This window comes from Chryseobacterium sp. FW101-FHT12H09 (genome assembly GCF_058790395.1).
Map to the genome: position 1 here is coordinate 288,358 of NZ_JBYTCP010000005.1, position 57,671 is coordinate 346,028.

General features: G+C 35.0%; 58 protein-coding genes (2 of these 58 only partly in view). 45 read left to right on the forward strand and 13 right to left on the reverse strand.

Annotation, left to right across the window (positions count from 1 at the left end; translation table 11 throughout):
- The 8 genes from AC3WRL_RS20325 to AC3WRL_RS20360 all read left to right on the forward strand — a co-directional run.
- Positions 1 to 556: the 3' portion of an ABC transporter permease gene (locus AC3WRL_RS20325; RefSeq protein WP_492331132.1), read on the forward strand. It extends 650 nt beyond the left edge of the window; 556 of the gene's 1,206 nt are visible here — the last part of the coding sequence; its start codon lies off the left edge, out of view; its stop codon occupies positions 554 to 556.
- A gap of 49 nt (positions 557 to 605) precedes the next feature.
- Positions 606 to 2,390 (forward strand): endonuclease, encoded by a 1,785-nt coding sequence (locus AC3WRL_RS20330; protein ID WP_492331133.1) that lies wholly within the window; start codon positions 606 to 608, stop codon positions 2,388 to 2,390.
- Positions 2,391 to 2,451: 61 nt separating this feature from the next.
- Entirely contained in the window at positions 2,452 to 3,189 is a 738-nt protein-coding gene (locus tag AC3WRL_RS20335; RefSeq protein ID WP_492331134.1) for a shikimate dehydrogenase family protein, read from the forward strand.
- A gap of 75 nt (positions 3,190 to 3,264) precedes the next feature.
- Positions 3,265 to 5,067, forward strand: a complete 1,803-nt coding sequence (locus tag AC3WRL_RS20340; protein ID WP_214828485.1) for a DUF349 domain-containing protein — start codon at positions 3,265 to 3,267, stop codon at positions 5,065 to 5,067.
- Positions 5,068 to 5,129: 62 nt separating this feature from the next.
- Positions 5,130 to 6,158 carry a bifunctional diaminohydroxyphosphoribosylaminopyrimidine deaminase/5-amino-6-(5-phosphoribosylamino)uracil reductase RibD gene (gene ribD / locus AC3WRL_RS20345; protein ID WP_492331135.1) on the forward strand — a complete coding sequence of 343 codons (1,029 nt, stop codon included), beginning with the start codon at positions 5,130 to 5,132 and terminating at the stop codon, positions 6,156 to 6,158.
- 70 nt (positions 6,159 to 6,228) lie between these two features.
- On the forward strand, positions 6,229 to 6,402 hold the full coding sequence (locus AC3WRL_RS20350; protein WP_261509802.1) for a bacteriocin-like protein: 174 nt from the start codon (positions 6,229 to 6,231) through the stop codon (positions 6,400 to 6,402).
- A 53-nt stretch (positions 6,403 to 6,455) separates the two neighbouring features.
- A complete protein-coding gene (locus AC3WRL_RS20355; RefSeq protein WP_214828479.1) occupies positions 6,456 to 6,632 on the forward strand; it encodes a bacteriocin-like protein in 177 nt (58 codons plus the stop codon).
- Between the two features lie 93 nt (positions 6,633 to 6,725).
- The gene (locus AC3WRL_RS20360; protein WP_492331136.1) at positions 6,726 to 7,328 is read left to right on the forward strand and encodes an IMPACT family protein; all 603 of its coding nucleotides are present in this window, start codon (positions 6,726 to 6,728) and stop codon (positions 7,326 to 7,328) included.
- Here AC3WRL_RS20360 and AC3WRL_RS20365 read toward each other — a convergent pair.
- Entirely contained in the window at positions 7,325 to 8,035 is a 711-nt protein-coding gene (locus AC3WRL_RS20365) for a zinc metallopeptidase (protein ID WP_214828473.1), read from the reverse strand. The genes AC3WRL_RS20360 and AC3WRL_RS20365 overlap by 4 nt on opposite strands.
- 105 nt (positions 8,036 to 8,140) lie before the next feature.
- Here AC3WRL_RS20365 and AC3WRL_RS20370 point away from each other — a divergent pair, with 105 nt between their 5' ends.
- From AC3WRL_RS20370 to AC3WRL_RS20460, 19 genes are all read left to right on the forward strand, one after another.
- The gene (locus AC3WRL_RS20370) at positions 8,141 to 9,274 is read left to right on the forward strand and encodes a GTP cyclohydrolase (protein ID WP_214828470.1); all 1,134 of its coding nucleotides are present in this window, start codon (positions 8,141 to 8,143) and stop codon (positions 9,272 to 9,274) included.
- Positions 9,275 to 9,423: 149 nt separating this feature from the next.
- Entirely contained in the window at positions 9,424 to 9,600 is a 177-nt protein-coding gene (locus AC3WRL_RS20375; RefSeq protein WP_214828467.1) for a hypothetical protein, read from the forward strand.
- Between the two features lie 168 nt (positions 9,601 to 9,768).
- Entirely contained in the window at positions 9,769 to 10,719 is a 951-nt protein-coding gene (locus AC3WRL_RS20380; protein WP_492331137.1) for a T9SS type A sorting domain-containing protein, read from the forward strand.
- Between the two features lie 115 nt (positions 10,720 to 10,834).
- Positions 10,835 to 11,206 (forward strand): NADH-quinone oxidoreductase subunit A, encoded by a 372-nt coding sequence (locus AC3WRL_RS20385; protein ID WP_089029016.1) that lies wholly within the window; start codon positions 10,835 to 10,837, stop codon positions 11,204 to 11,206.
- Between the two features lie 65 nt (positions 11,207 to 11,271).
- Positions 11,272 to 11,832 carry an NADH-quinone oxidoreductase subunit B gene (locus tag AC3WRL_RS20390; protein WP_214828460.1) on the forward strand — a complete coding sequence of 187 codons (561 nt, stop codon included), beginning with the start codon at positions 11,272 to 11,274 and terminating at the stop codon, positions 11,830 to 11,832.
- Between the two features lie 6 nt (positions 11,833 to 11,838).
- Positions 11,839 to 12,333 carry an NADH-quinone oxidoreductase subunit C gene (locus AC3WRL_RS20395; protein WP_214828447.1) on the forward strand — a complete coding sequence of 165 codons (495 nt, stop codon included), beginning with the start codon at positions 11,839 to 11,841 and terminating at the stop codon, positions 12,331 to 12,333.
- Between the two features lie 71 nt (positions 12,334 to 12,404).
- The gene (nuoD, locus tag AC3WRL_RS20400; RefSeq protein WP_214828444.1) at positions 12,405 to 13,628 is read left to right on the forward strand and encodes an NADH dehydrogenase (quinone) subunit D; all 1,224 of its coding nucleotides are present in this window, start codon (positions 12,405 to 12,407) and stop codon (positions 13,626 to 13,628) included.
- A 100-nt stretch (positions 13,629 to 13,728) separates the two neighbouring features.
- Positions 13,729 to 14,238: an NADH-quinone oxidoreductase subunit NuoE family protein gene (locus tag AC3WRL_RS20405; RefSeq protein ID WP_261509805.1), complete on the forward strand. Its 510-nt coding sequence runs from the start codon at positions 13,729 to 13,731 to the stop codon at positions 14,236 to 14,238.
- Between the two features lie 12 nt (positions 14,239 to 14,250).
- Entirely contained in the window at positions 14,251 to 15,609 is a 1,359-nt protein-coding gene (gene nuoF, locus AC3WRL_RS20410; protein WP_214828426.1) for an NADH-quinone oxidoreductase subunit NuoF, read from the forward strand.
- A gap of 5 nt (positions 15,610 to 15,614) precedes the next feature.
- The gene (locus AC3WRL_RS20415; protein WP_214828411.1) at positions 15,615 to 16,505 is read left to right on the forward strand and encodes a hypothetical protein; all 891 of its coding nucleotides are present in this window, start codon (positions 15,615 to 15,617) and stop codon (positions 16,503 to 16,505) included.
- Between the two features lie 43 nt (positions 16,506 to 16,548).
- On the forward strand, positions 16,549 to 17,547 hold the full coding sequence (locus tag AC3WRL_RS20420; protein WP_214828396.1) for an NADH-quinone oxidoreductase subunit G: 999 nt from the start codon (positions 16,549 to 16,551) through the stop codon (positions 17,545 to 17,547).
- A gap of 88 nt (positions 17,548 to 17,635) precedes the next feature.
- Positions 17,636 to 18,697 carry an NADH-quinone oxidoreductase subunit NuoH gene (gene nuoH / locus AC3WRL_RS20425; protein WP_492331138.1) on the forward strand — a complete coding sequence of 354 codons (1,062 nt, stop codon included), beginning with the start codon at positions 17,636 to 17,638 and terminating at the stop codon, positions 18,695 to 18,697.
- 60 nt (positions 18,698 to 18,757) lie between these two features.
- Positions 18,758 to 19,315: a NuoI/complex I 23 kDa subunit family protein gene (locus AC3WRL_RS20430; protein WP_089029007.1), complete on the forward strand. Its 558-nt coding sequence runs from the start codon at positions 18,758 to 18,760 to the stop codon at positions 19,313 to 19,315.
- Entirely contained in the window at positions 19,315 to 19,812 is a 498-nt protein-coding gene (locus AC3WRL_RS20435; RefSeq protein WP_214828390.1) for an NADH-quinone oxidoreductase subunit J family protein, read from the forward strand. Before AC3WRL_RS20430 ends, AC3WRL_RS20435 begins: the two co-directional genes overlap by 1 nt.
- 4 nt (positions 19,813 to 19,816) lie before the next feature.
- Positions 19,817 to 20,146: an NADH-quinone oxidoreductase subunit NuoK gene (nuoK, locus tag AC3WRL_RS20440; protein WP_214828387.1), complete on the forward strand. Its 330-nt coding sequence runs from the start codon at positions 19,817 to 19,819 to the stop codon at positions 20,144 to 20,146.
- Positions 20,147 to 20,149: 3 nt separating this feature from the next.
- Positions 20,150 to 22,063 (forward strand): NADH-quinone oxidoreductase subunit L, encoded by a 1,914-nt coding sequence (gene nuoL, locus AC3WRL_RS20445; RefSeq protein WP_214828384.1) that lies wholly within the window; start codon positions 20,150 to 20,152, stop codon positions 22,061 to 22,063.
- Positions 22,063 to 23,556, forward strand: coding sequence for a complex I subunit 4 family protein (locus AC3WRL_RS20450; protein ID WP_214828381.1), 1,494 nt, complete (start codon positions 22,063 to 22,065; stop codon positions 23,554 to 23,556). Before nuoL ends, AC3WRL_RS20450 begins: the two co-directional genes overlap by 1 nt.
- Before the next feature lie 16 nt (positions 23,557 to 23,572).
- Positions 23,573 to 24,952 carry an NADH-quinone oxidoreductase subunit N gene (locus AC3WRL_RS20455; RefSeq protein ID WP_214828378.1) on the forward strand — a complete coding sequence of 460 codons (1,380 nt, stop codon included), beginning with the start codon at positions 23,573 to 23,575 and terminating at the stop codon, positions 24,950 to 24,952.
- A gap of 74 nt (positions 24,953 to 25,026) precedes the next feature.
- Positions 25,027 to 27,327 (forward strand): GAF domain-containing protein, encoded by a 2,301-nt coding sequence (locus tag AC3WRL_RS20460; RefSeq protein WP_261509811.1) that lies wholly within the window; start codon positions 25,027 to 25,029, stop codon positions 27,325 to 27,327.
- 4 nt (positions 27,328 to 27,331) lie between these two features.
- Here AC3WRL_RS20460 and AC3WRL_RS20465 read toward each other — a convergent pair whose 3' ends face one another.
- Complete coding sequence (locus AC3WRL_RS20465) at positions 27,332 to 28,255, reverse strand: bestrophin family protein (protein WP_492331139.1); 924 nt, start codon at positions 28,253 to 28,255, stop codon at positions 27,332 to 27,334.
- 19 nt (positions 28,256 to 28,274) lie between these two features.
- Positions 28,275 to 29,459 (reverse strand): Pycsar system effector family protein, encoded by a 1,185-nt coding sequence (locus tag AC3WRL_RS20470; protein WP_214828369.1) that lies wholly within the window; start codon positions 29,457 to 29,459, stop codon positions 28,275 to 28,277.
- Positions 29,460 to 29,485: 26 nt separating this feature from the next.
- Here AC3WRL_RS20470 and AC3WRL_RS20475 point away from each other — a divergent pair, with 26 nt between their 5' ends.
- Positions 29,486 to 33,202: a metallophosphoesterase gene (locus tag AC3WRL_RS20475; protein WP_492331140.1), complete on the forward strand. Its 3,717-nt coding sequence runs from the start codon at positions 29,486 to 29,488 to the stop codon at positions 33,200 to 33,202.
- 87 nt (positions 33,203 to 33,289) lie between these two features.
- Here the strand turns inward: AC3WRL_RS20475 and AC3WRL_RS20480 are convergent, their stop codons facing one another.
- From AC3WRL_RS20480 to ruvX, 5 genes are all read right to left on the reverse strand, one after another.
- Entirely contained in the window at positions 33,290 to 34,162 is an 873-nt protein-coding gene (locus AC3WRL_RS20480; protein ID WP_261509814.1) for a hypothetical protein, read from the reverse strand.
- Between the two features lie 5 nt (positions 34,163 to 34,167).
- The gene (mazG, locus tag AC3WRL_RS20485) at positions 34,168 to 34,941 is read right to left on the reverse strand and encodes a nucleoside triphosphate pyrophosphohydrolase (RefSeq protein ID WP_261509815.1); all 774 of its coding nucleotides are present in this window, start codon (positions 34,939 to 34,941) and stop codon (positions 34,168 to 34,170) included.
- A 294-nt stretch (positions 34,942 to 35,235) separates the two neighbouring features.
- Complete coding sequence (locus AC3WRL_RS20490) at positions 35,236 to 35,802, reverse strand: DUF5606 family protein (RefSeq protein ID WP_214828360.1); 567 nt, start codon at positions 35,800 to 35,802, stop codon at positions 35,236 to 35,238.
- 80 nt (positions 35,803 to 35,882) lie between these two features.
- A complete protein-coding gene (def, locus tag AC3WRL_RS20495) occupies positions 35,883 to 36,455 on the reverse strand; it encodes a peptide deformylase (RefSeq protein WP_214828357.1) in 573 nt (190 codons plus the stop codon).
- The gene (ruvX, locus tag AC3WRL_RS20500) at positions 36,452 to 36,868 is read right to left on the reverse strand and encodes a Holliday junction resolvase RuvX (RefSeq protein WP_214828354.1); all 417 of its coding nucleotides are present in this window, start codon (positions 36,866 to 36,868) and stop codon (positions 36,452 to 36,454) included. Before ruvX ends, def begins: the two co-directional genes overlap by 4 nt.
- A 114-nt stretch (positions 36,869 to 36,982) precedes the next feature.
- Here ruvX and AC3WRL_RS20505 point away from each other — a divergent pair, with 114 nt between their 5' ends.
- Both AC3WRL_RS20505 and AC3WRL_RS20510 read left to right on the forward strand, forming a co-directional pair.
- Positions 36,983 to 37,465, forward strand: coding sequence for a SixA phosphatase family protein (locus tag AC3WRL_RS20505; protein WP_261509819.1), 483 nt, complete (start codon positions 36,983 to 36,985; stop codon positions 37,463 to 37,465).
- A gap of 202 nt (positions 37,466 to 37,667) precedes the next feature.
- Positions 37,668 to 38,717: a T9SS type A sorting domain-containing protein gene (locus tag AC3WRL_RS20510; protein ID WP_214828351.1), complete on the forward strand. Its 1,050-nt coding sequence runs from the start codon at positions 37,668 to 37,670 to the stop codon at positions 38,715 to 38,717.
- Positions 38,718 to 38,802: 85 nt separating this feature from the next.
- On the opposite strand, the gene AC3WRL_RS20515 is transcribed toward AC3WRL_RS20510, so the two are convergent.
- Positions 38,803 to 40,347, reverse strand: coding sequence for a serine hydrolase (locus AC3WRL_RS20515; RefSeq protein WP_492331141.1), 1,545 nt, complete (start codon positions 40,345 to 40,347; stop codon positions 38,803 to 38,805).
- A 76-nt stretch (positions 40,348 to 40,423) separates the two neighbouring features.
- Here AC3WRL_RS20515 and AC3WRL_RS20520 point away from each other — a divergent pair, with 76 nt between their 5' ends.
- Genes AC3WRL_RS20520 through AC3WRL_RS20540 form a run of 5 tightly spaced genes read left to right on the forward strand, consistent with a single transcriptional unit; the run spans position 40,424 to position 43,238 of the window.
- Positions 40,424 to 40,870 carry a hypothetical protein gene (locus tag AC3WRL_RS20520; protein WP_214828347.1) on the forward strand — a complete coding sequence of 149 codons (447 nt, stop codon included), beginning with the start codon at positions 40,424 to 40,426 and terminating at the stop codon, positions 40,868 to 40,870.
- Positions 40,870 to 41,364 carry a metallophosphoesterase family protein gene (locus AC3WRL_RS20525; protein WP_214828345.1) on the forward strand — a complete coding sequence of 165 codons (495 nt, stop codon included), beginning with the start codon at positions 40,870 to 40,872 and terminating at the stop codon, positions 41,362 to 41,364. Before AC3WRL_RS20520 ends, AC3WRL_RS20525 begins: the two co-directional genes overlap by 1 nt.
- Positions 41,365 to 41,371: 7 nt before the next feature.
- On the forward strand, positions 41,372 to 41,866 hold the full coding sequence (locus AC3WRL_RS20530) for a DUF8465 domain-containing protein (RefSeq protein ID WP_214828342.1): 495 nt from the start codon (positions 41,372 to 41,374) through the stop codon (positions 41,864 to 41,866).
- An 18-nt stretch (positions 41,867 to 41,884) separates the two neighbouring features.
- Entirely contained in the window at positions 41,885 to 42,601 is a 717-nt protein-coding gene (locus AC3WRL_RS20535; protein ID WP_492331142.1) for a DUF3822 family protein, read from the forward strand.
- Positions 42,602 to 42,659: 58 nt separating this feature from the next.
- Positions 42,660 to 43,238, forward strand: coding sequence for an RsmD family RNA methyltransferase (locus AC3WRL_RS20540; protein WP_214828336.1), 579 nt, complete (start codon positions 42,660 to 42,662; stop codon positions 43,236 to 43,238).
- Here AC3WRL_RS20540 and AC3WRL_RS20545 read toward each other — a convergent pair.
- Positions 43,235 to 43,582 carry a winged helix-turn-helix transcriptional regulator gene (locus tag AC3WRL_RS20545; protein ID WP_214828321.1) on the reverse strand — a complete coding sequence of 116 codons (348 nt, stop codon included), beginning with the start codon at positions 43,580 to 43,582 and terminating at the stop codon, positions 43,235 to 43,237. The two genes, AC3WRL_RS20540 and AC3WRL_RS20545, sit on opposite strands and share 4 nt — an antisense overlap.
- 85 nt (positions 43,583 to 43,667) lie before the next feature.
- On the opposite strand from AC3WRL_RS20545, the gene AC3WRL_RS20550 reads away from it, so the two are divergent.
- Positions 43,668 to 44,267, forward strand: a complete 600-nt coding sequence (locus AC3WRL_RS20550; RefSeq protein WP_261509823.1) for a nitroreductase family protein — start codon at positions 43,668 to 43,670, stop codon at positions 44,265 to 44,267.
- 139 nt (positions 44,268 to 44,406) lie between these two features.
- Here the strand turns inward: AC3WRL_RS20550 and AC3WRL_RS20555 are convergent, their stop codons facing one another.
- Positions 44,407 to 45,456, reverse strand: coding sequence for a LacI family DNA-binding transcriptional regulator (locus AC3WRL_RS20555; RefSeq protein ID WP_261509824.1), 1,050 nt, complete (start codon positions 45,454 to 45,456; stop codon positions 44,407 to 44,409).
- A 248-nt stretch (positions 45,457 to 45,704) separates the two neighbouring features.
- Between AC3WRL_RS20555 and AC3WRL_RS20560 the strand changes: the two genes are divergently transcribed.
- The 9 genes from AC3WRL_RS20560 to AC3WRL_RS20600 all read left to right on the forward strand — a co-directional run bounded on the left by AC3WRL_RS20560 (position 45,705) and on the right by AC3WRL_RS20600 (position 56,598).
- A complete protein-coding gene (locus AC3WRL_RS20560; RefSeq protein ID WP_214828313.1) occupies positions 45,705 to 46,643 on the forward strand; it encodes a class II fructose-bisphosphate aldolase in 939 nt (312 codons plus the stop codon).
- A 4-nt stretch (positions 46,644 to 46,647) separates the two neighbouring features.
- Complete coding sequence (gene iolE / locus AC3WRL_RS20565; RefSeq protein WP_261509826.1) at positions 46,648 to 47,529, forward strand: myo-inosose-2 dehydratase; 882 nt, start codon at positions 46,648 to 46,650, stop codon at positions 47,527 to 47,529.
- A 24-nt stretch (positions 47,530 to 47,553) separates the two neighbouring features.
- The gene (locus AC3WRL_RS20570; protein WP_214828308.1) at positions 47,554 to 48,585 is read left to right on the forward strand and encodes a Gfo/Idh/MocA family oxidoreductase; all 1,032 of its coding nucleotides are present in this window, start codon (positions 47,554 to 47,556) and stop codon (positions 48,583 to 48,585) included.
- 28 nt (positions 48,586 to 48,613) lie between these two features.
- The gene (gene iolB / locus AC3WRL_RS20575) at positions 48,614 to 49,489 is read left to right on the forward strand and encodes a 5-deoxy-glucuronate isomerase (RefSeq protein ID WP_214828305.1); all 876 of its coding nucleotides are present in this window, start codon (positions 48,614 to 48,616) and stop codon (positions 49,487 to 49,489) included.
- A 12-nt stretch (positions 49,490 to 49,501) separates the two neighbouring features.
- Positions 49,502 to 50,506, forward strand: a complete 1,005-nt coding sequence (gene iolC, locus AC3WRL_RS20580) for a 5-dehydro-2-deoxygluconokinase (RefSeq protein ID WP_214828289.1) — start codon at positions 49,502 to 49,504, stop codon at positions 50,504 to 50,506.
- A 20-nt stretch (positions 50,507 to 50,526) separates the two neighbouring features.
- Positions 50,527 to 52,407, forward strand: coding sequence for a 3D-(3,5/4)-trihydroxycyclohexane-1,2-dione acylhydrolase (decyclizing) (iolD, locus tag AC3WRL_RS20585; RefSeq protein WP_492331143.1), 1,881 nt, complete (start codon positions 50,527 to 50,529; stop codon positions 52,405 to 52,407).
- Between the two features lie 17 nt (positions 52,408 to 52,424).
- Positions 52,425 to 53,900, forward strand: coding sequence for a CoA-acylating methylmalonate-semialdehyde dehydrogenase (locus AC3WRL_RS20590; RefSeq protein WP_492331144.1), 1,476 nt, complete (start codon positions 52,425 to 52,427; stop codon positions 53,898 to 53,900).
- Between the two features lie 64 nt (positions 53,901 to 53,964).
- Positions 53,965 to 54,945: an inositol 2-dehydrogenase gene (gene iolG, locus AC3WRL_RS20595; RefSeq protein ID WP_214828280.1), complete on the forward strand. Its 981-nt coding sequence runs from the start codon at positions 53,965 to 53,967 to the stop codon at positions 54,943 to 54,945.
- A gap of 45 nt (positions 54,946 to 54,990) precedes the next feature.
- Positions 54,991 to 56,598 (forward strand): solute:sodium symporter family transporter, encoded by a 1,608-nt coding sequence (locus tag AC3WRL_RS20600; RefSeq protein WP_261509830.1) that lies wholly within the window; start codon positions 54,991 to 54,993, stop codon positions 56,596 to 56,598.
- 167 nt (positions 56,599 to 56,765) lie between these two features.
- Here AC3WRL_RS20600 and murI read toward each other — a convergent pair whose 3' ends face one another.
- Both murI and AC3WRL_RS20610 read right to left on the reverse strand, forming a co-directional pair.
- Positions 56,766 to 57,596: a glutamate racemase gene (murI, locus tag AC3WRL_RS20605; protein ID WP_214828277.1), complete on the reverse strand. Its 831-nt coding sequence runs from the start codon at positions 57,594 to 57,596 to the stop codon at positions 56,766 to 56,768.
- Positions 57,597 to 57,639: 43 nt separating this feature from the next.
- Positions 57,640 to 57,671: the final stretch of a DUF4139 domain-containing protein gene (locus tag AC3WRL_RS20610; protein ID WP_214828274.1), read on the reverse strand. 1,567 nt of this gene lie beyond the right edge of the window; only the last 32 of its 1,599 coding nucleotides appear in the window; its start codon lies off the right edge, out of view; its stop codon occupies positions 57,640 to 57,642.

The window sequence follows — 57,671 nt, forward strand, 5'->3', positions numbered from 1 at the left end:
ACTGAGTCTTCCAAAAAACTCTGCCTACCAAATTGTAGTCAAATTAAAGAATTCAGAAAATGCTGATCAGATCAAAGCTAAACTTCTTACCACGATTGGCAAAACTATTGACATCAAAACCAAAGAAGAAGAAAATGCTGCTTTCTGGAAAATGATCAACACAGAAAAGCTTTTCATCTATTTGATTTTTGCGTTGGTCATATTTATTACCACCTTTAATCTTGCTGGTGCAATTATTATCCTGCAGCTTGACAAAAAAGAACAGGCAAGATCATTGATCTCTTTAGGATTTCCATTAAGCCATTTAAGAAGAATCTACTTCTATACAGGGCTTCTTATTGTGGTTTCAGGAATTATTTCAGGACTTATTATGGGAACCGTATTGTGTTATTTCCAATTGTTCACCGAATTCTTTAAAGCCAACGAAACCCTTCCATTCCCGGTAAAAATCGTAGGTAAAAATTATCTCATCGTAGCCGTTACAGCATCCCTTTTCGGGTTCCTAATTTCATGGGTATTTTCAAAAATAAGCAAGGAGTATATTACTAAAAGTTAATACACGTAAGATTCATTTTTCTGTACCTTTGGCGTCCAATTTTTATACAATGAAACGAATTTTATTCTCTTTTTTATTGGTATTTGCATGTATTAATGCATTTGCTCAAATACCAGCAGGATACTACGATGGCACTACCGGACTGACCGGAGCCGCTCTAAAATCAAAATTGAAAGAAATTATCACCAATGGACATGAAGATCATGGATATGGCGGATTATGGACAGGTTATCAAACCACAGACCGTGATCAATTTTATGAAGGTGACGGAACTATTTTAGACATTTATTCCGAAAACCCAACTGGTGCAGATCATTACAATTTTACGTATGGAACCAATCAATGTGGAACATATACTAATGAAGGAGATTGCTACAACAGAGAACACATTGTGCCTCAAAGTCTTTTCAATGAAGCTTTTCCAATGAAATCTGATATCAACTTCATTCGCGCTACCGATGGTAAAGTAAATGGAATGAGATCCAATTATCCTTTTGGAACAGTAGGAACAACATCTTACACTTCTTTAAATGGCTCTAAGCTAGGAACTTCTGTTTCTCAGGGATACTCAGGAATCGTTTTCGAACCTATTGATGCTTTTAAGGGAGATGTTGCCAGAATGATTCTTTATTTTGTAACAAGATATGAAACTCAGCTATCTGGTTTTAGCAGCGGAAATATGCTTGGTGGTTCTGCTTTCCCTGGGCTTCAGGCTTGGGAACTGAATCAATTATTAACCTGGAATATCCAGGATCCTGTGTCTCCAACAGAAGTTTCAAGAAACAATGCAGCTTATGTTTATCAGAAAAACAGAAATCCATATATTGATCACCCTGAATATGTTGCCTTAATCTGGGGAGCTCCAGTAGTGGATAACCAAGCTCCAACAGCAGCTACAAACCTTGTCGCCAGCAATCCGACATCCAATTCAGTTTCTTTAAGCTGGACTGCTGCTACTGATAATATGGGAGTGACAGGATATGACATCTATGCTAACAACACTTTAAAAACAACTGTTTCTGGAACTACAACTGTTGTTTCAGGATTATTATCTTCTACAGCCTATAGCTTCTATGTGATCGCAAGAGATGCTGGAGGTAATTCTTCGCCACAAAGTAATGTTGCTACAGAAACTACATTACCTGGGCAAACCGGTGGCACAAGCTGTGGAACAGAAACATTTGATACAATTCCAACAGCTACTCCTAGCTCATACGTTAATAGAACATGGACTAATAATGGTATTACATGGGATGCAACATTCGCAAGAACAGATGAAACCATTAATGGAAAATCAATTACGATCCGTAATGGAACACTAACGAGTTCTACAATTTCAGGAGGGGTTCAAAGTTTAACATTAACCACACAATTGAAATATAGTGGAACAGCAGGAACAGTGAGTGTTGAAGTTAACGGAAATATTGTAGGTACAATACCATACAGTGCAACAGCTACAACAACAACCATTAACAATATTAACGTTACCGGAAATGCAGTGATTAAAATTATCACTACATCATCCAGCAGTAATAGGATTGCAATGGATGATCTTAGCTGGACATGTACTTCAACTTTAGGAACGACAGACGCTACGAAAAGCCAATCTTCTTTTGTTGTTTACCCTAACCCGGTTAAGAACAATGAACTTTATGTAAAGGGTGATCACCTGAGCAAAATTTCTAAAGCAGAGATCTATGACCTGTCAGGAAAATTAATAGAAGTGATTGTAAATCCATTCAAAAACTCTAATAAAATCCAATTAAAAGGTTTGGCTAAAGGAAATTACATCCTTAAAACAGACCATACTTCTACAAAATTCATTGTAGAATAATCATAAAAATATTTTAATCATTAAAGACCGATTTATTCGGTCTTTTTTTTATTTTTGATAGATGGATTCCAATAAAAAATTAGGCTTGATAGGAAGAAATATTTCTTATTCTTTTTCTAAAAAATACTTCGAAAATAAATTCCAAAAACTGATACTCAAAGGGTTTTCTTATGATATTTTTGATCTTAAGGAAATCGATGAAGTAGAAGATTTATTCTCAACACCCGGGCTCTTAGGTTTTAATGTAACAATTCCCTATAAAGAAAAGATCATTGACTATCTGGATGAGTTAAGTGAAGAAGCAGAAAAAATTGGGGCTGTGAACTGTGTATTAATTCAAAATGGAAAGAAAAAAGGTTATAATACAGATGCCGTTGGATTTGAAAAAACATTACTTCTTCATAAAAAGCCACATCACAACTCAGCATTAATTCTTGGAAACGGAGGTGCTGCAAAAGCAGTAAAATATGCATTAGATAAAAATGGGATTTCCTCAGAAATTGTTTCAAGGAATTCTATATTAAATTTTGATAATCTTAGCGCAGAGACCGTTCAGAATCACAAGCTGATTATTCAGACTACTCCGGTGGGAACCTTTCCTAATACCAAAGATTGTTTAAAATTTCCTTTTGAAGGATTGTCTAAAGAACACCTAATCATCGATTTAATATATAATCCCAATTACACCCAGTTCATTATTAACGCTTCGGAAAAAGGAGCAAAAACAGTGAACGGATATTACATGCTTGAGCAGCAAGCAGAAAAAGCTTGGGAAATTTGGAATTTTCAAAAAAAATAACATAAATTAGTGCATTAATTGGCTTTTTAGCTACATACAACAGATATTAAACGCCACTCACATAAAAGATTTGCTATGACAACAGAAGATAATTTTTCTGAAAACGAAGAAAATAAGAATTCTACAGAAGTATCACAAGAAGAGACCTCAGAAAACACTGTGCCTCAGGAGGAAATTCAGCACGATGATGCTGAACATCTGGAAGAGCATGCTGATGCTGATATTTCTTTAGCCGATGCATTGAAAGAAATGGAAAAAATCATCAACTCAGCTAACGCTGGTGAAGATGTTAAAAAATTCAATCAATTAAAAGAAAAAGCAAGTCATTACATCCATGATGAAGTGGAAGACAAAAAGCATGAATATGTAGAAGCAGGGAATGCTGCAGAGAATTTCAGCTACGAGCATCCTTCACAATCAAAACTTTCTGCTTTAGTAAGTATTTTCAGAGAAAAACATGACAACTTCCAGAAAGGTCAGGAAGAAGAGCAGAAGAAAAACCTTGATCACCGTCAGGGTATTATCGAAAGACTTAAAAATCTTTATACCAATTCAGAGCCCAATACCAACTTGTTTAAATCTATCCGCGAAATCAAAGAAGATTGGTCAAACGCCGGGCAGGTGGCAAAATCTGAATTTAAAATTCTCAACAATAATTACTTCCACCATTTGAATCAGTTTTATCAAATGCTGGATTTAAATAAAGAATTCCTGGAGCAGGAATATGGTCATAACCTTGAAAAAAGACAACATATCATTGCCCGTGCTAAGGAACTTGAAAATGAACCTGTCATTCAAAAAGCATTAAATGAACTACAGTATCTTCATAAACTTTGGAAAGAAGAGGCAGAACCTGTAGCTGAAGAATTCCGTGAAAAAACATGGGAAGAATTTAAAGAGATTTCAAACAAAATTCACGAAAGAAAATCTGAACTTTCGGCAGCGATAGAATCTGAACAAAATGACAACCTTGAAAAGAAAAACAAGGTTATTGCTGAGATTAAAAAATTATCTGAGCCTGCTGAAACGCCAAATCATAACTACTGGCAAAATGCAATAAAAAGAGTTGAAGATCTTCGTTCTGAATTTTTAAAGACAGGAAGCGTTCCAAGAAAGCTATCCAACCAAAACTGGAATGAGTTCAAGACTATTTTAAGAAGCTTCAATACAACAAAGAACAATTATTATAAATCATTAAAAGGCTCCCAGCAAACGAATCTTGATGAAAAATTAAAATTGATCAAGACCGCTCAGGACAATATGAATAATGAAGAATGGGATATCTCTGTTCCATTGTTTAAAAAGCTTCAGGAAGACTGGAAAAAAATTGGTCACGTTCCTAAAAGCATGACCAATAAAATTTGGGATGAATTCCGTGATGCTTGTAATACTTTCTTCAATAATTACAGAGAGAAGAGTAATGCTTCTACTGATAACTGGAAGGAAAACCACAAACAGAAAAAAGAACTTCTTGAGGAATTGAAAACCATTTCTAACGACGAAGGAAGTATCGAAAAGATCGAAGCTATAAAAACAGCGTGGAATAATATTGGAAAGGTACCTAGAGATAAGATCGGCATCAATTCTGAGTTCAATAAAACTTTAAGAGAAAAGTTAAAACTTAATAAGATCAATGAACTTGAGTTGAAAGAAGAAGGTCTTTCTGAAAATCAATTGACAGATAAGGCTAGAAAAATGAAGAGCCAGATCTCTGACCTGGAGTCTGAAATTGTAAAATTAGAAAACAATTTAGCATTCTTCAACAAGCCGTCAAGAGACAATCCTTTATTAGCAGATACTTTCAACACAATCGACGAAAAGAAAGCTCATCTGGAAACTTTAAAACAAAATCTTCACAATATTATTGTTGGAGACTAATTGATAAAAAAAAACAATAAAAAGGCGAAGCAAAGAAATTTGTCTTCGCTTTTTTTAATACTATGCAGGACGAATTATATATAAAAAGATGCATTGAACTGGCTCAAAAGGCTTTGGGAAAAACGTACCCTAACCCATTGGTAGGAAGTGTTATTGTGCATAATGGTGAAGTTATCGGAGAAGGCTACCATCATAAAGCCGGAGAACCTCATGCTGAGATCAATGCCATCAATTCTGTAGTCAATAAAGATCTTATCCCTGAATCTACAATTTATGTTTCTCTTGAGCCCTGTGCACATTACGGAAAAACTCCTCCTTGTGCTTTAAAAATTAAAGAACTGGGATTCAAAAAAGTCGTTATTGGTGCGATGGACTCTCATGATAAGGTGAATGGAAAAGGAAAAAAAATCATTCAGGATGCAGGAATAGAAGTAATTTCGGGAGTTCTAGAGAAAGAATGTATCGAACTTAACAAGAGGTTTTTCACTTATCATGAAAAGAAAAGACCCTATATTATTTTAAAATGGGCCGAATCTGCTGATGGGTTTTTGGATAAAGATTTCAAACCCACTTCTATTTCAAATTCGCTAGTCAATCAATTTGTCCATCAGTTACGGGGAGAAGAGCACGCCATTCTCGTGGGAACTCAAACTGCATTAAATGACAATCCTGGTTTAACTGTAAGAAATGTTGAAGGAATAAATCCTGTAAGAATCTTAATCGACTTTGATTTAAAAGTTCCCGGTGACTTTAAGATCTTCAACAATGAAGCGAAGACTCTTGTTTTTAATTCTATTAGAGAAGGATCTGAGAACAATATCCATTGGATCAAAATTGGAAAGGAGAATTTTCTTTCAGATCTAATGAATGCTTTGTATAAAGAGCAAATCCAGTCAGTTATTATTGAAGGCGGCCGGTTTACTTTACAGCAATTCATTGATTCCGATCTTTGGGATGAAGCAATGGTTATTAAGAATGATAATTTAAAACTTGAAAATGGAACAAGGGCTCCTGAATTAAATCCAAAACCTATTAAAATACAAACAGTAAGAGATAACACTTTGTCTTTTTATTTGTCTAATAGTCATTAATTCTTTTTATAATAATCACAGTTATTTGAAATAATATGATTAATTTGGTTCAAACTAAACTATACATATTATGAAAAATTTGAAAAAAATGTCCAGGGTCAATTTAAAAACCATTACCGGTGGAGTTTTTGTAACATGCACTTTACCTAACGGGGATCTTACAAGCTGCAGAGACAACTGTCCGACAGATTTCTGTGGGCCAACAAGTTATAAATGCCTTCTCCCTTTGGACTATTGTGGATAATAATCCAACTTATATCGAATAATTCATTAGTTTCAACTAAACATTTTATTATTATGAAAAATCTAAAAAAAATCACAAGACAGAATTTAAGAAAAGTATCCGGAGGAATGAGACCACCGTTATGTTGTACTACTTATCCGCCATCTTTACAAATGCAATGTTGTAATAATTCTCAGGATATGAGCTGCCCGCCAGCTTGGGTTGAAGGAAGTTTTCCTGAAGCGTGCTAACAACATTAAAAATGATATTTGATTATAAGAGCGGAAACGCTCTTTTTTTTATGTAAAATCTTAATTTTGTAAATCCTAAACGATACCAGGTAAATGCACGAATACAAAACGATAGAAAAACCCATCGAAAATACTTTAATAAAAGAAAAAGGAAGCAAATTCATTGGATTTGCTTATCCCGTACATAATGACAATGAACTTAAGGATGCTTTAGAAAAAGTAAGAACAAAACACCCGAAAGCAACTCATCACTGCTATGCTTTCAGAATGGGTTTAAATGGTGAAAATTATCGTGCTAATGATGATGGTGAGCCATCCGGAAGTGCAGGGCTACCAATTTACAATCAGTTACTAGCTCATGAAATTACCAATGTATTGGTGATTGTGGTTCGCTATTATGGTGGAACAAAATTGGGTGTTTCAGGATTGGTAAAAGCTTATAAGGAATCTGCAAAATTCACTTTAGAAGAAACTAACATTATTACCAGAGAACTAGAAACAGAAATTGAAATTCACTTTAATTTTAATCAGCAGAATACGATTTTTACCTTACTATCGAAGTTTGATGCTAAAGTTTTAAATTTTGATGCTAACGAAAATTGTATTCTTACCGCTTCTTTAAAAACAGCTCAAAAAGAAAACATCTCAGATAAATTATCTGAGATGCAGTATATTTCTTTTGAATTCAAAGATTAATTTCGTCTTCCCCCCATCAATAAAGAAACCCAATACAGAAGTTGTACCAAAGATCCAATAGCAGCCACGACATAAGTTCTTGCTGCCCACTTTAAACTATCCTGTACTCCCACATATTCTTCAGCAGTAACTGTTCCGGTATCTTTCAACCATTTCATCGCTCTGTTACTTGCATCATATTCTACAGGAAGAGTTATAAACGCGAAAAGAGTGGTAACGGCAAATAACGCAACACCAATTGCTAATACAGTGGCATTCCCATTTGGATTTTCAATAGTCCTGCTTGCAAACATAACAGCAATACCTGCCATAATTACGAATTGCATCAAATTAGAACTTATATTAACAATAGGTACCAATTTTGATCTTAGCTGAAGCATAGAATAACCCACTGCATGCTGTACAGCATGTCCACATTCATGTGCCGCTACTGCGGCGGCAGCTGCATTCCTCTGCATGTACACCCCTTCTGAAAGGTTAACTGTTTTATCCCCTGGATTATAGTGATCTGTTAACTGTCCGGGAACTGAAATTACCTGAACATCGTTAATTCCGTTATCTCTTAACATTTTTTCAGCCACTTCCTTTCCAGAAAGGCCATTTCGAAGGTGTACATTGGAATAGTATTCAAATTTAGATTTCAATTTTGATGAAACATACCAGCTCACCAGCATTGTAATCCCAATAATTACATAATAACCAATCATTTTTTATAAAATTTTATAGATATTTTTAACCTGTAAGATGTAAAAACTGTGCCAAAGTATTACATTTTATTATTTATCTTTGTCTTTTAATTACCCTACACAACTATGTCAAAAGTTTCAATTCTAGAAGTAAAAACCCAGAACGAATTAAAACAATTTGTAAAATTTCCAATGGATCTTTATAAAAACAATCCATATTATGTTCCTTCGTTTATAAAAGACGAAATGAAGATTTGGGATGCAAAGGAAAATCCGGCATTAAATTATTCAGAGTCTAAACAATACCTTGCCTACAAAGACAACAAAGTGGTTGGAAGGATTGCGGTAATTATCAATCATAAAGAGGAAAAAGAATTAGGGATCAAGAAAGTCCGTTTCGGTTGGATCGACTTTATTGACGATAAAGAAGTTTCTGAAGCATTAATTCAAAAAGCAAAAGATTACGCTAAAGAGCATAATACTAATATGATCGAAGGACCAATGGGTTTTACAAATCTCGACAAAGCAGGAATGCTGACAATGGGGTTTGACAAATTGGCAACAATGATCGGAATCTACAACCACGAATATTATCCAAAGCACCTTGAAGATCTTGGCCTAACTAAGGAAAAGGAATGGGTAGAATATGAAATGAATTTCCCAAAGATCTTACCTGAAAAAGTAGAAAAATTCAGTGGATTAATTGCTCAGAAGTATAAGCTTAAAGTTCTTAACTTCAAATCAAAAGAGGAAATTCTACCTTTTGTTGAACCGATGTTCAAACTATTAGATGAAACCTATAAACACCTTTCTACTTATACACCGATTTCAGATGAACAGATAAAAACGTACAGGGAAAAATACTTTCCTTTTATTGATAAAAACTATGTGATTTGCGTAGTTGATGAAAATGAGCAATTGGTTTCTTTTGCTATTACAATGCCTTCGTATTCAAAGGCTTTACAAAAAGCAAAAGGTAAATTATTTCCTTTTGGATGGTGGCATTTCTTACAAGCCAGCAAGAAGAATGACCGTGCGAATTTCTATCTTATTGGAATTCATCCGGAATACCAGAGAAGAGGAGTTACAGCGATTATTTTTAAAGAAATTTTTGTGAGATTTACCAGTATGGGAATCGATTTTGCTGAAACAAATCCTGAATTGGAAGAAAACAAAAGTGTACAGGTTCTTTGGCAGGATTATAATCCAACGAACCATAAGAGAAGAAGAACGTATTCGATGATCATAAACGAAAACTAAAGTTTCGGGATTTGTGTTACAAGATTTGAGTAAAAGACGTAAGAACATACTGACAATCTCAATTTTCTACTTCCTCCAACTTGAACTACACATACCGTACCTTGTAAGTCCAAACAGCAATTCAACTCCAAACCTACAACTCTCGTCCCATGAAACCACATCTTATCGTCTTTGCAATCCTCATCGCCGGATTTATCATTTACAATTTCTTTTTTCAAAATGGAGACGATAAAACGAACACGGTAATTAACATTGCTTATGCCAGTATTCTTTTTGGCTATATTTCATTCATGGCCTATTCTCTTCTGAAAAAAATGAAGAAATAAATACCCCTTACAGACTATTTTTCGTTTGTTAAAAATATTTTTTTATTTTTACAATACACTAATACACTGTATACCATGAACTTAATATTAAAAACAGTTTTTTTTGGCCTATTTTTTATTTCTATAAAATTATGTTCACAGGAATTTTACGTAAGCTCTACTTTAAACATGTCCAGTACTGTAAACAAAGTATACAAACTTAATGTTTCAAATGCAAGCCAAATAGAAGAAACTTTCTGTGTGCCTACAAACCCTGTGAACGAAGTTTATACGGATATTGCTATAGACGTTTCCAACAATCTATATTATGTAACTACTTCGGGATCATTATACAGGAAAAACAGCTCCAATGCCACATGTGAATTTCTTGGGGATTTCACTCCTTCGCCTGGTGCAATTAGGGCTTTAATTTCTGATTCCGGCCCCTACTTATATGCCGTAGGAGCCCCATCCAAGCTTTACAGATATGAAATTAGCACTGGTACATTTTCGTATATGGGCGATTTGCCTTCCGGACAGTATGTAGCAGGAGATCTCTTTTTTTATAATAGGAGGCTCTTCGTAACTACTTTAACGGGTATACTTGAAATCAATATGAATACACCTTCCGCAAGCTGCCCATTCATCAATTTCGGAGCATTATCAAACTTCTTCTCAGCCTTTTCAATTAATCATGGAAGCTACTCCAAGGTTTATGTTATAGCTTCTACAGGATGGAATTCTACCCTACATGAGCTGGATATGATTAATAAACAAGTTGGGCCACCAATCAGAACGTATGGTTATCAGATTAACGGTGCAGCAACGTACTATGACTTAACCGATGTGAAATCCACATGTACTCCTATTTTAGGCGTTCAAGAGACGAGTACCGCAGGTATTTATTTCGACGTGATTAATCCAACAAAAAGCAGCATTATCTATAACACCAACCTTGAACGCCAGCAAATCATCTCAATACAGCTGTTTGACAATTCTGGAAGACTTATTAAAGATTTTTCAAATCAAAACAACATAGAAAAACTGGATGTATCAAATATCGCTGATGGACAATATCTTTTGACGGTTGCTACTAAAAAAGGAGAAAAATACACAAAAAAGATAATCATCACTCCCTAATTTTTATTCATTCTAAATTACCAGTTTTCCTTATTTTAACTCCACATTTAAGGTTATTAATTTCATGCTTTCTTGTTTATTCGCTAAATTTGCAAATTGAGATAATAATGCAAAAATGAATTTACCTGAAAGTTATATTCCAATCCTTATTCAAGCCGGCGTTGCAATTGGTTTTGTAGCTGTTTCGTTACTTGGAGCGCATTTCTTAGGACCTCGTCAGAAGAAAGGAAATTCTGTGAAAAATCAAAGTTGGGAATGTGGTATTCCGGTAGAAGGAAATGCCAGGACCCCTTTTTCCATCAAATATTTCCTTACTGCGGTATTGTTCGTCCTATTCGATATCGAAATTGTATTTTTTTATCCATATGCTGTTAACTTCAGAGAATTCGGATTTGAAGGATTCCTTGCGGTTCTAACATTCGTTGCTATTTTCTTCGTAGGATTTATCTATGTATGGAAACGTGGAGCCCTTGATTGGGATAAATAAAGTAAAATTATGAATGATGAATTTTGAATCCAGAATTTAAAATTCAAAATCTAAAATCAAAGACAATGTCAGATCAAAAACCAATAATAAGAACAGATGCACCGGCTCCGGAAGGATTTGAAGGAGAAGGTTTTTTCGCAACGAAATTGAGCAGTGTAATCGGGATGGCAAGAAAGTTCTCTCTTTGGCCGTTACCGTTTGCAACCTCTTGTTGTGGTATCGAATTTATGGCTACCCTAAACCCAACATATGACGCATCAAGGTTTGGAATGGAAAGAAACTCTTTCTCACCAAGACAGGCAGATATGTTGATGGTTTGTGGAACTATATCTAAGAAATTAGGCCCAGTCCTAAAAGAAGTATACACTCAGATGGCAGAGCCAAAATGGGTGGTTGCAGTAGGAGCTTGCGCTTCTAGTGGTGGTATTTTTGACACCTATTCTGTTTTACAGGGAATTGATAAAATTATTCCGGTAGACGTCTATGTTCCTGGATGCCCGCCAAGACCAGAGCAGATCATAGAAGGCGTAATGCAGGTTCAGGCTCTTGCCGAAAGCGAAAGCATCAGAAGGAGAGATATGCCTGAGTACCAGAATTTATTAGATTCTTACAACATAAGCAACTAAGCGGAGATGACGAACGAATTTGTATTAGAAGCAATAACAAGAGAATTTCCGGAAACTGTAATTTCAAGTTCAGAACCTTACGGAATGCTGACCATCGAAGTTAAAAAAGATGATATCAAAAAGGTGGTTCATTATCTTAAAGATTCTTCTTTAGAAATCAATTTCCTTACAGATATCTGTGGAATCCATTATCCTGAATTCCCTGAAAAAGAAATCGGAGTGGTTTATCATTTACACAACATGATGACCAATTTCAGAATCCGTCTTAAAGTATTCATGTCGAGAGAAAATATCGAAGTAGATTCTCTTACAGAACTATATGCCGGAGCTAACTGGATGGAGAGAGAAACTTTTGATTTCTTTGGAATTAAATTTAAGGGACATCCTGATCTAAGAGCTATTTTAAATATGGAAGATCTTGGATATCACCCAATGTTGAAGGAATATCGTCTTGAAGATGGTACCAGAACTGACAAGAACGATAGCATGTTCGGAAGATAGAATAAAAATATAATGATTACTGATGATTGATTACTGATCAATTATCGCCTATCAATTATCAATTATATATTATGAAAGATAACTCATTATCTAATATACTTAACCAATACGAAAGTAAGGAGCAAATTGACGGTCAGTTATATACCCTCAATTTAGGTCCGACCCACCCTGCTACTCATGGGATCTTTCAAAACGTCTTAACCATGGATGGAGAAAGAATTCTTCATGCTGAGCAAACCGTAGGATATATTCACAGGGCATTTGAAAAGATTTCTGAAAGAAGAAATTTCACCCAGATCACTACCCTTACGGATCGTATGAATTATTGTTCTGCACCTATTAACAATTTAGGTTGGCATATGACTGTTGAGAAACTGATAGGAATTGAAGTTCCTAAGCGTGTTGACTACATTCGTGTTATCCTTATGGAGCTGGCAAGAATTGGAGATCACTTGATCTGTAATGGAGTAACAGGTATGGATGCTGGAGCAATTACGGGACTTACCTATATGTTCATTGAAAGAGAACGTATCTATGATATTTATGAGCAGATCTGCGGAGCAAGGATGACAACCAATATGGGAAGAATCGGTGGTTTCGAAAGAGATTTGACGCCAAAATGTCATGAATTAATTAAAGATTTCTTAAAAACTTTCCCTAAAAAGTTTGCTGAATTCGGTCAGCTTTTGGAAAGAAACAGAATCTTTATGGACAGAACCATTGGAGCAGGAGCTATTTCTGCGGAAAGAGCTTTAAGTTATAGTTTTACAGGTCCTAACTTACGTGCAGCAGGTGTAGATTATGATGTAAGAGTTGCGCAACCCTATTCGTCTTACCAGGATTTCGATTTTATTATTCCTGTAGGAACTGCAGGTGATACTTATGATCGCTTTATGGTTCGTCAACAGGAAATATGGGAATCTCTTAAAATCATCGAACAAGCATATAACAATCTTCCTGAGGGTGATTTCCATGCTGATGTTCCTGATTTTTATCTTCCTGAGAAAGCTGATGTTTATAATAAGATGGAAGCTTTGATTTACCATTTCAAAATTGTAATGGGAGAAACTGAAATTCCTAAAGGTGAGGTTTACCATGCTGTAGAAGGCGGAAATGGAGAATTAGGATTCTATTTAGTGAGTGATGGTGGAAGAACGCCTTACAGGTTGCACTTCAGAAGACCATGTTTTATCTACTACCAGGCGTATCCTGAGATGATTACAGGTTCTGTGATCTCTGACGCGATCGTAACAATGTGTAGTATGAATATTATTGCAGGAGAATTAGACGCATAAAATAAGATGTAAGACATCAGATATCAGATGTCAGACTCTTAGCGCTATAGATAAATTAAAATCTGATGTCTGAAATCTGACATCTGAAATCTTAGATAAAATGAGCGAAACAATAGCTTTTAAACCGGAAAGTTTAGAACAAGTACATAAAATTATCGCGAGATATCCTGAAGGAAGACAAAAGTCTGCTCTTCTTCCTGTTCTGCATTTAGCACAGAAAGAATTCGGAGGATGGCTGGATGTTCCAGTAATGGATTATGTTGCAGAATTATTGAGTATTCAGCCAATTGAAGTATATGAAGTAGCTACTTTTTATACGATGTTCAATATGAAGCCAGTTGGTAAATATGTTTTGGAGGTATGCAGAACGGGACCTTGTATGGTTTGCGGAAGCGAAAAAATCCTAGACCATATCAGAACTAAACTGAATATTAAGGATGGACAAACTACTGAAGACGGTATGTTCACATTAAAACCCGCTGAATGTCTTGGTGCGTGTGGCTATGCGCCGATGATGCAGTTGGGAAAATTCTTTCATGAAAATTTAACGATAGAAAAAGTAGACGAAATCCTTGATCTTTGCAGAGAGGGACAAGTTGCTTTGGATTAATTAAAATATACAATGAGTAAAAAACTTTTACTTAAAGACGCACATATAGAAGGTATTCGCTATTTCGAGACTTACCGTAAACAGGGAGGTTATGAAGCAGCAGAAAAAGCCTTGAAGATGACACCCGATGAGATTTTAGAAGAAGTAAAAACTTCAGGACTTCGTGGTCGTGGTGGTGCAGGGTTTCCTACAGGTATGAAATGGAGCTTTCTGGCAAAACCGGAAGGTGTTCCAAGACACCTGGTAGTAAATGCAGATGAATCTGAACCAGGAACTTTTAAAGACAGATATTTAATGGAATTTCTTCCTCATTTATTGATCGAAGGAATGCTTATTTCATCTTTCTGTTTAGGCTCTAATGTTTCTTATATCTACATCCGTGGAGAATATTCATGGATTCCGGATATTTTAGAAGAAGCTATTGAAGAAGCTAAAGCCGCTGGGTTTTTAGGTAAGAATATTCTTGGAACCGGTTTCGATTGTGAAATTTATGTTCAAAGAGGTGGTGGAGCTTATATTTGTGGTGAAGAAACCGCATTGCTTGAATCTCTTGAAGGTAAAAGAGGAAATCCAAGATTAAAACCGCCATTCCCTGCTGTAAAAGGACTTTGGGAAAGACCAACAGTGGTAAATAACGTTGAATCTATCGCAGCAGTAGTTCCAATCATTAATATTACAGGAGCTGAATTTGCAAAAATTGGAGTTGGAAGATCTACAGGGACAAAGTTGATTTCTGCATGCGGAAATATCAACAAACCTGGAGTATATGAAATTGATATGACGATTACCGTTGAAGAATTCATTTATTCAGATGAATATTGCGGTGGTATTCCAAACGGAAAGAAATTAAAAGCCTGTATTCCAGGTGGAAGTTCTGTTCCAATCGTTCCTGCAAATCTATTATTAAGAACAGTAAACGGAGAACCAAGATACATGAACTATGAATCATTAGCAGATGGTGGCTTTGCTACCGGAACAATGATGGGTTCAGGAGGTTTCATAGTTTTAGACGAAGATCAGTGTATCGTAGAACATACCATGACTTTAGCGAGATTCTATAATCACGAAAGTTGCGGACAGTGTACACCTTGTCGTGAAGGAACGGGATGGATGTATAAAATTTTAAAGAAGATTGAAAACGGACAAGGAAAAATGGAAGACATTGATTTACTTTGGGACATCCAGAGAAAAATTGAAGGAAACACGATCTGTCCTTTAGGTGATGCAGCGGCTTGGCCTGTTGCAGCAGCCATACGCCACTTCAGAGATGAATTTGAATGGCACATAAAAAATCCTGAGTTATGTTTAACTCAAAATTATGGATTGGCTAATTATGCAGATCCTATTCCTGCTGTTGAAAATAATGCGTAATTACAATGAAAAAGTTATTAGTTGTTAGTTTGGTTATCTCAAATCTTGTGTTTGCACAGAAAACTAAAAATGACTCTTTAGAATATCAATCCGATTATTTACCTACCGTAGGTCCGGCATCTATTAAGAAGAAAGAAAAACCTTTACCTTTAAGCAAAAAAGGTCAGATGTTCATTTTTTATGGTTGGAACAGGGGCGCTTTTAGTAATTCTGACATCCATTTCACAGGAAACGGTTATGATTTTCAGTTGAATAATGTAGCTGCCAGAGATAAACAGACAAAGTTCGGAATCGTTTATTTTGATCCAAGCTGGTTTACAGTAACACAGTATAACTTCAGACTCGGATATTTTATAAAAGATAACCTTGCTATTGTTTTAGGGATCGATCATATGAAGTATGTAATGAAACAAAATCAAACGGTTGATTTTTCAGGAACAATTTCAGATCCTAAATATGCAGGAATGGTACATAATGGACAGGTAGATTTATCTGATACGCAGTTTCTTACTTTCGAGCATACAGATGGACTTAATTATGAAAATTTAGGTATTGAGAAATACAAAAATCTTATTCATAAAAAAAATATAGATTTAGTGTGGTCTTATGGAGCAGGAATCGGAGTAATGTTTCCTAAAAGTAACATAAAGCTTTTTGGAAATGAAAGAAGTGACCGATTTCATGTTGCCGGTATGGGGACCGATCTTAGATCCAGCCTTAACTTAGTTTTCTGGAAAAACTGGATGATTAGGGCAGAAGCTAAAGCTGGATATATCAATATGTGGGATATTAAAACCACATTGAATAATAAACCGGATAAAGCCAGACAGGATTTTGTTTTCGGGCAGGTTCTTGCAGGGATCGGGTATACATTTAACACGAAGAAGTATAATTAAAATATAGCTTAACGCCTTAAAAGCATAAGCGAAAGCATAGAATATGAGCGAAGAGGTTAAAAAATTCAAAATAACTATAGACGGACAGACTGCTGAAGTTTTGCCTGGGACTTCTATTTTGGAAGCTGCCAGACAAATTGGTGGAAAATCTGTACCTCCTGCAATGTGCTACTATAGCAAATTGGAAACCAGTGGAGGGAGATGTAGAACTTGCTTAGTAGAAGTTTCTAAAGGATCTGAAGCGGATCCCCGTCCTATGCCAAAATTAGTGGCAAGTTGCAGAACTAATGTAATGGATGGGATGGAAGTAAAAAATCTTACTTCTGATAAAGCTCAGGAAGGTAGAAAGGCGGTTACCGAGTTTTTATTGGTAAACCACCCGCTAGACTGTCCAATTTGTGATCAGGCCGGAGAATGTCATCTTCAGGATCTTGGTTATGAACATGGTGTTGTAGGTACAAGAACCGAATTTGAAAGAAATACATACGAAGCAGATGACCTAGGTCCTAATATTAAGCTGAATATGAACCGTTGTATTCTTTGTGCAAGATGTGTACTCACGGCTAATCAACTTACCAACACAAGAGAACACGGTATTCTTTTCAGAGGAGATCATGCTGAAATTTCAACATATCTAAATAAAGCATTGGATAATGATTACATCGGAAACATTATTGATGTTTGTCCTGTAGGTGCTTTAACAGACAGAACAGCTCGTTTTGCAAGCAGAGTTTGGTTTACAAGTCCTATGAATGCAACATGTAAATGTGATAAGTGTTCAGGAAAAGCTGTTGTTTGGATGAAGGGAGATGAAGTGGTAAGAGTTACAGCAAGAAAAGACCAGTGGGGAGAAGTTGAAGAATTTATCTGTGATACTTGTCGTTTCGAAAGAAAAGAATTGAAAGACTGGAATATTGAAGGTCCTAGACATATCGACAGACATTCAGTGATTTCACTTAACCATTATGAGAAGCCTAAGGATGAGCTAAGAGTTTTAGACAATCCAATGGCAAAGGAAATCAGCGAAAAAGACGAAAAATAATTTTAATAAGATATCGGATTTCAGATATTAGACAGCAGACTTTCTCAACTCTAATAGCTAACTTTTCATATCTAACATCTAATAAAAAATGGATTTAATTACATTTAAATTGATACTTGTACTAGCGCTCTTCTTGCTTTCATTAACGATAGCAGCCTACTCTACCTGGGCAGAAAGAAAAGTTGCTTCTATCATGCAGGATAGAATTGGACCAAACAGAGCCGGTCCTTTCGGATTACTGCAACCTCTTGCTGACGGTGGAAAATTTTTCTTTAAAGAAGACTTTACACCTGCCAATGCTGAAAAGTTTCTTTTCGTATTAGGACCAGCATTAGTAATGTTCATTTCTTTGATCACAGGAGCAGTTATTCCTTGGGGTAAAAGCTTAAATATTGGCGGAATGTCTTATGATCTTCAGGTTGCCAATATTGACGTTGGGGTACTTTTCATTATTGGAATGGCTTCCATTGGTGTTTACGGAATCATGATCGGAGGTTGGGCTTCGAATAATAAATATTCATTATTAGGTGCTATCCGTGCTTCTTCACAGATGATCTCTTATGAATTAGCAATGGGATTGGCTTTACTTTCTATCATTATGATGACAGGAAGTTTAGATTTAAAAGTAATTACTGAAACACAGACTACAGGAAAACTGTGGGGGCTTATTCATATTGATGGGATGAACTGGAATATTTTCTATCAGCCTTTAGCCTTCCTTATTTTCATGGTTGCTGCGTTAGCAGAAACAAACAGACACCCTTTCGATTTACCTGAATGTGAATCTGAATTGGTAACAGGATACTCTACGGAATATTCTTCAATGAAGTTGGGTTTATACATGTTTGGAGAATATGTAAACATGTTTATCTCAAATGCCTTTATGGTTGTTCTTTTCTTTGGAGGTTATAACTATCCGGGAATTGAGTGGGTAACGCAAAACTGGGGTGAAAATATTGCCGGAATCCTAAGTATTGTAGCATTTTTATCTAAAACGATAATTGGAATTCTGATCTTTATGTGGATCAGATGGACACTTCCAAGATTTAGATATGATCAATTAATGCATTTAGGTTGGAAAACATTAATTCCATTGGCAGTTTTAAACCTTGTTATTACCGGAGCTTTAATTTTAGCATTCGGACATTAGAATAGATAAGAATATATTTTTAATGCTGAATACAACTTCAGCCTAAAAAAATTACAATAAATGAAACTTACTAACAGATCAAAAGTTGTTTCTAATAAAGAAATGACCCTTGCTGAGAAAATCTACCTACCAGCGATTTTCAAAGGTATGGGGATTACATTCAAGCACGCTGTAAGAACCGTAGTAAAAGGTGCTCCTGCAGTGTATTCGTATCCAGAAGTACAAAAACCAAGAGCTCAGGTTTGGCGTGGTCAGCATGTTCTGAAAAGAGATGAGGAAGGAAGGGAAAGATGTACAGCTTGTGGATTGTGTGCTGTTGCTTGTCCTGCAGAAGCAATTACAATGACTGCTTCTGAAAGAACAAAAGAAGAAAAAGGTCTTTACAGAGAAGAGAAATATGCTTCAGTATATGAAATCAATATGCTAAGATGTATTTTCTGTGGTATGTGTGAAGAAGCTTGTCCTAAATCTGCTATCTATCTTACAGACAGATTAGTGGATGTAGAGACCAACAGAGGTTCTTTTATCTATGGAAAAGATAAATTAGTTGAAAAGATAAATGAAAGGATTGACATCACAGCAAGACAATCCGAGAAACAAAAAAATGCGGTAAAATAATGGATCAGTTTTTATTTTTCTTGGTGGCTTTTTTAGCAGTGGCTAGTGCAGTATACTTTGTATTTGCAAAAAATCCTTTGTATGCTATTTTGTCATTAATTGTTACAATGTTTTCAATTGCCGGAATGTATATTCTTCTGAATGCCCAGTTCCTTGCAATTATTCAGATCATCGTTTATGCCGGAGCGATCATGGTATTATTCCTTTACATTCTGATGATGCTTAATCTTAATAAAGAAGACGAAAGTAAAAAGAACAATACTTTAAAATTCATTGGTGTTTTTACAGCAGGTCTTTTATTGATTGGTGTTTTAGGGGTATTCAGAGGAGTACAGAGCAAATATGTTGTAGTAGAGAATGTAGACAGAGGAGTTGGTCTTACTAAAAATCTGGGTAAACTTTTGTTTAATGAATATGTTTTACCGTTTGAGCTTGCTTCCATCCTAATTTTGGCAGGTATTGTAGGTGCGGTATTAATCGGTAAAAAAGATTTATAAAATTATGGGAGAAGTAAATACATTTATACAAAGCGTCCCTTTAGAGTATTTCATCATTCTTTCTTCAGTATTATTCTGTTTGGGAGTGCTGGGAGTATTGTTGAGAAAAAACGCTATTGTAATTTTGGGTTGTGTAGAGCTTATGCTAAATTCTGCAAATCTTTTATTGGCTGCTTTTTCAGCATATAAAGGGAATAGCGATGGGCAACTTTTAGTTTTCTTCATTATGGTGGTTGCTGCTGCTGAAGTAGCAGTAGGATTAGCAATTATTGCTATGCTATATAGAAATACCCGTTCTGTAGATGTGAGTATATTTAATAAATTAAGAGGATAAAGAATGGAAAATTTAGTGTATGCAATAATACTTTTACCACTTTTAGGCTTTCTTATTAACGGTTTATTCGGGAAAAATCTTCCAAAAATTTTGGTTGGAGGATTAGCAACTGCAGCGGTTTTCGGATCTTTCTGTATTGCGGTAAGTATTTTTATGAGTTTTAATTCTGAAAGTCAACCCATAATCGTAAAAGCTTTTGAATGGTTTAGAGTAAATGGAGTTCAGGTAAACTTTGGTTTCCAGATCGATCAGTTGTCTTTAATGATGATCATGATCATTACAGGTATCGGATCATTGATCCACTTGTACTCTATCGGATATATGAGCCACGATAAAGGTTTCTATAAGTTCTTTACTTATCTGAATCTTTTCATCTTCTCTATGTTACTTTTAGTAATGGGAAGCAATTACCTTATCTTGTTCATCGGATGGGAAGGGGTAGGTTTATGTTCTTATTTATTAATTGGATTCTGGTTCACAAATGAAGAATATGGTAAAGCTGCAAGAAAAGCATTTATCATGAACAGAATTGGTGACCTTGGTTTATTGATCGGTATTTTCATGATCGCTTCTCAGACCAACGCTATTGATTTCCTTTCAGTAGCTCAAAATTCTTCAAAATTTGAATTGGACGGAACTGTAATTATCTTTATTACGGCGAGTTTATTTATCGGTGCTACCGGTAAGTCTGCTCAGGTTCCTTTATATACATGGTTACCGGATGCAATGGCTGGTCCAACTCCTGTTTCTGCATTAATTCACGCAGCAACGATGGTAACAGCGGGGATCTATTTGGTAGTAAGATCTAACTTCTTATTTACTTTAGCTCCTACCGTTCAGAATGGCATTTTATTAATCGGATTCTTAACAGCAGCATTAGCGGGTTTCTATGCACTTCGTCAAAACGACATCAAAAAGGTATTGGCTTATTCCACAGTTTCTCAACTTGGATTTATGTTCATTGCTTTAGGATTAGGAGCATATACAACAGCAATGTTCCATGTAATGACACACGCTTTCTTTAAAGCCTTATTATTCTTAGGTGCTGGTTCTGTGATCCATGCTATGAGCAATGAGCAGGATATGCGTTTTATGGGTGGACTGAAAAAAGTAATTCCTATTACCCATGCTACATTCCTTATCGGAACATTGGCAATCTCAGGATTTCCATTACTTTCAGGGATGATCTCTAAAGATGAAATTTTAGTTGCAGCATTTGCAAAAAATCCTGTATACTGGGTAATGCTATTTATTCTAGCTGCCATTACAGCAACCTATATGTTCAGATTGTACTATTTAACATTCCATGGAGAGTTCAGAGGTACTGAAGAGCAGAAACATCACTTACACGAAAGCCCAATGAACATGACATTACCGTTGGTTGTATTGGCTATACTTTCTGTAATCGGAGGTTTCATCAACTTACCTCACTTTATTGGTCACGGTCATTATGCAAAATTAATGGAGTGGTTAAAACCGGTTCTTACGGAGGAAAGTTTCAAACAAATGGAAGCAACGCTTTCAGGAGTTGATTTTAATACAGAAATGATACTTTTAGCAGCAACAGTGGTTATGTTCTTCACGGTTTGGTTCATTGTTAAAAATACTTATGTAAATAAGAAAAAGATGGCTTTACCCGAACAGAATTATACAGGCTGGGAAAAGCTTTCTGCTAAGAAATTATATATTGACGAACTTTACAATGCATTAATTGTAAAAACTGTTGAAGGATTAGGACGTGGGGGTAAAATGTTTGATAAGGGTGTTCTAGATCGTTTTGTAGACTTCGTAGGCGAAGGTGCTGAAGATAGTGGAAGATCTATGAAACGTATTCAAAACGGAAATGTTGAGACATACATTCTTATCATGTCTTTAGCTGTGGGAATTATACTGATTGTTAACTTTATATTACAATAATGTCTGGTTTATTATTAACATTATTACTATTACCTCTAGTAGGTTCGGGATTAGTTTTTGCTTGGAAAGATAAATCCAGCAAATATTTGGCGCTAGGAATCGCATTGGTACAAATGCTTCTTACATTTTATATACTTTCGGATTTTGATTTTACTCCGACAGTAGATAGTGTATTACAGCATGAGATCAATTATCCTTGGTCACAATTTATCAAAAGCTCTCTTCATTTCGGCATTGACGGAATGAGTATGCTTCTTCTATTGTTGACCAATATTCTATCACCTATAATTATTTTATCTTCTTTTAATGAAAATATAAACTACAGAAATTCATTCTATGGTCTTATCCTGTTGATGCAGTTCGGACTTGTAGGCGTTTTTACATCTTTAGACGGTTTATTATTCTATATTTTCTGGGAAGTAACTTTGATTCCGATCTGGTTTATTGCCGGACTTTGGGGTCAGGAAAATAAAAGATTTGAATTTACAACGAAGTTTTTCGTATATACATTTGTAGGATCGCTATTCATGTTGGCAGGATTGATTTATGTTTATAATCACTCTGCGTCATTTGCTTTAACAGATCTATACAATGCTTCACTTAATGAGACTCAGCAAACAGTAGTGTTTTGGTTTATCTTCTTTGCATTTGCAGTGAAATTACCAATCTTTCCATTTCATACCTGGCAGCCTGATACCTATACTTACTCTCCTACTCAGGGATCGATGTTGTTATCCGGAATCATGCTGAAAATGGCAGTCTATGGTGTTATCCGCTACTTGTTGCCAATTACCCCAATTCCTATTATGGGAATCTCAGGGCAGATTGTAATTATTCTGGCAATCGTTGGTATCCTCCATGGTGCACTGATTGCGATCATCCAGAATGATATGAAGAGAATTATTGCTTATTCATCTTTCTCTCACGTTGGATTAATGGTTGCAGGTATTTTTGCTTCAGCAGTTGTTACGCTAAGAGGAACCTTTACTACGGAAGGTGCAGAAGGTGCATTAGTGCAGACTTTTGCTCACGGTATTAATGTGGTCGGTTTATTCTACTGTGCAGATATTTTATATAAGAGATTTAAATCAAGAGATATAAGACAAATGGGAGGTTTAGCGAAAGTGGCTCCAAAATTTGCGGTATTATTCTTACTAATTTTATTAGGTTCAATGGGAGTTCCATTAACTAATGGATTTATCGGAGAATTTATTTTGATTAAATCTATTTTCGATTTCAACGTATTAGCTTCTATTATTGCTGGTTTAACAATAATTCTTTCTGCAGTTTACTTATTGAGATTCTACGGAAAAGCAATGTTTGGGAAAGGAGATGAAGCAATATTAAGTACAGCAAAAGATCTATCAGGCGTAGAGTTTTCTGTATTAGCTAGTTTAGCGGTTTTTGTGATTGTACTTGGTATCTTTCCTCAACCGGTAATCGAAATGGTGAGTAGTTCGTTAAAGTTTATCTACCAATCAATGGTTAGTTAATTTGATATTTTAAGAAATGAGTGTTTTAATTATTGTTTTCCTAACGGCAGTTGCTGCGTTATTTTCAGGAGTTTTTGAACAAGGGAAATTCGCAAGATACATTGGGATTTTGGGGTTAATCATTGCATTATATGTTAGCTTCCTTCCTGAATGTTCATTTTTTGAGCATTACAGACACATGTATGAATATGGCTCTAATACTGCTCTATTCACAAAAATCTCAATTGTAACTACTTTACTATTGTTCTTTCTTGGAGGTTTTGCATTCAGCAACCATAGAAGCCATCAGTCCGAATTATATGCATTAATGCTATTCGCACTTTGTGGTGGTATTATTCTTTTTGGATTCCAGAATTTAGTGACCCTATTCTTAGGTATTGAAATTCTTTCTATTCCATTATATGTAATGGCTGGTGCTAATAAAACTGATCTGAGATCAAACGAAGCTTCGATAAAATATTTCCTGATGGGTGCATTTGCGACCGGATTCTTATTATTCGGTATCACATTCATTTATGGTAGTGCAGGAACTTTCGATCTATATAAAATTCATGACTTTGGGGCTGCTAATCCTAAAAATGTAATGTTCATCTTAGGAGTGATCCTTATGTTGTGTGCATTAGCATTTAAAGTGGCTTTAGCACCTTTCCACATGTGGAGCCCGGATGTATATTATGGTTCTCCTTCATTGATCACTGCTTTTATGGCAAGTGTTGTAAAGATCTCTGGATTTTTTGCATTCTTCAGATTGATGACGATAGGCTTTGCCGGAGTTACTCACGAATGGATCAATGTACTAGGTGTATTCCTGATCATCACTTTGCTTTTAGCGAATGTAATGGGTCTTGCACAAACCAACGTAAAGAGAATGTTAGCTTATTCATCCGTTTCTCATGCAGGATATATCGGATTGGTTTTCTTTGGAATGACGAGCCTTTCTACTTATAACCTTGCTTTTTACCTATTTGCTTACTCACTATCTACTGTTGGGGTATTTATGTGTCTGATATGGGTAGAAAAATTAAAAAGAGAAACATCTTTTGGAGCTTTCAAAGGATTGGCAAAATCCGAACCTCTTTTAGCAACTGTTGCTGCAATCTCTATGCTTTCAATGGCAGGAGTTCCTTTAACAGCTGGTTTTATGGGTAAATTTGCCCTATTCTCTCAGGCAATGAATGGAGCAGCATTCTTAGTATTGGTAGCTGTTTTAGGTTCTGCAGTTTCAATTGCCTATTACCTGAGATTAATTATTGCGATGTTCTTCTTTAAAGAAACAACATTCAAAACTTCAGAAAAAGTTACACTCACCTATAATATTGTTGCTGTAGTTATCATTGCTTCAATTGTTATTTTAGGTGTTTTCCCGGACATGTTTGCTAAACAGTTTGGTTTGTAAGAATCAACATAAAAATATAAAAGCACAACATAAAGTTGTGCTTTTTTTATAACTTTACTTTATAATTTTCAGCATTGTCAAATCTTTACAAAAAAGACGCCCCGTTCCAGGTTATCATATCATTCAAAAAATATTTGGATGTTCTTGAACATATTAAATACAATGACCGACTGGAGTACCGGGTAAATTATGCAGAGTCTCTAATTGACAAAACAAAAAAATTCCAGGAGCTTAAAGATGGTTTCCAGGATGTTTCATTATTGGAAAAACATGAAGAACTTATCCGGCTTTTGCTGGCAGATTTATTTCCAACGGGCTTAACAAATAATGAAATAAAAGCGGCAAGTATTCCACTTTCTAAAGTTACTTTTAATTATACAGAAAGGTTTAAAGACATTCTTAAAGATGCCGGAAAGGATTTTGAAATAGAGCTTAGAAATATTGGTGACGATGAATTTTATGTATTCTGTTGCTGTTTGATTGTACAGAGTTATTTTAAAAAAGATATTAGAAGTACGATGCCTTTGTATTATGATATTCCTAATAAACAGGGAATCATGAAGCATTACAAGATAACTGTTAATTCGGATTTTACCGATATTTATCCAACCCAAAAGGCTCAAATACCGACTGATGATATTTTGGACATGTTATTGGAAAATTTAGATGATTTCAGACTTTGGAAAAAATATTTTCCTCCAAAATCATGGATTCTGAAGGGATTCACCATTGTTTCATTGGTAGATTGTACAACGGAAGTTGCATTATCGGATCTCAAATCCAGCATGATACAAATAGATCCTGAAAACCTGGCACCTGATGAAAATTTAATTGAGATCTTTAAATCTTATTTTGATGTTGCCCAACTTAATTTCGGATTAATGCTTTTTAACAAAAAAGATCAGAGATTGGATAAAATTCCTATCTATGAAAATCTTTTTACCAATCATATTCTCGATTTCTGGATTAATACTTTTGATGAAGAAACCCGGAAGAATACTTTTGAAAATTTAAATAATAATTCAAAAGCAATTGTGATTTCGAACGTTGATAAAATGGAGCAGGAAATAAAGAATCAACCTTCTTTCAGTATTCTAAAAGAAAATAACATCAACAGTTTCATGGTAATTCCAATTATGAAAGATAATGAATTACTGGCAATCATGGAATTTACCTCTCCAATTCCAAACAGTTTAAATGGATTAAAGCTAAAAAAACTTGAGTTTTTTACTGAAATGATTCTTTTCTCTCTCAATAGATTTAGTTTCGAAAAGAATTATCAGATAGAAGCCATTATTCAGCGTGAATATACCTCTATTCATGACAGTGTGGTATGGAAGTTCAGAAATGAAGCCGAAAAGTATTTCAATGCTTCTCTGGCAAAAAAAATATATACTTTAAAACAGATTTCATTTAAAAATCTCACCCCATTATTTGGTTTCTCGGATATCCGTTCTTCATCAGAAAAAAGGTTTAATCTGATGCTTGAAGATCTAAATAGACAAATAGACTGCCTTCATGATATTTTCTCTGTGATCAATTCAGATTCCGAGAAATATTTATTGGCTTTGGAAATTTTTGAAAATGAACTCAATAATGAAATAAAAGCGGATACGGAACAACGTTTTCAAAGACTATTACGTGATGAAATTCATCCTTATCTGCAAGGTAAACTGGAAGTAAGAACAACTAAGGAGATAAAAAAACAAATTTCAGACTATTTCGGACAGGTTTTTACCCAAACTGATCTGTTTTATAACAGCAGAAAAAGTCTGGACGACTCTATTACCTTAATCAACAGAAAACTCGCAGATATGCTTGATGAAAGTCAGGCTAAAGCGCAGTTGATCTTTCCTCATTATTATGAAAGATTTAAATCAGATGGTGTGGAGCATAATTTATTTATTGGTCCTAATATCTCTCCGGACCTTCATTATACATCAAAAGTAGTTCACCAGCTTAGATATTGGCAATTGAAAACCATCTGCAGAATGGAACAGGAAATTCAAACCTTTAAAAAGGATCTTCCCATCCCACTGGATATTGCCTCATTAATTTTTGTCTATAATGAAAAAATAGATATCCGCTTCCGAATGGATGAAAAGCGTTTCGATGTGGATGGAGCTTATAATTCTTATTATGAGATCATCAAAAAAAGAATAGACAAAGCCCATATTAAAAACTCTACTGAAAGGATAACCTGCCCTGGAAAAATCACTATCGTTTATTTTGGAATGGAAAATCAAAAAGAATATCTTCAATATATCAATAAGCTACAGAAAAAAGAAATTCTTCAGGCTGATATTGAGTTTTTAAAAGTTGAAGACCTTCAGGGAATTACAGGATTATTGGCTTTGAGGGTTTCTTTAGTTTAAAAACCTAGTCTATAAAATAAGTATCTGGCTTTTTCAATTCACCTTGAGGAATTTCAGCTTGTTCAAAAATAGAAAACTCAATCGTTCTGCAGATACTGTTCAGGGCAAGATCATTTTCTTCCTCTCCAAAAGGCTCACCTATTTCCTGAATAATAGCATCTAATGCAATAAAAGTATAACTGATTAAAAGAACAATGAGCGGCATCATCCAGCCCACGCTGTCAACCAATCCAAATGGTAGCCAAAAACAATACAGATAAACGGTCCGATGTAATAAAACACTATAGGCAAAGGGTAAAGGGGTGTTATAGATTCGCTCACAACCTCCGGAAATATTAGAAAACTGATTCAGCTGTTGATCCATAGAGGTCATGACTATGGTATCAATATTTCCTTTTTTATTCTGTTCTTTCAGCCAATCTGCAATGAAACCCAGAATAATGCTGGGAATAAATTTCTTACCATTTAATTTTTGTTCATATTCAGGAGAAAGCAAACGGGAAAGATGCTCTGTTCCTGATTTATCCCTTAACTGATAATTTAAAGACCAGCAAAATGCCGAAATCATTTTTACAATTTCTTTTTTTTTATCCGAAGCATCCGGAGCAGAATCGTCTACCAATGATAAGACCTGTCTGGTTAATGATCTGGTTTCAATGACCAGCAATCCCCATAGTTTCCTACCTTCCCAAAAACGATCATAACTTGCTGAATTACAAAATCCCATGAAAATGGCCAAAGCCAAACCTATTAATGTAAAAATAGTAGGATTGAGATGTACCTTATAATCATATATTTTACCCTTAAAAAGGTAGACTCCAATTGAAAACAAAGTAATAGCTACCAGCTGAACAATGATCTTCTTCAACACTGAACCCCGCCATATAAATAACATCTTCAGCCAATTTGTACGCTGTCTTACAATCATATTCAGCTAGATTTAATAATTAGAGCGTAAGAAATGCAAATGCAAAAGAAAGTACAGAAATAATGATTCCTGCCATAAAGATCTGGTATGTAATTGATAATAGTTTGTATTTTCTATCCAATACTTTTCCAAGATAATATAGATCTTTTACCATAGAATCATAGATGTAGTCCCTATCTTTAATAAGATCCCGCATTGCATTATGATAATCATCAAATATCATCTGATGGAAGTTACCAAAGAATAAAAGATTTACCTTCCTGTTTTCAACATCCTGATTCGTAAATTTAGTTTTTGTAACATTGGGTTTTGTAGATAAGATGGCAAAAATAATTGTCATAACACTTGATATCAGCAAAACAAAACTTGGAATGATAAGGTGAGCATTTTTGGGAGTATCCAATTTGGGAACCAATACCGAAAGGCAGACAGAAATGATAATTGCATTTACGGAAAGTAAGATATTCGCTTTACTGTCAGCAATATCACTTAGTCTGGTATGGTTATTCAATGTTACTCTGAATAATGTATCTACACTTCTATCTGATTTTGGTTCTTTCTTACTATCAGAATTCTCTTTTTTATCATCTTTTTTATCATCCTTTTTTTCTTCCTCTTTTTCCAACTTCTTTTCTATTTTCTTGATGTTCTTCTTTTTTAAAGGATCCCAGTTTTCTTTTGCATAATCTGTATAGTAATGATGTTTATTTTTCAACATATCCAAATTTCCTGCATTCCATTCGTCATTGGAAAAGCATCTTACATTAGTAAGTTCCCACTCTTTCCTTAAAGCATCAGAAATATCATTGTAATCATGACTGGCAAAATGGCTGCAATCTGCATCTTTAGCTATCTTTTCCAATAGATTCTGAGGCTCATAATTAATCTTTGTCGCTAAAATCAATTTAGAAATATCCTCAATATAATTTTCCGGGTAATTTTCATTTGCAAGAAAATTTTTCATAATCTCAACACCCTTCTCCTCATGATTTTGAGCACAATCTATATAGCCCGTATCGTGAAACCAAAGCGCCAATATCACTTTCTCCTGGTCTTCTTTAGAGACTGGAGTATTCTTCATTATTTCTTCGGCTTTATTGACTGTATACGTGGTATGTATAAAATTATGATAGAAATATACCGAAGATAACTTATCTTTGAATAAGCTTTCAACATAATTTTTAACTTTTTGTAAAATATCCATTCCTGAATTTTAGTTAATGTAAATTTATGAATTTATCCTTTAAAACCCATCTAAAAAAAATATCTGTTCCATTTAGATTCTTGTTGGTATCAGGACTCTTATATTCTTGTGCTACCTATAACGTAAAAAAGGGTAAAAACTTACAAGAAGTTAAAAATTCTGACGCAAAATCTGAAAATGACTTTAAAATTTTCCTAGTCGGTGATGCCGGTAATGCAGATGAAGTCCAGGCGAAAAATACATTGAGTCTCCTTAAAAGTAAATTGGATTCTGCAGACAAGAATTCCATGCTTATTTTTCTGGGTGACAATATCTACCCGTCAGGAATGCCTAAAGAGGGAGACAAAGACTATCCTTTGGCAAAAGAAAAGATGGAAAACCAACTTGCTATCACAAAAAATTTCAAAGGCAAGACATTGGTTATTCCTGGAAACCATGACTGGTATCATGGATTGGATGGTCTAAATGCCCAGGAAGAATTCGTTAAAAATTATTTAAACGACAAAAAATCCTATCTACCCAAAAATTCATGCCCAATTGATGATATCAACATCACTGATGATATCAAATTAATTGTCATTGATAGTGAATGGGTTTTGCTTAATTGGGATCAATATCCCGGCATTAATAAAAACTGTACGATCAAAACCCGTGATGATCTATTCTATGAATTTCAGGATCTGATCACGAAGAACCAGGGTAAAAGAATTATTGTTGCTCTGCACCATCCTGTCATCAGCAGTGGAACACATGCAGGCTATAATTCCGCAAGATCTCATCTTTTTCCTTTTAAAGGTAATATTCCAGCTCCTGGGATAGCAACCCTTATTAATATCTTAAGGAATACCTCAGGCGCCAGCATGGAGGACATTAATAATCAGCATTATGCTGATTTAGCCAATAGACTTAAAAGTATTGTTCAGGACAAAGAGAACGTAATTTTTGTTTCGGGACACGATCATAACCTTCAATACCACTCTGAAAGAAATATCAGACAAATTATAAGTGGTGCTGGCTCTAAAGTAGATCCTGCAACAATAGCAGAAAAAACCGATTTTTCATATGGTGGGAATGGTTTTGCTGTTTTAAATATCAGAAAAGATCAGAGTTCTGATGTAGAATATTTTTCGACTACAAATAATCAGCTAAAAACACTATCACATATTAATGTAATTTCCAAACCGGAACCTTTCATTAATAATTATCCAAATTCTTTTCCTAGTACAATATCCTCAACTGTTTATCCTAAAAAATTAACGGAGAAAGGAAAGTTTTACAGATGGCTTTGGGGAGATCATTACAGAAAATATTATGGAATCCCTATTGAAGCAAAAACAGCTAATATTTCGACGTTAGACGGTGGCTATATCCCTTTTAGAGAAGGTGGCGGAAATCAATCCAACAGCTTAAGACTTAGAGCAAAGGACGGGCAGGAATTTGTAATGCGTGGTGTAAAGAAAAGTGCAGTACGTTTTCTGAATAATATGGCTTTTAAGAAAAGTACCTTTGGTGATGAGCTCAATAATACATTCCCAGATAAGTTCTTACTTGATTTCTATACTACCAATCATCCGTTTACTCCATTTGCAGTTGGAAATATGGCTGATAAACTGAATATCTTCCATAGCAATCCAAGATTATTCTACATTCCGAAGCAACAGGCTCTGGGAGATTATAATGAACATTACGGTGACGAAATGTATATGATAGAGGAACGTTATTCTTCAGATCCTAAAACACTTCAAGCCTTTGATAATGCAACAGATATTGTTTCTACAGATGACGTTATAAAGAACTTTGGCAAAAATTACAAATATTCCGTCGACAAAGAATCCTATATCAGAGCAAGAATTTTTGATATGCTGCTAGGTGACTGGGACAGACATTCTGATCAATGGAAATGGGCGGAATATAAGGATGGCGACAAAGTAATCTACAAGCCTATTCCGAGGGATAGAGATCAGGCTTTCAGTAAATATGATGGAGCCGCATTTAAATTAATTATGAACGTTCCAGCAATCCGTCACATGAAAACCTTTAAAGAAGATATTCAGAATGTAAAATGGCTGGCTATGGAACCTTACCCGTTAGATCTGGTATTCTTAAAAGGATCTACACAGGAAGAATGGGTGACGCAGGCAAAGTATATCCAGGAACATTTGACAGATACAGATATCAATGAGGCTTTTAATAATTTACCTAAGGAGGTAAAAGATGAAACAATTAGTGATATTCAGAGAAAGCTTAAATCCAGAAAGGAAAAATTACAGGATTATGCAAGTCAATATTATGATGTACTGCAGAAAAAAGTTCCGTTAGCAGGAACAGTAAATCAAGATAAATTTGTTATTACTAAAACTGGAAATTCAGTTGAAGTTAAACAATACAAACTGGATAAGAAAGGAGAAAATCCTGAGTTGGTATTTGAAAAAACATATTACGACAACAAAACAAAAGAGCTCTGGATCTACGGGCTTGAAGACGATGACATTTATGAGGTATCGGGAGAAGGAAAGCCAAAAATGACAATCCGACTGATTGGCGGTTATAATCATGATGTATACAATGTAAGCAACGGAAGTAAGGTAAAGATCTATGATTTTAAATCTCAGAAGAATACCTACAATGCGGATACTGCTACCAAGAATATTTCCGATGATTATGATATTAATACCTACAATTATAAACATCCGAAATACAATTTCTTTGCCGGATATCCTAATGCCGATTATAATCCTGATGACGGGGTTATCATAGGAGTTTTAGCGAACTATACAGTCAATAACTTTATCCGTGCCCCATACACCCAGAAACATAGTTTAAAGGCTAATTTTTACACAAATACGGCTGGTTTTAACCTTGTCTATAAAGGAATTTTTAAAAAAGCGATTTCAGGATGGGATTTTAATATTGATGCGGCATATACAACACCGCGTTTCTCAGAAAACTTCTTCGGATTATCTAATGAAAGTGAATATGATAAAGATAATACTGAAACAAAATATAACAGAGCTAGAATCTCAAAATTCAATTTTGCACCTTCAATTTCAAAAAAGAGCTGGCTCAATCTTGAACATAAATTCCAGCTTACATTCGAAGATAATAAAGTTCAAAGAAATGGAGACCGTTTTGTAGACCAATCGCCGGATGTAAATCCTGCAGTTTTCAAAAGTCAGCAGTTTGCTGGTGCTAACTATACCTTTAGTTTCAAAAATTTTGACAATAATGCCTTTCCTACTTTAGGATTGGAATTAATTGCAAATGCGAATTGGAAAACAAATATTTCTGATTTTGATAGAAATTTTCTAACCTTAAACGGATCTTTAAATGTCCATCACCGAATTGATAAGAGAGGAAACTTTGTTTTTGCAAACTCCAGTAATGTGATGTGGATCAACAATAACAACTTTGAATTCTATCAGGCTGCCAGTATTGGTGGAAATAATGGACTGCGGGCTTTCAGGAACACAAGATTCTCAGGAAAGTCTTACTTTGCAAATAACTCTGAGATACGTTGGGATTTTGGAAGGGTAAAAAATAATATCATTCCTACTAACATGGGTATTTTAATTGGTTATGATGTAGGACGAGTTTGGAATGATAACGAAAACTCTGACAAATGGCATCAGGCTGCAGGTGTAGGTTTCTGGCTAAGCGTTGTTGAAATGTTCTCAGCAAGATTAAATTACTTCTATGGTTCTGATGGCGGAAGAATTTCTGCAGGAATCGGAATGAACTTTTAAGAAAAATTTTTGCTTTAAATAAATAATCCTCAGAAAATTTCTGAGGATTTCATTTTATAAAGAATTGTAATCATGTTTTTTCCTGACTTAAAAAGAAAATTTATATACATTTCCACCAATCGTTTTATCCTTTTCATCAGCAATTAATAAAGTTTTATCATCAAGAAAAACAACGGCTTCTTTTTGTGAATTGTGATTCAATGGTATCTTCTGAATTTTCGTTGTACTAAAATCATTTTGAGTAAATCCAGTCAGTACATGAATATTTTTATGGCTCAGTAGTACAATCTGATCTTGCTTACTGTTAATGGATGCAGAAGTAATTGCAGCATCGGTATATTTTCCATTCAGCTTTAACCGCCCTATCAGTTTCGCTTCAAAGTCCCCTTCCTGATTAGGAATCTGAAAAACGAGAAAAGTGCCATCAAAACCTTTACTTCTATTCTTAGTAAAGAGATAAAAGTTTCCATTCATTTCTACAAAAGCTTCACAATCATACAGCCAGTTTGATTTCTTTGGTGGAAACTCTGTCTGTCCTTCATAATGGAAACGGGTAGTCTGGATTACTTTCGTTGTTTTTTGAGAAGCATCTTTTAAATCAATTTTCAGAATACCAAGATTTTGTCTACTATTATCATTGTTCCCAAAATCACCAATATAGATATTTCCTTTGTTGTCCTTAGTAATTTCTTCCCAGTCATTATTTTCAGCATTTTCAACAAGAACATCAGTAACCATTTTTCCCTGTCTGTCTAAACCATAAACGACATTCTTATTTCCCTGGTCTTCTATTGCCCAAATGGTCTTTTGATCCTGAGATAAGGTAATTCCTGAAACCTCCTTTAGCTTTTTAGGTAATGAAAACTCTACCTTTAAAGTATCTTCTTTAGCCAGTTCAGTTGGAGTTTTAGGATTACATCCCACTAATAATAGGGCTGTTACTGCACAAAAAATATACATTCTCATCAATTTTTATTTAACATTTTAACTTCGTCCCACAAAAGATCCATTTCTTCAAGGGACATATCTTGTAACTTCAAATTTCTTTCCAAAGCGATATTTTCCATTTTTTGAAATCTGGAAATAAACTTTAAATTGGTTCTTTCTAAAGCAGAATCAGGATTGATTCCGGAAATCCTGGCATAATTGATCAGTGAAAAAAATACATCTCCCAACTCCTGTTCTTTTTTAAGCAAATCAGTCTCAGCATGAAATTCCGCCAATTCTTCATCTACCTTCTTCCAGGCATCTTCAGCATTATGAAATTCAAAGCCAATTCCTTTCACTTTATCCTGAACCCTGTAAGCTTTTACCATACTTGGTAAACTTTTCGGAACACCGCCCAAAATGGATTTATTCCCCTCTTTTAATTTTAGTTTTTCCCAATTCTGTTTTACCTCTTCTTCATCTTTTACTTCAACATCTCCATAGATATGTGGATGGCGGAAAATAAGCTTTTCGTTTAGAGAATTAATAACATCTGCCATATCAAAGCTTTCTTTTTCAGAACCTATTTTAGCATAAAAAACCAGATGAAGCAATACATCACCCAATTCTTTTTTTATTTCCTGTAAATCTTCCTGCAAAATTGCATCCGAAAGTTCATAAGTTTCTTCAAGAGTAAGATGGCGAAGAGATTGTAAAGTCTGTTTCTGATCCCATGGGCACTTTTCACGTAGATCATCCATTATATCTAATAATCTTCCGAAGGCTTCCAGTTTTTCTTGTTTAGTATTCATAGGTAGTTGAGAATTCGAACTTATACAAATGTAAGGGTTATTTGATTCTAGTACAAAAGTTAGAAGTTAGAAGTTAGAAATTAGAAGTTAGAAGTTAGAAGTTAGAAGTTAGAAGTTAGAAGTTAGAAGTTAGAAGTTAGAAGTTAGAAGCAAAATTACAGATTACTGAGTATGCAGAGTCTTTTCTCTTTATTCTTTATCCTCTCTTCCCTTCTAATCATCAATAATTGTGCAAAAAAAAGCCTTGTCAGGAAAACTCTCAACAAGGCTTGATTTTATATTCGAATAAATGAATTATCCCATTTTTCTGTGTGTGCTTTTTGGAGCTGCTTTTGCTCCCGTTGAAGCTTTTACTTTAGGAGCAACTGGTTTATCAGCCTTTGGAGCTGCTTTTTTAGGAGCCTCCTTATCTGTTAAACTTACTTCTTCGTTTGGATTTGCAGGATCTAAAGTTTCAGCTTCAGCTTTCACAAAACTTTCAGGAGTAATATATCCTGCCTTGTGTAAAATGTTATACCATTGAGCTAATTTCTTGATATCAGAAGCATATACTCTCTCCGTATCATAATTAGGAAGAGATGTTCCCATAAAGTCTTTCAACTCATCATCAGTAGATTTGTGAGAAATAGTTTCCTTATAGTCATGGTTTTTAGCAATATTTTCAAAAACTTCGAACAAAGGAACCTCTTTATCAAAAGTAAACATAGCAATATTATCCAGCAAACTTACCTGACTAGAGTTTCCGATACTTACTTTTTTCTTTGTAGTTACATCTTCAATAATAAATCCGTTTCTTAACTGAGAAACTAATTTGAAAAGACCTGGTTTTCCAGAAATTGAAATTATTTTTTCTAACAACATAATTTTATTTTTTTTAATTTTAGTAATTGATGCAAGATCTATTACTGCCTATTATTTTTCTTATTTAATTATTTACACTACTATTTCGGAAATCTCATTTTGTAATTAATGCTTACATCACCCTGAGATATCTTTGTTAATTTACCTTTCACCAATTTCTTTTTTAAAGCACTTAAGTGATCCGTAAACAGCGTCCCTTCAATGTGATCATATTCATGTTGAATTACGCGGGCTCTAATATCGGAAAAAGTTTCTGTATGCTTCAAAAAATTTTCATCATAATACTCGATAAGAATCGTACTCTTTCTCTTAACATCCTCTCTTACATCAGGAATAGAAAGACATCCTTCATTAAATTTCCATTCTTCTCCGGATTCTTCAAGAATTTTAGCATTGATGAAAACCTTTTTGAAATCCCTTAATTCATCCTGAATATCTTCATAATCTTCATCTTCTGCCAAAGGAGTTACATCTATTACAAACAAGCGAATATCAAGACCAATCTGCGGAGCAGCAAGGCCAATTCCGTTTGCACTATTCATAGTATCGAACATATTATCTATAAGTTCTTGTAAATCGGGATAATTTTTGTCTATATCTTTGCCTATTTTTCTTAAAATAGGATCCCCAAAGGCTCTTATTGGTAGAATCATCTTGTTCTTTGTTCTAAAAAATTTTGCAATATAATAGTTGCACTTATCTTATCTATCAAACCTTTTTCCTGTTTCTTTTTTTTACTTTTCCCACTTTGAGAAATAAAAAATGATGCCATTTTGGAAGTAAACCTCTCATCAAAACGGAAAACGGAAATGGTTGGAAATTCTTTTTTAAATTCTTCTATGAATTTTAAAATATCAGTCTCCACTTCGGAAATATTTCCTTTTAAATCTACAGGAAGTCCGATTACTACGTCATCTACTCTATTTTCACTGAAATATTTTTTCAGAAAAACCAGTAAAAGTTTTGTTTCAACGGTCTCAAGGCCGCTTGCTATAATCTGCATATCATCCGTCGCAGCAAGGCCACAACGAGCCTTTCCATAGTCTATTGCAAGGATTTGTCCCATAGGTTTGCAAATTTAGTAAATTTTAATGATTTTATTCATAACGTAGTTTTTTTTATAAATGATGTTTCATTCCACATTTTTTTTTATAATTTTAATCTTCCAAAAAACAAAATTATGAAGAAACTCATTCTTGTGAGACATGCGAAGAGCGACTGGCCAGAAGAGACAGAAGACTTTGACAGACCTTTAGCCGACAAAGGTTTAGAAGATGCTATGAACATGTCCAGATTCTTAAAAACCAATAGTATTGCGATTGACTATTTAGTATCAAGCCCGGCAGTGCGTGCATTGAATACGTGTAAAATTTTCAATCAAACCTATCAGTTGAATTTCATGACGGATGAAAAGCTTTATAATCCTTCAGAAAAAAATTTTGAATCTGTTATTTATGACTTGGATGATAACCATAGCTCTGTAGCTTTTTTTTCCCATAATAATGGAATTTCCAATTTTGCCAATTCAATATCTGAAAATATTTTTCATTTCCCGACCTGTGGTGTTGCCGGTTTTGAGATAGACTGCGATTCGTGGTCTGAATTTGATGGAGCTAATAAAAAGCTTTTATTCTTTTACGAACCTGGTAAAATTAAAATTTAAAATTTCTACTACTCCCTTCATATCAAAAGAAGCAAAAGGTTAAGAGATAAACAAGTAAAACATGATTTACATTTAATCCAGAATAACTCCATTAAAATTCTCATTTATTTTAATGGGGAAAATATCATGTAATCTCTTTTGTCATTTCATTTAGAATAAAATATTTTTGTATTATATATAATTATTCTAAATAAAAATAACAATGAAGAAACAGTTTTACTTTCTATTCTTTTTCCTTGTATTATCAGGAAACAAAGCTTATTCGCAAATTACCGCCTCACAATTGATCGGAAATTTAGAAACTCCAAATCCAATGGTGATAGATGGTAGTGAAATGTATATAGGAGTTTACTATCAGGATAAAGTTATTAAGGTTAATATTGATGATCCTAGTATTCCACCGGTTGATGTTGTTACAGGAGTAAACAGACCTTATGGCTTAGCTTTAAAAGACAATATTTTATATATTTCAGAATTTGGAGGAAACAGAATTTCCAAAGTCAATCTTAATAACGTCAATCCTGCTCCTGAAGTTGTTCTAACCAATATAAACAGTCCATTAGGACTTGAATTTGTTGGAAATGACTTATATATGGCTCTTGAAGGTGACAATAAGATCGCTAAAATAGATATTACCCAATCTAGTCCGCAATTAATAGATATTACTTCAGCATCGTCACCATTCGATATCGAAATTATTGACAGCGAAATTTTCTTTACAGAGAGGTTTGCGGGAACTGTATCCAAATTCAAACTTAACAATTCTACTTCTCCAACTGTAATAGCACAAGGATTAAGCTATCCATCGGGATTAATATCTTATGGAAACGAACTGTTTATTTCTGAAGCTGGAGCTTCAAAAATTTCAAAATTGAATTTCACTATGGCTAACCCGGTAATTTCCGATGGCATTATTTCCACCGAATTCAATTATCCATCCGGATTAGCTGTAAAAAATAATACAATATACATTACTGATTTTTTTGCCGGATCATTACTAAAAGCAAATTTAGGTGCTTTGTCAGTCTCAGAACAGCAGCTCAAAAGCAAAGCGCTTATTTATCCTAATCCTGCAAAAGATATTCTAAGTGTTCTAAATACATCCTCAAAAGAATATAAAATCTTTGATATGGTAGGGAAACTTATTCTTTCAGGAAAAATTGAAAGAGGCTCTATTAATGTTGGCCACCTTACAAAAGGTGCATACATCATTCAGATCGGAGATCTCATCAAGAAATTTATTAAAGAATAATTGAGGTCATATTAAAAGAAAAAAGCTCTGACGTTTGTTAGAGCTTTTATTTTATTGACTTTATAGGGTATCGTAAGATATTATATTACTTTCTTCTCAAATCCAGGTCATCAAAATCAAAACTAAAGTCTGTAACATCAGAAATAGGTTTGAGTTTTGCAGACTCAGCTTTTCCATTTTCATTATAATCAAATATAATATATGCATCTGCATCATAACTTCTGTCATCCCATTTGATAATAAAACTGTTGTTTGAATAAGGTAATAATTCCCCTTTCAACCTCGGTGAGTTTTTACATGAAATCCTGTAGGTGCTTCCTTGTTGAACAATTTCCACATCACCAAACCAAATATCACTATACTTTCCTACAAATTGTTCTGCTTTAGGTTGTAGATTTTTATCTTTTTTAAAAGCATCGGATTTTGCAAAAGCTTCTTTCTTTTGTTTTTCATATTCAGCATTTACCTTTGCCATCCTGTCTCCATATGTTTTCAGCCAGTTTCTATCCGCTACTCCAAGATAAGAATCCTTCAGAGTATTTGTAATCGTATTAAATGCAGCTCCCGACTGTTGGTTTGTTAAAACTACAATTCCCAATTTCAGATCAGGAATTAAAGTAAACTGAGTTACTGTCCCTATTAATCCTCCAGTATGCTGAATTTGTTTATGTCCTTTTACATCACTTAAAAACCAACCCATTCCATATCCGTAGAAACTTGTATCATATGGATTTTTCATTGCTACACCGCTAGGAATCTGTAAGCTCCATAACTGCTGAATCTGTTTATCTGTAACCAATTTCTTTCCGTCTTTTGTGGTAAAATTGTTTAAAAGAAATTCTGCCCAAGTGGTCATATCTTTGATATTACTTAAAATTCCTCCAGCTGCATTTCCGGTTTCATTCCAGTCATGAGGAACAGCAATTACTTTTCCATCTGCAGGAGCATGGGCATCAATCTTATTTGCAACAGCTTTAGCTCTGCTGTAACTTCCAAAACTTGAAGTCATCCCAACAGGTTTCATAATTCTTTGCTCAATAAATTCCGCCCAGCTTAATCCTGAAACTCTATGAATAATCTCTCCGGCAACAATAAACATGATATTATTATAATCTAAAGTTGTTCTGAAAGGATTTTCAGGCTTCAGATATCTGACATTATGTACAATATCATTTACAGTAAGGCTTCCTCCTTCGGGAAAGAACATTAAATCTCCCTGCCCTAACCCTAATCCTGCCCTGTGAGTTACAAGATCTTTTATCGTAACATTTTGTGAAACGTAAGGATCATACATTTGAAATTCCGGAAGATATTTTGAAACTTTATCATCCCAGTTCAGTTTTCCTTCATCTGCTAAAATAGCAAGAGCAGTACAGGTAAAACCTTTTGAATTAGAAGCAATCCCCACCAGAGTACTGTCATCCATCGGTTCTTTTGAAGTTAGAGAACGTACCCCAAAACCTTTTGAGTAAATAAGTTTACCATCTTTAATAACACCAACAGACATTCCCGGAACATCAAAAGTTTTTAAGGTATTTTGAACTAGTTCATCCAGTTTTTTTTCTTCAACCTGAGCATTGAATAAGCCAACCGCTAAAAGAAAAATGAAAAAAGAAATTTTCTGTTTCATTATTTTTAAATTTTCTCAAAGTTAATCAATTCGAGTTTTATTAAGTAAATTTGAACTTTATTTTAAGTGTGAAAAAATGATTTCAGAAAAAATACTGTCCTTCTTTTTATTATTAAGTCTTAATTTATATTTCTCGCAACAGGTCACCATCAAAGATGACAAGGTTCTGGTGGATGGAAAGCAGATTTTAAAAGCAGAAAAAATTGATATTACTCAATACTCATTTTTTACAATGAAAGATGATGAAGAAATTCTCCTTTACCGATATATGGATAATGAGACTCCAAAATATGTAAGTGATGATTATTTTATATTAAACTTTCTGACCGAAAAAGTAAAAGTAGAAACAACTGATATTGCAAAAATTGCCAACTTTATGAATTCCAAAAAAGGAATGGAAAAGCTTATCAAATGGCTATTGAAAGAAAGAGTAATCAATCATGAAGGAGAATTAAATCCTGAACGTATTGCTATATTTAAAGAAAAGTACGACGAAAATATTACTGAAAGAACACTAAGATAATGACTAAAGTCCTGCTCCTTTCCGATTCCCATTCCTATATTGACGATCGAATCTTAGAATATGCCAGTCAGGCTGACGAAATTTGGCACTGTGGTGATTTTGGAAGCTTTGAAATTATAGAACAGCTCGAAAAAATCAAACCTTTAAAAGGTGTTTACGGAAATATTGACAACGCCAAAATCCGTTCTGAATTTCCAGAAGTGAATCGTTTTTTCTGTGAGAATCTGGAAGTTTTGATGATTCATATTGGAGGTTATCCGGGAAGATACACACCATTAGCTAAGAAGGAAATTAGTGAAAAGGCTCCCAAACTATTTATTTCAGGCCATTCACATATTTTAAAAGCAATGTTCGACGCGAAGAATAATTTACTTCATCTTAATCCCGGCGCATGTGGAAAACAAGGCTGGCATAAAGTAAGAACAATGATGCGCTTTGTAGTGGAAGGTGAGGAAGTAAAAGACTTAGAGGTAATTGAATTAGGTCCAAAATAGATTGAATATGAACATTGGTGATCAGGTTTCTGTAGTAGATGAAAATTTAAGCGGCGTAATAACTTCCGTGAAAGGTAATATTGTTGTTTTGAAAGATGAATATGGATTTACCCATCAATATCCTAAAGAAAAGCTGGTTCCGAAAAATCCTTCTTTATATGAAAACATTAAGGTCGAAAAAAAAGCAGAACCCAAAAAGATAATCTCAAAAAAACACCAAAAAGAAGCTCTAATTTTAGACTTACATTTTCACAATCTGGTTAAAAACCCAAATGATTATGATAGTTTCGAAAGGCTTTTTATTCAAAAGGAAAAGCTATTAAGTGTTTTAGCATTCTGTAGAAAGAATCATCTTAAAAGGTTGGAAATTGTTCATGGAATTGGTGATGGAGTCCTCCAGAGAATGGTTTTAGACGTTTTAGAAAGTCAGACTCACCTGGATTTTTACAATAAGGAAATACTTCATCATCAATCAGGTGCCGTAATGGTAGAATTTCACTAAATTTGCATCAATTGAACTATGAACGTACTTAATTTACTTTTCACAAAAGACGGATTAATCTACCAAATTGCCAAAAACAAGAGCATTTTGGAGGAAAAATCCTATTTCGTTACTGAAGAATCTCCTAAGGATTTTATCGCTGAAAAACTGGATGAAGTTTTAATTAAACAAAGATTCGATGAAATTTCTGTTATTTCAGCTTTTAATCATTTTACATTGATGCCTGAAGGTTTTTCAGAGCATGAGGCGGGATATGACCTGATCTCTTTTAACGCTCCCGTTGATAAGGAGAATGAAGAGCTTATGCTTTCTTTAAATAAAAAGTTCAGGATCCAGTTCTATTATACTTTTCCAAAAGTTTTTTACAAGAAAATAAAAGAGTTGGCAATTCCTGTTCACTTTAATTTTTCGGGAGAAAAGTTTTTAAACTCGATCAATAATAAAAATAATAAAGAAATTCACATTAATCTTTATCATAATCAATGTGAGTTTTTTGCAATCGACAATAAAAAACTCATCTTATACAATAACCTGGATGTAAATTCAGAGGTTGACTTTCTTTACTTCGTTATGTTTACTTTAAGTAAAATAGGCTTTGGAATAAATGAAACTAATTTCTATGCATACGGAGAAACTACGGAAAACGAAACCTTCATTTCTGAACTGCAAAAGTTCGTAAAGAATTTGAAAATTGTATTTGATAATGTTCCTAATAAGAATTTCATACTTAACTAGGTTATAGGCAGCAAATAATACCTGCTACCCATTACCTACAATCTAACTACTAAACAACATGTACAGAATAATCTCAGGCCGTTGGAAAGCCAAAAAAATAGCCGCTCCTAAAAATTTCGATGTAAGGCCAACTACAGACTTTGCAAAGGAAGCTCTATTCAGTATTTTGGAAAACAAATACGATATGCAGTCGATCTCTGTACTTGATCTCTTTGCTGGCATCGGTTCTATTTCATTAGAATTTGCCTCAAGAGGCTGCCAGGATGTAACTTCTGTAGAACTGAACCCAAAACACACAAGCTTCATTAATTCGACAGCTTCTGAGTTAGATATGTCTTCACAGATTAATGTACAGAGAGGCGATGTTACCGATTGGCTAAAGAAGTTCAGGAATAAAAAATCATTTGAGATCGCTTTTGCTGATGCTCCTTTTGAAACTGAAGAAAAGAAATACCATGAAATTATTTCTCTGGTATTACACAATAAGTACCTGAAAGAAAACGGAGTTTTAATTATAGAACACCAAAGCCGTTTTAAATTCGATCATCCCAACCTGATAGACACACGAAAGTATGGAAATGTAAGTTTCAGCTTTTTTGAACCAAATAAAATAGATGCTAGTAGCCAGGAAATTTAATTTCTGGCTATTTTTTTTGATATTGATATTGCATCTTCACCCCATTTTGTAATTTCATTTAAAACAGGTAATAAGGTTTTTCCAAAATCTGTTAGGGAATATTCTACGACCAACGGTGGTTTAGCAGTAAAAACCTTCCTACTGATAATTCCATCTTCTTCTAATTGCTTTAACTGAAGACTCAACGTTCGCTCTGTAATCGTTGGAATATCTTTTCTGATCTCATTATATCTTTTTGTTCCCTCAATGAGGTGATATAAAATTACAGCTTTCCATTTGCCACCTATAAATTTCATCGTTACGCTTGTACAGCATGGGTATGTTTTATTATCTATTGTATACATTTTAATACTATCATTTTTGACCGTTATTGCAAAGATAATAAACTTACATTAGTTTTGCAACTATAAAAAATATAGTATAAAAATTATGAACTTTTTAAACAAAATGAAAACAAGATATACTGTAAAAAAGTATAATCCACAAGGTAAAGTAAGTAGTGAACAAATACTTCAGTTGAAAGAAATTCTTAACCTGAGTCCATCGTCTATTAATAGCCAACCATGGAATTTTGTCTTTATAAATGACAATCAGGTCAAAAAAGAATTAGCAGAAGTATCTTACTTTAACAAAGAAAAGATATTGGATAGCAGTCATCTAATTGCTTTTCAGGTTTTGAAAAATGTTGAAGATTTTGAAAAACAGATAGAAGAAAATCTACCAGAGGGCTCTATAAATTATTACAGAACTATGGTAAAACCTAAAGGCGAAATAGAAATAAAATCATGGCTGGCACATCAGGTATATCTTTCTTTAGGAATTTTGCTTTCCGCTTGCGCAGACATGGGAATAGATTCAACGCCAATGGAAGGAATTGAAACGGATAAATATGATGATATTCTAAAAAATGATTCTTACGAAACCCTCTTTGCTGTTGCAATTGGTGAAAGATCAGAAGACGATACCAATCATCCAATGGTAACCACAAAGAAAAGATTGAAATCCGAAACGGTAATTTTCGAGGTATAAAGAAAAAATTTGTTTCGCAACTAATGATATGGGTTGAGAATCTTCAATTTGAAAATCCCTTCAATAGAAGGTCGATCAAAAAAATAAAAAGACCGTTTTCAAGAGTTTTGATGCGGTCTCTTTTTATAACAGACATGAATCAATCAATGTAATATTCTAAGTTTTCTTTAGCCAGAATCTGTATCGGTGAATGGTAAACTCTGTTAAGTTTCTTTCCATATATTAAATGTTCAAACATTAATTTAATGCTTTTATATCCTTGTTGAAAAGGTTCCTGACAGATTAAAAAGGTAAAAATACCCTTATTCATATATTCTTTATTTTCTTCTGTCATATCATATCCTACAACCATATCCAGCTTTATCTGGTGCATATCAAAATACTTCCCGGCCTTTGTAAGTGCATTAGATGGAAAAAACATCCCACCAATATCATCATACATTTTAAGGCTTTCTTCCAACAATTGATAAAAAACCTGGCTATTTTTATTGGGAACCCTCAGCTTATCGATCTTAAAATAGGAAGGATGGTCTGCGAAAAAACTTATAAAACCTTTTACACGCTGATCTAAACCATAATAATTTTCAAAATCTTCCAATACTTCTACTACTATAATCCTTGGTTTTCTGGTATTTTGAGAAATATGGAAAAGCTTCGCTGCAAGACGGCCGCTTCCAAAAGAGTCTTGCCCTACAAAAGATATATTATTAAGTCCAGTAAGTGGCACATTCATAAAAACGTATGGTATATTCAGCGCTTCCAACTGTGATTTTCTGTCGAGAGTCTCTCTTGTAAAATGAGGAGCAATGATAATTCCATCCAGGTTTTTATCTTTTAAAATTTCATCCAGTGCTTTCTTGTATGTTTCGACATCAAATTCGTCAAAATACGAAATATTAACCTTCATCCCATAACTGGAAACTTCTTCTATAGCTTTCAGTACACCCTCTTTAGGATATTGCCAAAAGGGGCTTTCCGCATTAAAAAGCGGCATTAAAACGGCAATCTGATATACTTTATTAAGTACCAGATTCCGGGCAATAACATTGGGGGTAAATCCGCCAACCTGTTCGATGATCTCAAGAACTTTTTTTTCCGCATCTTTTGAGACTCCGCCTCTTTTATGCAGTATTCTGTCAACCGTTCCAGGAGAAACGCCAGCCAGCCGGGCTATATCTTTAATTGTCAAATTACCTGTTTTTTAGATGAATATAAGGATAACAAATATAAAAAAATACCTCCATTTTTTATTACACCAAAAAACGTTGGATAATCCACCTTAAACACATAAAAATAAAATTAAAAAAATAAATTATCACTAAAAATTTTGCGTATTATAAATAAATATATAAATTCGTGTTCGAACACAATCGATATTTTATCAAAAACAAAACGTATTTATTGATAAAACAATAATAAAAATATTTATTAGCACAGATGAAAATTAATCCCGTTATCCTTTTTAAAAAAGCCTATGGAAAGTTTTGTATTCCGGCGATCAATATATCCAGTCCCGAACAGATTCATGGGCTGTTCAGCACAGCTCAAAAATTGAATGCCCCCTTTATTATACAAACCACACCCGCTGCAAGAGAATACATGAATCCCATAATGCTGGTCAACTGTATCAAGTCTGCAACAAAAATATATCCGAATGTTGTTTTTGCCATGCATCTTGATCATGGCAATGAGCCTCATATCAATAATGCCATTGATTCCGGTGAGTATACTTCTGTAATGATTGATGCATCCCATGATCCTTTGGAAAAGAATATTGAAAGAACGAAATTAGTGGTAGACCAGGCTCATCAAAAAAACATTGCAGTAGAAGCGGAACTTGGTGTACTAAGCGGTATTGAAGATCATCTCAATATAGAGGAAGAAAATGCATTGTACACTAATCCTGCCGATGTAGAGTATTTTGTAAAGAAAACCCATTGCGACAGTCTTGCCGTAGCCATTGGCACAAGTCATGGTGCTTATAAATTTTCAGGAGGAAAAGGCCTGCGTCTCGATTTACTGGAAGACATCCAAAAAAGGGTCCCTAATTTCCCGATTGTTTTACATGGGGCTTCCTCTATAGATATTGAAGAGATAAAACGGATTAATATCGCTGGAGGAAACATCAAAGAAGACGCAAAAGGTATTACCGAGGACGAAATAAGAAAAGCCATCAGCTATGGAGTCTGTAAACTGAATATTGCTACAGATCTGAGGATTCTCTGGATAAGGATCTTCAGAGAATATTTTCAAGATTCTCCCGAACATCTTGATCCTCTTAAGGCCGGTCGACAGTATATGGAAGAACTGGAGGTTCTTTTGACTAAAAAATTTGAGATTTTAGGTAACATCAATAAATCAGCATTATATAAATAACACTATGATACAATTAGGAATAGCCCCTATTGGCTGGACCAATGATGATATGCCCGAATTAGGAGGGAATATCACTTTTGAACAATGCATTAGCGAAATGGCATTGGCCGGATATCAAGGTTGTGAAATCGGAAACAAATATCCGAAAGATCCCAATGTTTTAAAAAAATATCTGGATATAAGAGGTCTTACAATCTGTAATAAGTGGTTCAGCTATGAGCTTACTACAAAACCTTATGAACAGGTAAAACAGGATTTTATTAAACAGCTCAATTTTCTTAAGCATTTTAATACAAAAGTAGTGGGTGGTGCAGAGTGTGGAAACACAATTCATGGAGAATTTAATACCCCTATTACACAGCGTAAAAAAGTGTCCAATGAAGATTGGAAAAAACTGACTGAAGGATTAACTGAGCTTGGAAAAATTGCGCTGAATGATTTTGGAATTCAGCTTTCTTACCATCATCATATGGGCACCATGGTGCAAACCCAAGAGGAGGTAGAACGTTTGTTCAATGAGACTGATGAAAAATATGTAAAACTTAATTATGACTGTGGACATTTTGATTTTGCCAACGAAAATCCTGCAGAAGCATTAACAAAATTCATAGGACGTACAGCGCATATTCACTTTAAGGATGTAAGAAAAGATGTAAAGGACAACATGTATAAAGACAATAATAGTTTTTTAAAATCTGTAAAGCTAGGGATATATACAGTACCAGGAGATGGTGATCTTGATATGCAGGCTCTATCAAAAATTATCCACAGTAGTGACTACAAAGGGTGGATTGTTGTGGAAGCAGAACAAGATCCAGGCAAAGCAAATCCGTTTGAATATGCAAAAAAAGGATATCAATTTATAACGGAAACCTTAAAGTTTTAAAGTAAAAAAAGTAGAAGATAGAAGATGAAAAAACTGAATATCGGAATTGTAGGATTGGGAAGACTAGGTAAAGAATATGCTAAAAACATCACTTACCTTGTGCCCAATGCCAATCTTGTAGCGGCATGCAGTATCAGAAAGGAGGAATTAGATTATGTAAAAGACAGATACAATGTCCCGAATTTATATGCTTCTTATGAGCAAATGCTTGAACAACAAGAGGAAATGGATGCTGTAGTTATTGTTACATCTACAGATCAGCATGCCGATGCCATTATTAAAGCAGTACAAGCCGGTTATCATGTTTTTTGTGAAAAACCTCTCGCTCTTAACATCGAAGACTGCATTCGTGTGGAAAAAGCAGTTGCCAAACACCCGGACAGAATTACCATGTTAGGATTTGTCCGAAGATTCGATGTAAGCTATGCAGACGCTAAGGCTAAAATCAATGAAGGATTGGTAGGCACACCCTACCTTATACATTCTCAAACAATAGATAAAGACACTTTTGCTCCATTTCAAATTGAATTCTGTACAACTGGAGGTGGCATTTTTCATGATTATAATGTTCATGATATTGATCTTGCCCATTGGTTCTTAGGCTCCAGAATCCAAAAAGTATGGGCATTAGGTGGTGCCTACAGATTCCCTGAATTCGCACTAGCAGGAGATGCTGATAATACCAGTTCTATGTGCGAATTAGAAAATGGAACAATGGCAGTATTAACAGCTTCCAGAACATCTTCCTTCGGTCATAATACCTGTACAGAGATCTTCGCCACAGAAGGAAACCTAAAAATAGGTGATCCACCAGCAAAAAACATGCTTCAGATATCCGATAAACACGGTATCAGAAGAGAAGGAATGGAAACTTTTTTCGACAGGTTTCAAACTGCTTTTCTAATACAGATCCAAGCTTTTGTAAACCATGTACTGGAAAACAAACAACCTGAACTTACTATGAATAATGCAACCAATGCCACTTTGGTAGCTACAGCATTAACCAAATCATTCAAAGAAAAAAAGCCGGTAATCATATCCGACCTACTTTCTTAAGATTCTTAATTATCAAAAAAACATGCAAATGAACCTTATCAGAAAACCTACAGATCAGAAAATTTATCAAAACATATCTGCTAAAAATGCAGACTGGAATTGGTTAAATTTTGGAGCTCGCCTCATGGAGCTGAACGAAACATGGACTTATGATACCGGTGAAAATGAAATGGTCATTGTATTATTATCCGGTAATTATATCGTAGAAAGCAACAGAGGAAGCTGGGAAATAAAAAACGGGCGTAAAGATGTGTTCAGAGGTGTTGCACATACGCTGTATCTTCCCCGCAAAACAACATTCATTCTTATATCAACTTCCGATAAGTTGGATATTGCCTACAGTTGGTGCAGAGCCGATGATGATTTTGAACCCCAACTGGTAACCCCGGAAGAAACACCTACTGTGATTTTTGGTGGAGACAATGCTACCCGTCAGTTTAACGATTTAATTCCTCCGGGATTCAAATGTTCGCGACTGGTATGCAGAGAGGTTTACACTCCTTCAGGAAATTGGAGCTCTTTTCCGGCTCACAAGCACGATGAAAGAATTCTAGATGATAGCGGACAGTTACGGGAGGCACAACTGGAAGAGATCTACTTTTACAAATTCCAAAAGCCAGAAGCGTATGCTATCCAGCAGGTTTATACAAAAAATGACGCAGATCCTATAGATGAAATCCTACGGACAAGAAATAATGATGCCGTATTGATTCCTAAAGGCTACCATCCTGTTGCAGCAGAACACGGCTACCACTGTTATTATTTAAACTTCTTGGCAGGAACCGATCAATCTCTGGCCAACACTACAGATAGTGACCTCGAATGGATTTTCGATTCATGGAAGGGAAAAGATTCCCGCCTTCCATTAGTAACCTCAGCAATGAACAATCAACAGAACGATTAATACAAAGTTAAAATGAAATTTGATTTACTAACATTCGGAAGAGCAAGTATAGATTTATATTCCAAAAATATCGGTGCTGAATTTAATGATATCAAAGAATTGACCACTGCCATTGGCGGATCACCCGTCAATATTTCTATAGGAGCACAAAGACTTGGTCTTAAAACAAGTATAGTAACAGGTGTAGGAAATGATCCTATAGGCGGTTTTATCATTAATACATTGAAATTGGAAAATGTAGATACCTCTTATATAAATACTATCGAAGGGACAACGAGTACGGCTGTAGTATGCGGTATTGTACCTCCTGATAAATTCCCGCTTGTATTTTACCGGGATAAAGCCCCTGACAATTATATGACCATCGACATGGTAAATACCATAGACTTTGATCAATATAAATCATTTTTAATGACTGGTACAGCACTTTCCATAGAACCTACCCGAAGCGCTGCGATCTATGCAACAGAAAAAGCAAAAGCAAAAGGTATCACTATTTTTCTGGATATCGATTTCAGGGCCAGTTTATGGCATGATGTACGTGCATTTGGAGTCACTTTACGTCAGTATTTACCCTTATGTGATATTGTAATGGGAACAGAAGAAGAGCTTTTAGCAATGGGACTTACGGATTCTAACCAAGTGAAAATAACCGACAGTGCCATCTCCTCTCCTACTATCGAAGGCGATATCAACACTGTGATCAGACAGGTATTACATTCTGGAATCAAACTTCTTTTAGTAAAAACAGGCCCCAAAGGCGTTACAGCATATTATCCAGATGGAAGGATAGAAACTATTCCTGGCTTTCCTGTAGAAGTTGTTAATGTACTGGGTGCAGGAGATGCATTTGCCTCCGGATTTGTATACGGATATCTTCAAGGTTGGGATACCTACCAATCTGCCCGTCTGGCAAATGCCTGTGGGGCCTGGATGGTCACCAAGCAGGGATGCAGCAACTTTGCTCCTACTTATCCGGAGATTATTCAGTTTATTGAAGATAATGGAAATTTTTAAATCGATCAAGCACCGAAATCATGGATACAAAAAGATTAACCGTGGCACAGGCCACCATAGAATTTTTAAAAAATCAATACACAAAAAGAGACGATAAAGAATTACAGTTTTTTGCAGGATGTTTTGGAATTTTTGGACATGGAAATGTAGCTGGATTAGGTGAAGCACTGAAACAGAATCATGATTTTAAATATTATCAGAGCCGCCATGAACAGGCAATGGTGCATACTGCCGCTGCCTATGCAAAAATGAAAAATAGAATGCAGACATTTGTCTGTACTACTTCTATAGGTCCGGGAGCACTTAACATGGTCACTGCAGCAGCAGGTGCCACGATCAATAGATTACCTGTACTACTGCTACCGGGAGATTTTTTTGCCACCCGCTCTGCTTCTCCTCTATTGCAGCAATTAGAAGTTAGCCAAACGCAGGATATTTCTGTCAACGATTGTTTTAAACCTATCTCAAAATACTGGGATCGTATTCAGCGTCCCGAACAACTTACTTCCTCATTACTGGAAGCGATGCGTGTCCTTACTTCTCCGGCTGAAACTGGTGCTGTTACCCTCGCTCTTCCGCATGATGTACAGACGGAAGCTTATGATTTCCCGACTCAGCTTTTTGAAAAAAGAATATGGTACATTCCCAGACCTATTCCAGATCAGCAATTATTAAAAAAAGCAGTACACCTTATAAAAAAAGCGAAAAAACCGATGTTGATCGCGGGTGGAGGAGTCATTTACTCCGAAGCAGAAGAAGAGCTGAAATCTTTTGTCGAGCAACATGGAATTCCTGTTGCAGAAACCTATGGCGGAAAGGGTTCTTTACATTACCAACATCCGCTTAATTTAGGAGCAATGGGAGGAACAGGTACTAAAGGAGCCAATGAAATCGCCAGAGAAACAGACCTAGTCATCGGTATAGGTACCCGTTATGGAGATTTTATGTCGGCCTCAAAGTCGGCTTGGCAAAACCCCGACGTTACCTTTATTAATATCAATATTGCAGAAATTGATGCCTTTAAACATAGTGCAGTTCCTTTACAGGGAGATGCCAGAGAGATCCTGAAAATACTGAAAGAAATGTTAGGGGATTATTATACTGGAAGTGATTATGTGGAAAGAATCCGAGCTTATCATTATGAGTGGGATGGGATAGTAACGAAAGCTTATTTATGTGAAAATCCTGACTATCCCGTACAGGCAGAATATATTGGTGCATTAAATGATTTTATAGACGATCAAGATGTGGTGTTATGTGCTGCAGGTTCTTTGCCAGGAGATTTACATAAATTATGGCGGACCAAGAGCTCAAAGGGATTCCATCTGGAATATGGCAACTCATGCATGGGATATGAAATTCCCGGTGGACTTGGTGCTAAAATGGCTGCTCCAGACCGGGAAATATATGTAATGTGCGGTGATGCTACCTACCTTATGATGCCATCGGATCTAGTAACAAGTCTACAGGAGGGATATAAAATCACCGTGATATTAATCAATAACAGCGGTTATGCTTCTATTGGAGGGCTTTCAAATTCTGTTGGAGGTGAAGGTTTCGGAACCTATTTCAATTATAGAAATGAAATAACAGGTCAACTGGACGGGGATCCCCTTATGACAGATTTAGCAACAAATGCTGAAAGTCTTGGAGCAATAGTTTACCGTCCTCAAAATATGGATGAATTTAAAGAAAGTCTGGTCAACGCAAAAAGCAATAATCAAACAACTGTTATCTATGCAGAAACTATTCGGGACAGAAAAATGCAGGGCTATGAATATTCATGGTGGGAAGTGCCTATACCCGAAATATCTGTCTTTCCTGATGTGAATGAAGCCCGAAAACAATATGAGCTTAATAAACAAAAGCAAAGACAATATATAAAACCTAATCAATATTAATTAATAATAAAACCCATATGGATCAATTAAAAAATTATATCAACGGAGAATGGAAAAGCAGTAGCAGCACCCAAAACCTTTCAGTACATAATCCGGCTACTCAGGAACTCATCGCAAAGGTACCCTATGGACCGGACACTGCAAAAGATGTCAATAAAGCAATAGAATATGCCCATCAGGCCTATTTGGAATGGAAAGATATTCCCGCTATGAAAAGAGTACAGCCGCTTTTCAAAATGAAGACCCTTTTGGAAAATCATAAAGAAGAGATTGCTAAATTGATCACCTCCGAATGTGGAAAAACCTATACCGAATCTTTAGGAGAAATCCAGCGCGCCATTGAAAATATTGAGGTAGCATGCGGTACTTATGTCATGAATCAATCTGAATTTTCAGAAAATATAGCTTCTGGTATTGATGAATTTATGATCAGACAGCCTTTAGGTGTATGCGTCTGTATTACACCATTTAATTTTCCCGGAATGATTCCCTTTTGGTTCCTTCCGTATGCTATTGCAACAGGTAATGCATTCATTTTAAAATCTTCAGAAAAGGTACCTACTACCATGCAGTATGTATTCGATCTTATTCATAACAATATTGATCTTCCAAAAGGAATTTTAAATCTGGTACATGGCGGAAAAGAATCTGTGGATGCTATGCTTCAACATCCTGATGTAAAAGCCGTAAGCTTTGTTGGTTCTACAAATGTAGCCAAATACATCTACTCCGAAGGTGCCAAATACGGGAAACGTGTTCAGGCGCAAGGGGGTGCTAAAAATCCTATTGTCATTATGTCTGATGCAGACATCGAGATGACAACAAAAATCATTACCGATTCGGTATATGGCTGCGCCGGTCAACGTTGTCTTGCTGCCTCCCTTGTAATCACAATTGGAGACGATAAAAATTACAAAGAAGCATTGGTAGAAGCTGCCAAATCCAGAAAAGTAGGATATGGGATGGAAGCGGGAATCGAAATGGGCCCTGTGATCTCCAAAGAAAGTAAAACCAGAATAGAAGAACTTATCCAGAAGGGACTCAGTGAAGGAGCTAATTTTCTGGTAGATGGAACTCAAAAAAAAGTCTCAGGTTATGAAAACGGCCACTTCCTTTATCCTTCGATTCTTGAAAATATTCCATTAGGAAAAGAATTTATCTCCACGGAAATTTTTGGACCTGTCATGAGTCTGCTAAATTTTAAATCCCTGGAGGATTCTATCCAATTTATCAATAGTGGACGTTATGGCAACATGGCGTGTATATTTACACAGGATGGTCTTTCAGCCCGTAAATTCCGTAATGAAGCTATGGCCGGGAATATTGGAATCAACGTTGGGGTTGCTGCTCCTGTTGCTCAATTCCCATTCTCAGGATGGAAAGATTCTTTCTTCGGAGATCTTCATGCACAGGGTCGTCATGGAATAGAATTTTACACTCAGACAAAAGTTGTTATCGAACGTTGGCCAAAAAACTGGTCTAGGACTTTTTAAAATTCTTATCAATATCCTTTATGCTTATTCAGATAAACAAAAACACAAATGAAATTATAAAAAAGTGAGTACAAAAAAAATAAAGGCAGGCATTATTGGCCTCGGAAGAATTGGGCAAATACATCTTGCTGCTCTAAAAGCATTAACGAATATAGAAATAATAGCAATATCAGATCCTGTTATAGAGCATGGAAAAAAAATAGCCAAAGAACATCAGATTCCAGATTTTTATCCTGATTATCGTAACATTCTTCAACAAGAAGAAATTGATGCAGTTTGGATATGCTCCCCTACTGCTTATCATTTTATTCAGGTAAAAGAAGCTCTGGAAAACAATAAATATGTTTTCTGCGAGAAGCCTCTGGATGCAGATTTAGGTAAAATACAGTCTCTAATTGATTCCTATCCCAATATCAATAATCGTCTTATGGTAGGTTTTAACCGTCGTTTCGATCCTGATTTTGCTTCTGTCAAAAAAAGGATGAAGGACATTGGAAAACCTGTTATCATTAAAATAACAAGCCGAGATCCTTTTCCTCCTTCTACAGAATACACCAGACAATCAGGTGGTATCTACAATGACATGAGCATTCATGATTTGGATATGGCCCGTTTTATTAGCGGAAGCGAAGTTGAGCAGGTTATTGCTATAGGCTCAAAAAACTACACCGAAGATATAGATACAACCCTTATAACCCTGAAATTTAAAAATGGGATTATTTGCAATATAGACAACAGTAGAAAAGCTTCATATGGATATGATCAGAGGTTAGAGATATTAGGAGATGAGGGAATGATCTGTGCAGAAAATAAAAAGATCAACAACATCCAATTTTATTCTGGAAGCACTATCCAGAGCAGTGTTTTGGAACCGTTCTTTCTGGAAAGATATAAAGATTCCTATGTAGAAGAAGCAAAAGCATTTCTCTCTTGTATACAGGAACAAAAAGATTTTCCTTCTACTGCCAATGACGCTTTGAAAGCATCAATGTTAGCAAATGCATGTGAACAATCCTTGGAAAAGCACCAGTTGATTTTTCTGTAAAGAAAATAATTAATACAACAATTTAAAAAATCAAATCTTAAAATCATGTTTATTATATTAATTCCTTTTCTCTTATTTACTGGCGGAGTAGCATTTATCTCCTGGTGGTATACAAGAAAAACAAAAATGGCACATTCCTCTATCGGTTATTTTTTGGGTGGCCGGGATCTCAGCGCTATCTTAATTGTAGCTTCATTGCTACTTACAAATCTATCGACAGAACATTTAGTAGGTCTCAACGGAAGTGCCTATGCTTTTGGGATGGAAGTAATGGCCTGGGAGACCTTAGCTGCTGTAGCTTTAGTACTTATGGCTGTATATTTTCTTCCAAGATATCTAAAGATGGGCCTAGTAACCATTACAGAGTTTTTAGAACTGCGTTATGATAAACAAACCAGAATGATTTGCTCCACGTTATTCCTTCTACTCTATATCACCACCCTTCTTCCTATTGTTCTCTATACAGGGGCTATCACTATGGAAAGTATTTTCAATGTTTCTGAGAATCTGAATATTGATAAATTCACCGCTATGGTGGTAATGGTGGTTGGAATTGGGGTCATGGGATCTATATATGCTATTTTAGGAGGATTAAAAGCAGTGGCGATATCAGATCTTATCAATGGGATAGGGCTGATTATCGGAGGGTCATTAATTCCGATATTGGCTTTTTATAAAATTGGCGATGGAAATTTTCTAACCGGTGTACACACTGTTTTTGAAGCAGTTCCCGACCGTTTTAATGCAGTAGGAGAATCCACTTCCGACCTTCCGTTTCCTGTACTTTTTACAGGAATGTTTATTCCACAGATCTTCTATTGGACAATGAACCAATCTATTATCCAACGGGCACTGGCAGCTAAAAATCTGGCAGAAGGACAAAAGGGAGTATTACTGACTGCCTTTTTCAAAATTTTCGTTCCTTTTATTGTTGTGGTACCAGGTATAATAGCTTACTATTATTTTAAAAATAGTTTAAATGATCCAGATTATGCCTATCCAGAGCTTGTAAAGTCTGTATTACCCATTGGTGGTATTGGTATTTTTGCGGCGATTGTAGTAGGAGCTATATTAAGTACCTTTAACGGAGCGCTAAATAGTGCTTCCACTTTGTTCTCCATCGATATCTATAAAGGATATTTGAAGAAAGATGCTACCGAAACCCAGATCGTAAAATTCGGCAAAAAAAGTGGTACTGTCATGGCTTTAGTATCTATGGCTATTGCTCCCTTTATTAGCATGGCAGGCAAAGGACTTTATATTATTCTTCAGGAATTCAGTTCCATCTTCAATATGCCCATTTTTGCGATCATCATTGCAGGATTACTACTCCCAAAAGTGTCTGCAAAAGCAGCTAAAATAGGACTAATATCGGGTACAATACTTTATCTATTTTCAAAATTTGGATTAGAAGCAATGGAAGTAAAAATCCATTTTTTACACCGTCTGGCCGTTGCATTTTTTGTTACTATTCTTACCCTTGTTATTGCGAGTAAATATTACCCCAGAGAAAACAACTTCGTTATTAAGGATACAGGTACAGTAAACGTAGAAAACTGGAAATACCTAAAGCCTGCATCTATCTGCATCATTATTCTTACCATTATTGTTTTTATCGTTTTCAGCCCCCTAGGAATTATTCCTAATCGTTAAATTACAATCAGATTTTATTACAGTTTAAAAAATAACAACACATTTCCATTTTTGGTATTTTATATTGATGACCGCCATTAAGTTAAACTTAATGGCGGTTTATTTAGAAAAATCTATTCTCTTATTTCTTTAATTTCTAAACAGTAATCCAGAAGAATATTTTAAGATCATAATACTTTTAACTCTAAATCAATTGTCTTCCCAAAGAACTTTTTCGAAATCTTTTCAAAATTCTTGGTCAGATCCGAAAGATAGAAATGATAGTTTGGCTTGGCATTCTGGTCATTTAAAAGATTGTATTTATCTAAAATAATTTTTAAATGACTCGCTACAATGTTTGGTGAGTCAATAACACGAACACGATTTCCATAATATTGCTTTATTTCATCAATTAATAAAGGATAGTGGGTACACCCTAAAATTAAAGTTTCTATATTCTTTAATTTACTATTGCTTAAATAATTATAAATGATCGCATGTGTAATCGGATGATTCTTAAAACCTTCTTCGATCGCGGGCACTAACAAAGGAGTTGCCAATTCATCTACTTTAATCCATTTATTATGTTTTCGGATGCTTTTTTTATATAAGCCTGAATTTACCGTCGCTTTCGTAGCAATTACTCCAACATTCGTATGAATTTCGTAGGATACTTTTTCTGCTACCGGATTGATCACGTCAATAACAGGAACTTTTCCGGCTACTGCCTGCATTACTTCATTTAAAGCATTTGCTGTTGCCGTATTACAAGCTATGACTATTGCTTTACAGTTTTGCTCCAGCAAAAAATTAGTAATTTTCGTAGAATATTCTATAATTGCCTCACGAGACTTCTCACCATAAGGAAGGTGTTTTGTATCCCCAAAATAAATGAGGTCTTCATTAGGAAGCAGTCTTTTTATTTCTTTAGCCACCGTTAATCCTCCCACTCCACTATCAAAAATTCCGATAGGTTGTTTTGGTGAAAGATGTGAGTAGTCTTGTTTTTTAGTTTTCAAATGAGTTGAAATTTTATACAAAAATAGTAAATACTATGATATCTTAATTAAGATTGTTTATTGAATAATCCTTTG

Excerpts from the sequence above, each read along its gene's own strand:
- AC3WRL_RS20570 (WP_214828308.1), top strand. The coding sequence starts at position 47,554 with ATGAAAAAACTGAATATCGGAATTGTAGGATTGGGAAGACTAGGTAAA.
- AC3WRL_RS20420 (WP_214828396.1), top strand. The coding sequence starts at position 16,549 with ATGAGCGAAGAGGTTAAAAAATTCAAAATAACTATAGACGGACAGACT.
- AC3WRL_RS20510 (WP_214828351.1), top strand. The coding sequence starts at position 37,668 with ATGAAGAAACAGTTTTACTTTCTATTCTTTTTCCTTGTATTATCAGGA.
- AC3WRL_RS20455 (WP_214828378.1), top strand. The coding sequence starts at position 23,573 with ATGAGTGTTTTAATTATTGTTTTCCTAACGGCAGTTGCTGCGTTATTT.
- AC3WRL_RS20600 (WP_261509830.1), top strand. The coding sequence starts at position 54,991 with ATGTTTATTATATTAATTCCTTTTCTCTTATTTACTGGCGGAGTAGCA.
- AC3WRL_RS20340 (WP_214828485.1), top strand. The coding sequence starts at position 3,265 with ATGACAACAGAAGATAATTTTTCTGAAAACGAAGAAAATAAGAATTCT.
- AC3WRL_RS20390 (WP_214828460.1), top strand. The coding sequence starts at position 11,272 with ATGTCAGATCAAAAACCAATAATAAGAACAGATGCACCGGCTCCGGAA.
- ruvX (WP_214828354.1), bottom strand. The coding sequence starts at position 36,868 with ATGGGACAAATCCTTGCAATAGACTATGGAAAGGCTCGTTGTGGCCTT.
- AC3WRL_RS20385 (WP_089029016.1), top strand. The coding sequence starts at position 10,835 with ATGAATTTACCTGAAAGTTATATTCCAATCCTTATTCAAGCCGGCGTT.
- ribD (WP_492331135.1), top strand. The coding sequence starts at position 5,130 with ATGCAGGACGAATTATATATAAAAAGATGCATTGAACTGGCTCAAAAG.
- AC3WRL_RS20365 (WP_214828473.1), bottom strand. The coding sequence starts at position 8,035 with ATGATTGGTTATTATGTAATTATTGGGATTACAATGCTGGTGAGCTGG.
- AC3WRL_RS20535 (WP_492331142.1), top strand. The coding sequence starts at position 41,885 with ATGAACGTACTTAATTTACTTTTCACAAAAGACGGATTAATCTACCAA.
- AC3WRL_RS20505 (WP_261509819.1), top strand. The coding sequence starts at position 36,983 with ATGAAGAAACTCATTCTTGTGAGACATGCGAAGAGCGACTGGCCAGAA.
- AC3WRL_RS20465 (WP_492331139.1), bottom strand. The coding sequence starts at position 28,255 with ATGATTGTAAGACAGCGTACAAATTGGCTGAAGATGTTATTTATATGG.
- iolD (WP_492331143.1), top strand. The coding sequence starts at position 50,527 with ATGGATACAAAAAGATTAACCGTGGCACAGGCCACCATAGAATTTTTA.
- AC3WRL_RS20415 (WP_214828411.1), top strand. The coding sequence starts at position 15,615 with ATGAAAAAGTTATTAGTTGTTAGTTTGGTTATCTCAAATCTTGTGTTT.
- AC3WRL_RS20435 (WP_214828390.1), top strand. The coding sequence starts at position 19,315 with ATGGATCAGTTTTTATTTTTCTTGGTGGCTTTTTTAGCAGTGGCTAGT.
- AC3WRL_RS20370 (WP_214828470.1), top strand. The coding sequence starts at position 8,141 with ATGTCAAAAGTTTCAATTCTAGAAGTAAAAACCCAGAACGAATTAAAA.
- AC3WRL_RS20375 (WP_214828467.1), top strand. The coding sequence starts at position 9,424 with ATGAAACCACATCTTATCGTCTTTGCAATCCTCATCGCCGGATTTATC.
- AC3WRL_RS20405 (WP_261509805.1), top strand. The coding sequence starts at position 13,729 with ATGAGCGAAACAATAGCTTTTAAACCGGAAAGTTTAGAACAAGTACAT.
- AC3WRL_RS20335 (WP_492331134.1), top strand. The coding sequence starts at position 2,452 with ATGGATTCCAATAAAAAATTAGGCTTGATAGGAAGAAATATTTCTTAT.
- nuoF (WP_214828426.1), top strand. The coding sequence starts at position 14,251 with ATGAGTAAAAAACTTTTACTTAAAGACGCACATATAGAAGGTATTCGC.
- nuoL (WP_214828384.1), top strand. The coding sequence starts at position 20,150 with ATGGAAAATTTAGTGTATGCAATAATACTTTTACCACTTTTAGGCTTT.
- nuoK (WP_214828387.1), top strand. The coding sequence starts at position 19,817 with ATGGGAGAAGTAAATACATTTATACAAAGCGTCCCTTTAGAGTATTTC.
- AC3WRL_RS20480 (WP_261509814.1), bottom strand. The coding sequence starts at position 34,162 with ATGTATATTTTTTGTGCAGTAACAGCCCTATTATTAGTGGGATGTAAT.
- iolC (WP_214828289.1), top strand. The coding sequence starts at position 49,502 with ATGAAATTTGATTTACTAACATTCGGAAGAGCAAGTATAGATTTATAT.
- AC3WRL_RS20470 (WP_214828369.1), bottom strand. The coding sequence starts at position 29,459 with ATGGATATTTTACAAAAAGTTAAAAATTATGTTGAAAGCTTATTCAAA.
- AC3WRL_RS20450 (WP_214828381.1), top strand. The coding sequence starts at position 22,063 with ATGTCTGGTTTATTATTAACATTATTACTATTACCTCTAGTAGGTTCG.
- AC3WRL_RS20530 (WP_214828342.1), top strand. The coding sequence starts at position 41,372 with ATGAACATTGGTGATCAGGTTTCTGTAGTAGATGAAAATTTAAGCGGC.
- AC3WRL_RS20590 (WP_492331144.1), top strand. The coding sequence starts at position 52,425 with ATGGATCAATTAAAAAATTATATCAACGGAGAATGGAAAAGCAGTAGC.
- AC3WRL_RS20540 (WP_214828336.1), top strand. The coding sequence starts at position 42,660 with ATGTACAGAATAATCTCAGGCCGTTGGAAAGCCAAAAAAATAGCCGCT.
- AC3WRL_RS20525 (WP_214828345.1), top strand. The coding sequence starts at position 40,870 with ATGACTAAAGTCCTGCTCCTTTCCGATTCCCATTCCTATATTGACGAT.
- AC3WRL_RS20545 (WP_214828321.1), bottom strand. The coding sequence starts at position 43,582 with ATGTATACAATAGATAATAAAACATACCCATGCTGTACAAGCGTAACG.
- AC3WRL_RS20475 (WP_492331140.1), top strand. The coding sequence starts at position 29,486 with ATGAATTTATCCTTTAAAACCCATCTAAAAAAAATATCTGTTCCATTT.
- nuoH (WP_492331138.1), top strand. The coding sequence starts at position 17,636 with ATGGATTTAATTACATTTAAATTGATACTTGTACTAGCGCTCTTCTTG.
- AC3WRL_RS20430 (WP_089029007.1), top strand. The coding sequence starts at position 18,758 with ATGAAACTTACTAACAGATCAAAAGTTGTTTCTAATAAAGAAATGACC.
- AC3WRL_RS20550 (WP_261509823.1), top strand. The coding sequence starts at position 43,668 with ATGAACTTTTTAAACAAAATGAAAACAAGATATACTGTAAAAAAGTAT.
- AC3WRL_RS20560 (WP_214828313.1), top strand. The coding sequence starts at position 45,705 with ATGAAAATTAATCCCGTTATCCTTTTTAAAAAAGCCTATGGAAAGTTT.
- AC3WRL_RS20520 (WP_214828347.1), top strand. The coding sequence starts at position 40,424 with ATGATTTCAGAAAAAATACTGTCCTTCTTTTTATTATTAAGTCTTAAT.
- AC3WRL_RS20515 (WP_492331141.1), bottom strand. The coding sequence starts at position 40,347 with ATGAAACAGAAAATTTCTTTTTTCATTTTTCTTTTAGCGGTTGGCTTA.
- AC3WRL_RS20355 (WP_214828479.1), top strand. The coding sequence starts at position 6,456 with ATGAAAAATCTAAAAAAAATCACAAGACAGAATTTAAGAAAAGTATCC.
- iolB (WP_214828305.1), top strand. The coding sequence starts at position 48,614 with ATGAACCTTATCAGAAAACCTACAGATCAGAAAATTTATCAAAACATA.
- def (WP_214828357.1), bottom strand. The coding sequence starts at position 36,455 with ATGATTCTACCAATAAGAGCCTTTGGGGATCCTATTTTAAGAAAAATA.
- AC3WRL_RS20330 (WP_492331133.1), top strand. The coding sequence starts at position 606 with ATGAAACGAATTTTATTCTCTTTTTTATTGGTATTTGCATGTATTAAT.
- iolE (WP_261509826.1), top strand. The coding sequence starts at position 46,648 with ATGATACAATTAGGAATAGCCCCTATTGGCTGGACCAATGATGATATG.
- nuoD (WP_214828444.1), top strand. The coding sequence starts at position 12,405 with ATGAAAGATAACTCATTATCTAATATACTTAACCAATACGAAAGTAAG.
- AC3WRL_RS20490 (WP_214828360.1), bottom strand. The coding sequence starts at position 35,802 with ATGTTGTTAGAAAAAATAATTTCAATTTCTGGAAAACCAGGTCTTTTC.
- AC3WRL_RS20380 (WP_492331137.1), top strand. The coding sequence starts at position 9,769 with ATGTCCAGTACTGTAAACAAAGTATACAAACTTAATGTTTCAAATGCA.
- AC3WRL_RS20350 (WP_261509802.1), top strand. The coding sequence starts at position 6,229 with ATGAAAAATTTGAAAAAAATGTCCAGGGTCAATTTAAAAACCATTACC.
- mazG (WP_261509815.1), bottom strand. The coding sequence starts at position 34,941 with ATGAATACTAAACAAGAAAAACTGGAAGCCTTCGGAAGATTATTAGAT.
- AC3WRL_RS20360 (WP_492331136.1), top strand. The coding sequence starts at position 6,726 with ATGCACGAATACAAAACGATAGAAAAACCCATCGAAAATACTTTAATA.
- AC3WRL_RS20395 (WP_214828447.1), top strand. The coding sequence starts at position 11,839 with ATGACGAACGAATTTGTATTAGAAGCAATAACAAGAGAATTTCCGGAA.